52 protein-coding genes and 1 pseudogene (1 of these 53 cut by a window edge) are annotated in these 49,500 nt (G+C 70.6%); 34 read left to right on the top strand and 19 right to left on the bottom strand.

What is annotated here, in order from left to right:
• Positions 1-99: 99 nt before the first annotated feature.
• Together AB0H83_RS18435 and AB0H83_RS18430 are read right to left on the bottom strand one after the other, a co-directional pair.
• A complete protein-coding gene (locus AB0H83_RS18435; RefSeq protein WP_360094764.1) occupies positions 100-834 on the bottom strand; it encodes an SDR family oxidoreductase in 735 nt (244 codons plus the stop codon).
• A 96-nt stretch (positions 835-930) separates the two neighbouring features.
• Positions 931-1,530: a hypothetical protein gene (locus AB0H83_RS18430; RefSeq protein WP_360094761.1), complete on the bottom strand. Its 600-nt coding sequence runs from the start codon at positions 1,528-1,530 to the stop codon at positions 931-933.
• 395 nt (positions 1,531-1,925) lie between these two features.
• Between AB0H83_RS18430 and AB0H83_RS18425 the strand changes: the two genes are divergently transcribed.
• Both AB0H83_RS18425 and AB0H83_RS18420 read left to right on the top strand, forming a co-directional pair.
• Complete coding sequence (locus tag AB0H83_RS18425) at positions 1,926-2,540, top strand: TMEM175 family protein (protein WP_360094758.1); 615 nt, start codon at positions 1,926-1,928, stop codon at positions 2,538-2,540.
• A 68-nt stretch (positions 2,541-2,608) separates the two neighbouring features.
• Positions 2,609-3,082 carry a VOC family protein gene (locus AB0H83_RS18420; RefSeq protein WP_360094755.1) on the top strand — a complete coding sequence of 158 codons (474 nt, stop codon included), beginning with the start codon at positions 2,609-2,611 and terminating at the stop codon, positions 3,080-3,082.
• A 56-nt stretch (positions 3,083-3,138) separates the two neighbouring features.
• Here the strand turns inward: AB0H83_RS18420 and AB0H83_RS18415 are convergent, their stop codons facing one another.
• The 6 genes from AB0H83_RS18415 to AB0H83_RS18390 all read right to left on the bottom strand — a co-directional run bounded on the left by AB0H83_RS18415 (position 3,139) and on the right by AB0H83_RS18390 (position 6,740).
• The gene (locus AB0H83_RS18415; RefSeq protein ID WP_360094752.1) at positions 3,139-3,540 is read right to left on the bottom strand and encodes a hypothetical protein; all 402 of its coding nucleotides are present in this window, start codon (positions 3,538-3,540) and stop codon (positions 3,139-3,141) included.
• 312 nt (positions 3,541-3,852) lie between these two features.
• Positions 3,853-4,131 (bottom strand): hypothetical protein, encoded by a 279-nt coding sequence (locus tag AB0H83_RS18410; protein WP_360094749.1) that lies wholly within the window; start codon positions 4,129-4,131, stop codon positions 3,853-3,855.
• A gap of 4 nt (positions 4,132-4,135) precedes the next feature.
• Positions 4,136-4,843 (bottom strand): DUF4386 domain-containing protein, encoded by a 708-nt coding sequence (locus tag AB0H83_RS18405; RefSeq protein WP_360094746.1) that lies wholly within the window; start codon positions 4,841-4,843, stop codon positions 4,136-4,138.
• A gap of 89 nt (positions 4,844-4,932) precedes the next feature.
• Positions 4,933-5,157, bottom strand: a complete 225-nt coding sequence (locus tag AB0H83_RS18400; RefSeq protein WP_360094743.1) for a helix-turn-helix transcriptional regulator — start codon at positions 5,155-5,157, stop codon at positions 4,933-4,935.
• Positions 5,158-5,159: 2 nt separating this feature from the next.
• Positions 5,160-5,579 carry a hypothetical protein gene (locus AB0H83_RS18395; RefSeq protein WP_360094740.1) on the bottom strand — a complete coding sequence of 140 codons (420 nt, stop codon included), beginning with the start codon at positions 5,577-5,579 and terminating at the stop codon, positions 5,160-5,162.
• 135 nt (positions 5,580-5,714) lie between these two features.
• Positions 5,715-6,740, bottom strand: coding sequence for a LacI family DNA-binding transcriptional regulator (locus AB0H83_RS18390; protein ID WP_360094737.1), 1,026 nt, complete (start codon positions 6,738-6,740; stop codon positions 5,715-5,717).
• Between the two features lie 200 nt (positions 6,741-6,940).
• On the opposite strand from AB0H83_RS18390, the gene AB0H83_RS18385 reads away from it, so the two are divergent.
• The 8 genes from AB0H83_RS18385 to AB0H83_RS18350 all read left to right on the top strand — a co-directional run bounded on the left by AB0H83_RS18385 (position 6,941) and on the right by AB0H83_RS18350 (position 20,276).
• A complete protein-coding gene (locus AB0H83_RS18385; RefSeq protein WP_360094734.1) occupies positions 6,941-8,773 on the top strand; it encodes a beta-L-arabinofuranosidase domain-containing protein in 1,833 nt (610 codons plus the stop codon).
• Positions 8,774-8,802: 29 nt separating this feature from the next.
• Positions 8,803-12,108: a discoidin domain-containing protein gene (locus AB0H83_RS18380; RefSeq protein ID WP_360094731.1), complete on the top strand. Its 3,306-nt coding sequence runs from the start codon at positions 8,803-8,805 to the stop codon at positions 12,106-12,108.
• Positions 12,109-12,138: 30 nt separating this feature from the next.
• Positions 12,139-13,143 (top strand): LacI family DNA-binding transcriptional regulator, encoded by a 1,005-nt coding sequence (locus AB0H83_RS18375; protein ID WP_360094728.1) that lies wholly within the window; start codon positions 12,139-12,141, stop codon positions 13,141-13,143.
• Between the two features lie 34 nt (positions 13,144-13,177).
• A complete protein-coding gene (locus AB0H83_RS18370; RefSeq protein ID WP_360094725.1) occupies positions 13,178-14,455 on the top strand; it encodes a sugar ABC transporter substrate-binding protein in 1,278 nt (425 codons plus the stop codon).
• Between the two features lie 50 nt (positions 14,456-14,505).
• On the top strand, positions 14,506-15,423 hold the full coding sequence (locus AB0H83_RS18365) for a sugar ABC transporter permease (protein WP_360094722.1): 918 nt from the start codon (positions 14,506-14,508) through the stop codon (positions 15,421-15,423).
• A 13-nt stretch (positions 15,424-15,436) separates the two neighbouring features.
• Entirely contained in the window at positions 15,437-16,219 is a 783-nt protein-coding gene (locus tag AB0H83_RS18360) for a carbohydrate ABC transporter permease (RefSeq protein ID WP_360094718.1), read from the top strand.
• A gap of 73 nt (positions 16,220-16,292) precedes the next feature.
• A complete protein-coding gene (locus tag AB0H83_RS18355) occupies positions 16,293-18,770 on the top strand; it encodes a beta-L-arabinofuranosidase domain-containing protein (protein ID WP_360094714.1) in 2,478 nt (825 codons plus the stop codon).
• 27 nt (positions 18,771-18,797) lie between these two features.
• A complete protein-coding gene (locus tag AB0H83_RS18350) occupies positions 18,798-20,276 on the top strand; it encodes a family 43 glycosylhydrolase (protein WP_360094711.1) in 1,479 nt (492 codons plus the stop codon).
• Positions 20,277-20,457: 181 nt separating this feature from the next.
• Here the strand turns inward: AB0H83_RS18350 and AB0H83_RS18345 are convergent, their stop codons facing one another.
• Both AB0H83_RS18345 and AB0H83_RS18340 read right to left on the bottom strand, forming a co-directional pair.
• Positions 20,458-21,885, bottom strand: a complete 1,428-nt coding sequence (locus AB0H83_RS18345; RefSeq protein ID WP_360094708.1) for an aminotransferase class V-fold PLP-dependent enzyme — start codon at positions 21,883-21,885, stop codon at positions 20,458-20,460.
• The gene (locus AB0H83_RS18340) at positions 21,878-22,549 is read right to left on the bottom strand and encodes an XRE family transcriptional regulator (RefSeq protein WP_360094705.1); all 672 of its coding nucleotides are present in this window, start codon (positions 22,547-22,549) and stop codon (positions 21,878-21,880) included. Before AB0H83_RS18340 ends, AB0H83_RS18345 begins: the two co-directional genes overlap by 8 nt.
• A 109-nt stretch (positions 22,550-22,658) precedes the next feature.
• On the opposite strand from AB0H83_RS18340, the gene AB0H83_RS18335 reads away from it, so the two are divergent.
• From AB0H83_RS18335 to AB0H83_RS18280, 12 genes are all read left to right on the top strand, one after another.
• Entirely contained in the window at positions 22,659-23,198 is a 540-nt protein-coding gene (locus AB0H83_RS18335) for a SigE family RNA polymerase sigma factor (protein WP_360094702.1), read from the top strand.
• Positions 23,195-24,007 carry a hypothetical protein gene (locus tag AB0H83_RS18330; RefSeq protein ID WP_360094699.1) on the top strand — a complete coding sequence of 271 codons (813 nt, stop codon included), beginning with the start codon at positions 23,195-23,197 and terminating at the stop codon, positions 24,005-24,007. The genes AB0H83_RS18335 and AB0H83_RS18330 overlap by 4 nt, the downstream gene beginning before the upstream one ends.
• 72 nt (positions 24,008-24,079) lie before the next feature.
• Positions 24,080-24,298: a hypothetical protein gene (locus tag AB0H83_RS18325; RefSeq protein WP_360094696.1), complete on the top strand. Its 219-nt coding sequence runs from the start codon at positions 24,080-24,082 to the stop codon at positions 24,296-24,298.
• Positions 24,299-24,802: 504 nt separating this feature from the next.
• Positions 24,803-25,237 carry a hypothetical protein gene (locus tag AB0H83_RS18320; protein ID WP_360094693.1) on the top strand — a complete coding sequence of 145 codons (435 nt, stop codon included), beginning with the start codon at positions 24,803-24,805 and terminating at the stop codon, positions 25,235-25,237.
• Positions 25,234-25,539 carry an SH3-like domain-containing protein gene (locus AB0H83_RS18315; RefSeq protein ID WP_360094690.1) on the top strand — a complete coding sequence of 102 codons (306 nt, stop codon included), beginning with the start codon at positions 25,234-25,236 and terminating at the stop codon, positions 25,537-25,539. Before AB0H83_RS18320 ends, AB0H83_RS18315 begins: the two co-directional genes overlap by 4 nt.
• Positions 25,536-26,219, top strand: a complete 684-nt coding sequence (gene scnC, locus AB0H83_RS18310; protein ID WP_360094687.1) for a thiocyanate hydrolase subunit gamma — start codon at positions 25,536-25,538, stop codon at positions 26,217-26,219. Before AB0H83_RS18315 ends, scnC begins: the two co-directional genes overlap by 4 nt.
• Positions 26,216-26,551, top strand: coding sequence for a hypothetical protein (locus AB0H83_RS18305; protein ID WP_360094684.1), 336 nt, complete (start codon positions 26,216-26,218; stop codon positions 26,549-26,551). The genes scnC and AB0H83_RS18305 overlap by 4 nt, the downstream gene beginning before the upstream one ends.
• Before the next feature lie 201 nt (positions 26,552-26,752).
• Positions 26,753-28,597 (top strand): APC family permease, encoded by a 1,845-nt coding sequence (locus tag AB0H83_RS18300; protein ID WP_360094681.1) that lies wholly within the window; start codon positions 26,753-26,755, stop codon positions 28,595-28,597.
• Between the two features lie 244 nt (positions 28,598-28,841).
• The gene (locus AB0H83_RS18295; protein WP_360094678.1) at positions 28,842-28,973 is read left to right on the top strand and encodes a hypothetical protein; all 132 of its coding nucleotides are present in this window, start codon (positions 28,842-28,844) and stop codon (positions 28,971-28,973) included.
• Positions 28,974-28,977: 4 nt separating this feature from the next.
• On the top strand, positions 28,978-29,697 hold the full coding sequence (locus AB0H83_RS18290; protein WP_360094675.1) for a YoaK family protein: 720 nt from the start codon (positions 28,978-28,980) through the stop codon (positions 29,695-29,697).
• 195 nt (positions 29,698-29,892) lie between these two features.
• Positions 29,893-30,114, top strand: a complete 222-nt coding sequence (locus AB0H83_RS18285) for a CbtB-domain containing protein (protein WP_327004534.1) — start codon at positions 29,893-29,895, stop codon at positions 30,112-30,114.
• A 12-nt stretch (positions 30,115-30,126) separates the two neighbouring features.
• Positions 30,127-30,924, top strand: a complete 798-nt coding sequence (locus tag AB0H83_RS18280) for a CbtA family protein (RefSeq protein ID WP_360094671.1) — start codon at positions 30,127-30,129, stop codon at positions 30,922-30,924.
• A gap of 50 nt (positions 30,925-30,974) precedes the next feature.
• Here the strand turns inward: AB0H83_RS18280 and AB0H83_RS18275 are convergent, their stop codons facing one another.
• Positions 30,975-31,394: an MFS transporter gene (locus AB0H83_RS18275; protein ID WP_360094776.1), complete on the bottom strand. Its 420-nt coding sequence runs from the start codon at positions 31,392-31,394 to the stop codon at positions 30,975-30,977.
• Positions 31,395-31,871: 477 nt separating this feature from the next.
• On the opposite strand from AB0H83_RS18275, the gene AB0H83_RS18270 reads away from it, so the two are divergent.
• The 8 genes and pseudogenes from AB0H83_RS18270 (at position 31,872) to yut (ending at position 38,334) form a co-directional block, all read left to right on the top strand.
• The gene (locus AB0H83_RS18270; protein ID WP_360094668.1) at positions 31,872-32,174 is read left to right on the top strand and encodes an urease subunit gamma; all 303 of its coding nucleotides are present in this window, start codon (positions 31,872-31,874) and stop codon (positions 32,172-32,174) included.
• Between the two features lie 25 nt (positions 32,175-32,199).
• A pseudogene (locus AB0H83_RS18265) lies at positions 32,200-32,538 on the top strand (urease subunit beta); the annotation flags it as partial.
• Between the two features lie 137 nt (positions 32,539-32,675).
• On the top strand, positions 32,676-34,394 hold the full coding sequence (locus AB0H83_RS18260) for an urease subunit alpha (protein ID WP_360094665.1): 1,719 nt from the start codon (positions 32,676-32,678) through the stop codon (positions 34,392-34,394).
• A 78-nt stretch (positions 34,395-34,472) separates the two neighbouring features.
• Positions 34,473-35,018 carry an urease accessory protein UreE gene (gene ureE, locus AB0H83_RS18255; protein WP_360094662.1) on the top strand — a complete coding sequence of 182 codons (546 nt, stop codon included), beginning with the start codon at positions 34,473-34,475 and terminating at the stop codon, positions 35,016-35,018.
• On the top strand, positions 35,015-35,722 hold the full coding sequence (locus AB0H83_RS18250; RefSeq protein WP_360094659.1) for an urease accessory protein UreF: 708 nt from the start codon (positions 35,015-35,017) through the stop codon (positions 35,720-35,722). Before ureE ends, AB0H83_RS18250 begins: the two co-directional genes overlap by 4 nt.
• A 16-nt stretch (positions 35,723-35,738) precedes the next feature.
• Complete coding sequence (gene ureG / locus AB0H83_RS18245; protein WP_360094656.1) at positions 35,739-36,368, top strand: urease accessory protein UreG; 630 nt, start codon at positions 35,739-35,741, stop codon at positions 36,366-36,368.
• A complete protein-coding gene (locus tag AB0H83_RS18240; RefSeq protein ID WP_360094653.1) occupies positions 36,365-37,279 on the top strand; it encodes an urease accessory protein UreD in 915 nt (304 codons plus the stop codon). The genes ureG and AB0H83_RS18240 overlap by 4 nt, the downstream gene beginning before the upstream one ends.
• 5 nt (positions 37,280-37,284) lie before the next feature.
• On the top strand, positions 37,285-38,334 hold the full coding sequence (gene yut, locus AB0H83_RS18235; RefSeq protein ID WP_360094650.1) for an urea transporter: 1,050 nt from the start codon (positions 37,285-37,287) through the stop codon (positions 38,332-38,334).
• 55 nt (positions 38,335-38,389) lie between these two features.
• On the opposite strand, the gene AB0H83_RS18230 is transcribed toward yut, so the two are convergent.
• The 4 genes from AB0H83_RS18230 to AB0H83_RS18215 form a co-directional block, all read right to left on the bottom strand.
• Positions 38,390-40,054 (bottom strand): ammonium transporter, encoded by a 1,665-nt coding sequence (locus AB0H83_RS18230; RefSeq protein ID WP_360094647.1) that lies wholly within the window; start codon positions 40,052-40,054, stop codon positions 38,390-38,392.
• A gap of 225 nt (positions 40,055-40,279) precedes the next feature.
• The gene (locus AB0H83_RS18225; protein WP_360094644.1) at positions 40,280-40,675 is read right to left on the bottom strand and encodes a CrcB family protein; all 396 of its coding nucleotides are present in this window, start codon (positions 40,673-40,675) and stop codon (positions 40,280-40,282) included.
• Positions 40,675-41,064, bottom strand: a complete 390-nt coding sequence (gene crcB / locus AB0H83_RS18220) for a fluoride efflux transporter CrcB (protein WP_360094641.1) — start codon at positions 41,062-41,064, stop codon at positions 40,675-40,677. The genes AB0H83_RS18225 and crcB overlap by 1 nt, the downstream gene beginning before the upstream one ends.
• 227 nt (positions 41,065-41,291) lie before the next feature.
• Positions 41,292-42,116 (bottom strand): Hsp20/alpha crystallin family protein, encoded by an 825-nt coding sequence (locus AB0H83_RS18215; protein ID WP_360094638.1) that lies wholly within the window; start codon positions 42,114-42,116, stop codon positions 41,292-41,294.
• Between AB0H83_RS18215 and AB0H83_RS18210 the strand changes: the two genes are divergently transcribed.
• Both AB0H83_RS18210 and AB0H83_RS18205 read left to right on the top strand, forming a co-directional pair.
• The gene (locus AB0H83_RS18210) at positions 42,117-43,499 is read left to right on the top strand and encodes a cytochrome ubiquinol oxidase subunit I (protein ID WP_360094635.1); all 1,383 of its coding nucleotides are present in this window, start codon (positions 42,117-42,119) and stop codon (positions 43,497-43,499) included.
• Entirely contained in the window at positions 43,496-44,554 is a 1,059-nt protein-coding gene (locus AB0H83_RS18205; RefSeq protein ID WP_360094632.1) for a cytochrome d ubiquinol oxidase subunit II, read from the top strand. Before AB0H83_RS18210 ends, AB0H83_RS18205 begins: the two co-directional genes overlap by 4 nt.
• 49 nt (positions 44,555-44,603) lie before the next feature.
• Here AB0H83_RS18205 and AB0H83_RS18200 read toward each other — a convergent pair whose 3' ends face one another.
• From AB0H83_RS18200 to AB0H83_RS18190, 3 genes are all read right to left on the bottom strand, one after another.
• Positions 44,604-45,302: an SDR family oxidoreductase gene (locus tag AB0H83_RS18200; RefSeq protein ID WP_360094629.1), complete on the bottom strand. Its 699-nt coding sequence runs from the start codon at positions 45,300-45,302 to the stop codon at positions 44,604-44,606.
• 92 nt (positions 45,303-45,394) lie between these two features.
• A complete protein-coding gene (locus tag AB0H83_RS18195) occupies positions 45,395-46,006 on the bottom strand; it encodes a GDSL-type esterase/lipase family protein (RefSeq protein WP_360094626.1) in 612 nt (203 codons plus the stop codon).
• 68 nt (positions 46,007-46,074) lie between these two features.
• Positions 46,075-46,890, bottom strand: coding sequence for a DUF72 domain-containing protein (locus AB0H83_RS18190; protein ID WP_360094623.1), 816 nt, complete (start codon positions 46,888-46,890; stop codon positions 46,075-46,077).
• A gap of 118 nt (positions 46,891-47,008) precedes the next feature.
• Between AB0H83_RS18190 and AB0H83_RS18185 the strand changes: the two genes are divergently transcribed.
• On the top strand, positions 47,009-47,341 hold the full coding sequence (locus AB0H83_RS18185; RefSeq protein WP_360094620.1) for a PadR family transcriptional regulator: 333 nt from the start codon (positions 47,009-47,011) through the stop codon (positions 47,339-47,341).
• Positions 47,338-49,089, top strand: coding sequence for a hypothetical protein (locus AB0H83_RS18180; protein ID WP_360094617.1), 1,752 nt, complete (start codon positions 47,338-47,340; stop codon positions 49,087-49,089). The genes AB0H83_RS18185 and AB0H83_RS18180 overlap by 4 nt, the downstream gene beginning before the upstream one ends.
• A 300-nt stretch (positions 49,090-49,389) precedes the next feature.
• Here the strand turns inward: AB0H83_RS18180 and AB0H83_RS18175 are convergent, their stop codons facing one another.
• On the bottom strand, positions 49,390-49,500 hold the 3' portion of the coding sequence (locus AB0H83_RS18175; RefSeq protein WP_360094614.1) for a LysR substrate-binding domain-containing protein. The gene runs 675 nt beyond the window's last position; 111 of the gene's 786 nt are visible here — the last part of the coding sequence; its start codon lies off the right edge, out of view — the gene reads right to left on this strand; it ends in the stop codon at positions 49,390-49,392.

Below are 49,500 nucleotides of genomic sequence, written 5' to 3'. Positions count from 1 at the left end.
CACCGCGCAACCCGGCAGCGAGAGCCACGAGAAACTGGAGCTCCTGAAAGTGATCGGCAGCCAGCACCTCAACGAGACACCGGCCGCCGATCTCGGCGACTAGCGGGTCAGCCAGTCGCGGTAGGTGGTCTCCGCGAGGACTGCGCCCTCCGGGGCGATCAGGACATCGCCGGGCACCGCGCCGAACATGCCGGCGGCCGGGTCGACGACGACCGGGCGCTTGTCGCCCTTGGCGGCCAGCGCGGCGCGGCCCCACTCGTCGAGCGTGAAGACCTCGGGGCCGGCCACGTTCCGGGTGCCCTGAAGCGGCGCGCCCACGGCGACGTCGGCCACCGCCTTCGCGACGTCGGCCGACGCCATCGGCTGCACCGGCGTGCTGGGCAGCCGCACCGTGTCGCCGTCGGTGGTCCAGGAGAGGATCGCGTCGACGAACTCGAAGAATTGGGTGGCGCGGACGATCGAGTACGGCACCGGGCCGGCCTTCAGGATCTCCTCCTGCAGCACCTTGGCGCGGTAGTAGGCGAGATCCGGCACCTGGTCGACGCCGACGATCGACAGGATCACGGCGTGGCCGACGTCCGCACGCTGCGCGGCTGTCAGCAGGTTGGCCATCGTCGTCCGGAAGAAGTCGGTCGATGCCTCGTCGAAGGTCGGCGAGTTCGTCAGATTCAGCACGACGTCGGTGCCTTTGAGCCCGGTGTCGAGGCCCTCGCCTGTGAGCAGGTCCGCCCCGTTCGACGGGGACAGCGGCACCGCCTCGTGCCCCTCCGCCTGAAGGATCTTGACAACCTGCGACCCGATGAGCCCGGTACCACCTAGCACAGCGATCTTCATGTCTCTCACACCTCTGTCTCGGTCGCGAGGCCGGGCGTTCACCCGGCTACGCCAGCTATGACCGGACAGCACCGCCAGCTGTGACTCGCGCGCATGTCATACACAGAGCGCATGCCGCTGAAGGGTGAGCAGGTCGGTCAGGCCGAAGCGCGCTCCGGCGGCGGGCAGGATCGGCTCCCAGTCCGGTTCCAGGCTCAGGTAACTCGCCGGGTCGGCGCGGAGCAGTCCGATCAGGACCTCCGCCACGATCCGGCCGCAGACCGGGCCCAGCCGGTCGCCGCCGCCGCGGTGCTCGGCCTCCTTGAGGATGTAGAACCACAGCGGGGTGCCGTGCGGCCAGGCCTGCTCCAGTTCGTCGGAGGTCAGCGGCGCCGCGCCGACGAACTGGGCGACCGCCTCGCCGCTGGGCAGCCCGGTGGTTCCGCCGCGCAGCAGGTCGCGTACGGCCAGCGAGCGGTGGGCGGCGGTGTCGACCGCGCCGGTGACCGCTCGGGCAGCCCGATGAGGCTGGCGGCGAGCCGGCCGTCGAGGCGTTTGGCCCGCCTCCTCGCGCTGGGCATCCGCCGGATCGAAGATCCACTCGTCGATCGGTGCGAGGGCGTCCTCGGTCCGGCTGGTCTCGACCTCCGTCAACTCTGCCCTGACGTTGCGCTCGAGCTTGTACAGGAAGGCGTCATCGCTGGTCGGGAAGCTCATCTTCTCCTCCATATGGTACGCGGGTGAACACCAGCCAAGACAGGGCAGCCCGGCGACCTGTGACACGCTGGGCGAGGTGTCACAGGACACGTACGGGAGATGTCGCAACCCACCGGCTGTCCGGCCTCACGGGTTGAGCGGACTCCCCCGCGCTCGGCGCCCACGTACGGGTCGGGGCTCGTGTCGACGGGTTCGGGCAGTCACGGCCCGATGTCGGTCTGGCACCGCTGCCGCACGCCTGTCACAGATTCCACGGCTACCCGGTCTTGGCCGGTGACGACACAGAACGGCAACCACGGTCCTCGGCCGGCCACCAGCTACCAGCTACCAGCAATAAGGACAGGACATGACAGCGTCGAACAAAGGGATCACCAGAAGACAAAGGCGGTAGGCCGGTGAGAACCAGTCGCCTCGAGGCGTTCAGTGATGGGGTGCTCGCCATCATCATCACGATCATGGTGCTGGAGCTGAAGGTGCCGGAGGATCACGACCTCGCCGGCCTTCTCCACACGACCGGTGTCGGGCTGCTGACCTATCTCCTCAGCTTTGTCTATGTGGGCATCTACTGGAACAACCACCATCACATGTTCCATCTGGTACGGCAGGTCAGCGGCGGGGTGCTGTGGGCGAACCTGGCGCTGCTGTTCTGCCTGTCGCTGTTCCCGTTCACGACGGCCTGGATGGACGAGTCGAGGTTCGAGCCGACCCCGGTCGTCATGTACGGCCTGAACCTCCTTGCCGCGGCCATCACATACTTCGGGCTCCAGACGGTAATCATCCGGCAGCAGGGACCGGAATCGCCGTTGCGGCAGGCCGTCGGCAGTGACCTCAAGGGCAAAATCTCCCCCGCGTTCTACCTCGCCGGGATCCTCAGCGCCCTGGCGATCGACCGGAGCGGCCGCATCGGCGTCTGGATTGCCCTCGCGTGCTTCGTCGGCACGGCAATCATGTGGATCATCCCCGACCGCCGCATCGACCGGGTGGTCCGCCAGCACGGGACCGCTGACTGAGACGAGAAATCGACCTCACCGCACGTGACCAGGACCGGCGTCTTCCAATGCCAGAATGGAGCAATCTCATGACAGAACCTGCGCCCGACTTCGCCAACCTCCCCACGCCCGCCGAGGGCATTCTGGAGACGCTGTTCATCACCGTGCGCAAGGTGGCGCGGTCCCGCGACTTCTACTCACGCATTCTGGGCGGCACCGTCGTGCTGGATGAGAACCCGTGCATCGTCAGGCTGTCCAATTCGTGGATTATCATGAACCCCGGTGGCCCGCCCACCCCCGACAAGCCAGGCATTTCAGTGGTCGATTACCAGCCTGGCGACACCACATCGACCTTCCTGAATCTGCGAGTCGCCGACATCCATGCCTCCTACGAGGAGTGGAAGGCGAAGGGCGCGGAGTTCCTGACACCGCCGATCGACCGCCAGGCTGAGATCCGCTGCTACATGCGGGACCCGGACGGATACCTCATCGAGGTCGGCCAGTCCACCGGACTGCTGCAGGGCAAGCTTGCCGCAAAGCGTCCAGAGGACCTCCCCGGCTGACTCGGCCGTGGGTGTCAGCGGCCACGGCGGCGCGGTCGGCGAGTGGAGCGGATGCTTCAGCCATGATCACGTGCGCGCACATCGGCAGGACAGCTCGCCTTGATCTCTCTGAGAGGGTCACCCTCTGTGGCGGGCACCGGCTGGACGCCACGCACCAACGGGCGGCAGATGCGGAAGCTGGGTGACGTGGAGGATGTGACCCCGAATCGACCACGTCGGCTGGTTGCAGCGACACGCTTCCGGCCGGCCTTGACGTTCTGCAGTACAGCGTCGCCGACGGGATCGTTGGACCATAACGCCTCGTGCAGGTTGGACAGCGCCATCAGGTCGGTGACGCAGCCGACGAGTGCGTCGAGGTCCGTGACTGACAACCACCAGTCGTACTGCCGCGACCCGCAGATCTCACCGAGAAGCTCCTTGACCTCGTCCAGGTGGGCGCAGTCGATCGCGCGATCCATTCCCTCGTCCCACGGTGGCCGCGCTGTCTAGATCGACAGGACGAACCCCAGCGAACGACCATCCCGACGTCTGACTCGTCGAACAGTTCAGGCGGCCCGAGGACCCACTGCCGCCGGCTGGCCAGCTGCAGAGACAAGGCTTGCATCGAGTCGGCGACCGAGGCGGACGCCGTTCCTTCAACCGCGGCAACCAGGTGGTCGATCGGGTGATCTTGCCGCATGACGGCCTCCAGTGAACCGGGCTATTGCCAGCCGGACCACGACCTCCGAACCAGCATCGGCAGAAGTGTAGAGCTCTTTCGTGCCGCATGATCAGGTGCGCGGCGTGCCGGCCAGGAGGTTGGAGACAGTCGCCTGGGCGGCTGGCGTCAACGCTGCCCGGCCGGTGGGATTGCGGGTGCTGCCCTCATCCCGGCAGACAACGATCCCGTCAGCTGTTCGCGCCCACTCGGCGGGAAAGGCCGACACGATGCCCTCTGCGATCGTCGTGACCCGTCCGGTCACTCCGATGACCCGCAACGCGTCGGCCAGCCATGCGGTGGCCTCGGCAGCCTCGGCGGTCGTGGCGCCGAGGATCGGCGGCCGCAGCAACGCTTCAGCTTGTCGCCGGCGTCGGGGTGTGGACGGTCGGCGGTGCTTCGTCCAGTGCATGCCGGCGTACGCCGCGGACGAGCAGGTAGCCGACCATCCAGAACTCGCCGACGGACGCGGGGTACGCGAGTGCCTCGGCGATGACCTGTGCGTCTGGGGCGAGGTATCTGAGGAACGCGCTGAGCACGTACCCGGCACCGCCGCCGACGAGGACCCAGCCCAGGGTGCGGGGCATCCAGCCCGATCGCAGCACGCACCAGCCCATGGGGATGAGCCACAGGCCGAAGAACAGTGCTCCCACGCCCCACAGGTTGTCGCTGACCAGGTACAGGACCTGGACGTTGGCCGCCGCGTCGCCGACCGGGTCGGCCGATATCCCGACCGCCGTGGCCAGCAGTGCCGCGCTCATGAGGCCCACGGTCGCGTTGACCAGGCCGAAGACGGCGATCCCGCTCGCCGCAGCGGTGTCTGCGGTGCGGAACAGGCGGTAGAACCAGACGGCGGCGAGGGTCTGGGTGACGACCATGCCCAGTTCCAAGGCGACGCCGGAGCGGGCGAGCGACTCGTGCGTGAGCAGGTTGGCCAGGGTCGCGTCGGGGTCGTCGGCGGCGAAGAGCTGGGGGCGGACAATGAGGAACCCGAGCACGCCGGTGATGGCGTTGCCGAGGTAGAACAGCCCGGTCATGCGGGCGGTACGGGTCAGCGCGTGCATCGTGCCTCCTTCTCGATCCGGGCGAGGCGGTGCGGGCTTGCAGGTGCGTGGATCTGGGCCGCGCGACGCGCCGTGTCACGTTGTGAGGGCTACTCGGGGGTGTCGGGGTATCCGAAGACGTCGTCGAGTGGCACCTGGAACACCCGCGCGATCTGGAAGGCCACCTCCAATGAGGGGGAGTAGCGGCCCTGTTCGATGGCGATGATGGTCTGGCGGGTCACCCCGATGCGGTCGGCCAGCTCCGCCTGGGTCATCTCCCCGTGCGCGAAGCGCAGCGCCCGGATCGAGTTGGTGACCCTGGTCGGCTTGCCCACGGCTACCAGCCCCGCCGGTACGCGACGATCTTCACGACCGCCGAGGCCAGCGCTGCCAGTACGAACGCCAGATAGAGCGCATGAGCGATCCAGAAGTGCCCGGCCTTCGCCATCGTGAGGGCCAGCGGCACGATGGCGGCGATGCTCATGACGTAGAACCCGACATGCTCACCCCGCCGGTTGATCTCCCGATCGCGCTCGTCGGTCCGGTCCGCGTCCTTGGGTGAGGCGATGGCGGTCACGATGGCCAGGACGATGCCCGCGCCGATCCCGGCGCCGATCGCCGTGAGCATCGGCCCCACGTACGCGATCGTCGCCACGTCCGTGCCGGGAACCTTGGACAGGACGGTCGCCAGGTAGGCGACCGGGATGACGACGCCGACCACGGCGGAGATCCAGGTGCGCTTCTCCTCGGAGGACATGCCCCGCTCCCATGTTAAGAAAATTTGACATGTCGAAGGTAAAGTGATCCCGACATGGTGTCAAGAATCTTTGACATGGCATCCGACGGTCGCCGTCGTGCCGGCCGCAACGGGATCGGCTACCGGGCTCGGGCGCTAACGGGTGGTGGGGGCGACGCCGGTGGACTCGCGGACGACCAGGCGGCCGGGCTGGCGGACGACGCCTGAGTGGGCCTCGCCGTCGAGGGCGGCGAACAGGTGCCGCACGGCGGTCGCGCCGAGTTGCTCCAGGTTGAGGTCCACGGTGGTCAGCGGCGGGCGGCACTCGGTGGCGAAGACCTCCCAGTTGTCGTAGCCGACCACGGCCACGTCGTCGGGGCAGGTGCGGCCCAGGTCGCGCAGGGCCTCGGTGACGCCGGAGGCGATCTGGTCGTTGCCGCAGAAGATGGCGTCGATGTCGGGGTGGGACGCGAGGAGGCGGGACGTGGCGTGCCGGCCCCAGCGCTGCGACCACTGGCCGAACAGGGGCTCGCCGACCAGTGACAGGCCCGCCGAGGACAGGCCGTCGGCGAAGGCGAGCGCGCGGTCGCGGGCGGCGCGGTAGCCGTGGTCGCCGGTGATGTGCGCGATGCGTCGCCGGCCCAGTGACACCAGGTGCTCCGCGGCGAGGTGGGCGCCGCCGGCGTCGTCGGCCACGACGGAGAGGTCGGTCGGGTCGTCGGACTCGCAGTAGGCGTACACGACCGGCACCGGGATGCTGCGGGTCAGCGACGGGCGCAGGTCGTTGGCGTCGCCGAGGATGATGAACCCGTCGACCTGGCGGGCCAGGAGCGTGCGGATGTAATGCTGGCGGCGGATCGCGTCGCCGCGGGCGTCGCACAACAGCACGCTCATCTGCTCGTTGCCGAGTGCGTTCTCCGCGCCGAGCAGCACCGGGATGGCGAAACGGGCGGCGGACAGCTCGTCGGTGAGCAGGCCGATGGTGCGGGTGTTGCCCGAGATCAGCCCGCGCGCGAGGACGTTGGGCTGGAACGACAGCTCCTCGGCGGCCTGCTGTACCCGCCGCCGGGTCGCCGGCGCCACCTCGTCGCGGGCGTTGAGCGCCTTGGAGGCGGTCGCCACCGAGACGCCGGCGAGCCGGGCGACGTCGGTGAGGGTGACCTGCGCGCGTTTCCTGCTCACGTGCAGCCTTTCCGGAGGCCGAAAACTTTTCGGCGAGCATACACATGCTTGCTTGCGTGTCACAACCGTCACACGTCGACACGCTGCCGAGATGGCGCGCATGATCTGAAGAAATCGACCGTTGACACGGCGTTCCGGTGCTGCCACCATTCCGAAAAGGTTTTCGTGACTTTCGGGCAGGGCAGGGAAGGCGGTGCCGGGTGACGTCGGACGTACGGCTGGCCAGCGGAGGGCCGGTGCTCCCGTCCCGCGGGGCGCTGCGGCCCGTCGATCCGCGACGGGTGCGCATCACCGGCGGGTTCTGGGCGCAGCGCCAGGCGGTGAACGGCACCGCGACGATCGAGCACTGCCGCACCTGGCTCGACCGCCTCGGCTGGACCGGCAACTTCGCCACGACGGGCACCGGCACGGTGCGCCGCCGCGGCCGGGAGTTCTCCGACTCCGAGGTGTACAAGCACGCCGAGGCGATGTGCTGGGAGTCCGCGCGCCCCGGCGGCACCGCCTATGACGAGCGCCTCGACGAGCTGACCGCGATGATCGCCGGCGCGCAGGCCGCCGACGGCTACCTGCACACCGCGTTCGGCCGGCCCGGCCAGCCGGCCCGCTACAGCGACTTCAACTTCGGCCACGAGCTGTACTGCGCCGGTCACCTCATCCAGGCCGGTGTCGCCGCGGTCCGCACCGGGCGCGCCGCCGGCCTGCTGCAGGTGGCCCGCGGTGCGGCCGACCACGTCTGCGACACGTTCGCCGACACCGGGCTGTGCGGCCACCCCGAGATCGAGACGGCGCTCGTGGAGCTGTTCCGGGTCACGGGGGAGCAGCGCTACCTCGACCAGGCGGCCCGCTTCGTCGAGCGGCGCGGGCACCGCAGCCTGCCCGAGCACGAGTTCGGCTGGCGGTACTTCCAGGACGCCGCGCCGGTCCGCGACGGCGAGGTGTTCGCCGGTCACGCCGTCCGCGCGCTGTACCTGGCCGCCGGCGCCGTCGACGTGGCGGTGGAGACCGGCGACGACGCACTGCTGGAGGCCGTCGCGCGGCAGTTCGACCGGACCCTGGCCCGGCGCACGTACATCACCGGCGGCATGGGCTCGCGCCACCTCGACGAGTCGTTCGGCGACGACTTCGTGCTGCCGCCGGACCGCGCCTACTCCGAGACCTGCGCCGGCGTCGCCACCGTGATGCTCGCGCACCGGCTGCTGCTGGCCACCGGCGACCTGCGCTACGGCGACATCGTCGACCGGGTCCTGCACAACGTCGTGGCCACCGCGGTCGCCGACGACGGGCAGGCCTTCTTCTACGCCAACACCCTGCACCAGCGCACCGTCACCGAGGCCGTCCCGGCGGACCGTGAGCAGCTGCGCTTCGGCGGCGGGCCGCGGGCGCCGTGGTTCGAGGTGTCCTGCTGCCTCAACAACGTGGCGAGGCTCGTCGCGTCGCTGGGCACGTACCTGGTGACCGAGGACGACGGCGGTGTGCAGCTGCACCACTATGCGCCGATGACCGTCGAGGCGGCCGGGATGCGCCTGCGCGTCGACACCGACTATCCCGACGGCGGCAGCGTCGTGGTCACCGTCGAGGAGGCGCCCGACGCCCCGCGCACCCTGACGCTGCGGGTGCCGGACTGGGCGCGGGGCGTCGAAGCCCGCCCGGAGCCGAAGGTGTACCGGCCGGGCGACCAGGTGCGCCTCGACCTGCCGGTGAAGCCGCGCTGGACGTTTCCCGACCCGCGGATCGACGCGACCCGGGGCTGCGCTGCGGTCGAGGCCGGTCCGGTCGTCATGTGCGCCGAGTCGATCGACCAGGAGGACGGCGTCACCCTCGACGACATCCAGGTCGACACGTCTGTCGCCCCCGAGGCCACCGCCGTCAAGGGGCGCCTGATCCACCCCGTCGAGCGCGACTGGCCGTACACCGGCCGCATCGACAGCCCGGAGAGCTCCAACCCGATCGTGGTCACCCTCGTGCCCTACCACCGGTGGGCGCGCCGCGGCCCGTCCGCCATGCGTATCTGGCTCCCGATCGCCACCCCGTAGAAACCCCCACCCGAAATGGAGGTGACGCGATGCCACACCCCCGCTGGAAGTTCAGGCTGGCACTCGCGTTGACGACCGTCCTGACCGGCTCCGCCGGCGCCGCGACCCTGGCCGCCCAACCGGCGTCCGCGGCACAGACCATCGGCTACCCCACGTTCGGCGGGCCCGCCATCCCCACACCCCCCGTCGCGATGAGCACCGGCAACACGATGCAGGCCATCTTCGACGCCGAAAGCGGCGGCACCGACTACTGGATGGACCGGCTGCTGGCCCGGCCCGGCAGTGACCCCGCCGGCACCTGGCTGATGACCCGCGGCCGGGGCGTGTTCATGAAGACGCATGCCCCGGCGACCCTCGGCTTCGGCGGTGACGTCGCCTACTGGGAGAGCATCAACGGCCAGGGCGCGTTCACCGTCACCGCCGGCACCGGCACCTGGACCGAGCAGGTGTCCCAGCGCTGGCAGGCGCCCAGCCACTGGAAGAGCGTGCACACCAACGGCTCGCTGCGCATCAACCAGACGAAGTTCATCACCCACAACAACGTCGCGGTCGACAACCTCGCGATCACCAACACCGGCACCGCGTCGCAGACGATCGCGCTGCGGGTCACCTCGCCCTACGCCACCTCCGGCAGTGGCAACGAGCTGACCGGGCAGGTGAACGTGAAGAACGCCCTCACCACCCTCTACCCGCGGCTGTCCGCCGACGGCTTCACCGCCACCAGCGGCGGGCTCAACCGGTCGGTGACGATCGCCGCCGGCGCCACGGTCACCACCAAGGTGCTGCTCGGCTTCGTCGCCAATGAGATCCCGGACTCGCTGACGGAGTACAACACCTACAAGGGGTACAGCGCGGCGACCGCGTTCTCCACCCACGTGCGGGAGTACAACCGCTGGTGGGCGCAGAACGTGCCGTACCTGGACGTGCCCGAGCCGGCGATCAAGAAGAACATCTACTACCGCTGGTGGCTGATGCGCTTCAACTACCTCGACGTCGACATCCCCGGCCAGGACTTCCAGTTCCCGGTGTCGGTCGAGGGCGCGCTGGGCTACAACAACGCGATCGCGCTCACCCAGCCGATGCACATCGACGACCTCAAGTACCTGCGCAACGCCGCCTACTCCTACGGCCCGTGGCTGTCGGTGGGGCAGACCTCCAAGGGCGGCCGGTTCATGGACAACCCCGGCGACCCGGAGAACTGGTCCAACAGCTACACCCAGTACATCGCCGAGGCCGCGTGGCGCAGCTACCAGATCCACGGCGGGCAGCCCGCGATCGCCGGCAACCTCGCCAAGTACGCCGAGGGCGACGTCAAGGGCCAGCTGTCCTACTACGACCACAACAACAACGGCCTCATCGAGTACGACTGGGGCGCGCTGACCGGCAACGACGCCGACGCCGTGTCGTTCCACTGGCGCTCCGGCAACCTGGACCGGGCCGAGTCGGCGTACGTGTACAGCGGCGCGCTCGCCGCGGTCCAGGCGTACACCGCGATCGGCAACACCGCGAAGGCCGCCGAGATGCAGGTGATCGCCGACCGCATCCGCAACGCCATCGTGTCGACGCTGTGGGACTCGACCAACAAGCTCATCGAGCACCGGCACGTCGCCACCAACACTCTCGTGCCGTGGAAAGAGATCAACAACTACTACCCGTACTCGGTCGGCGCGATGCCGAACACCGACGAGTACAAGCAGGCGCTGCGGCTGTTCGCCGACCCCGCCGAGTATCCGGTGTTCCCGTTCTTCACCGCCAACCAGAAGGACAAGGCGGCCGCCGCCGCGGCGGGCCAGCCCGGCAGCAACAACTTCTCCACCATCAACTCCACGGTGCAGTTCCGGCTGTACTCCTCGGTGCTGCGCAACTACCCGAACCAGTGGATGCCGGCGGAGGACTACAAGAAGCTGCTGTACTGGAACGCCTGGGCGCAGTACATCGGCGGCAACACCCAGTGGCCGGACGCCAACGAGTTCTGGGCCGACTGGAACGCCGGCACCAAGACCATCGACTACCGGTCCTGGATCCACCACAACATCCTCGGCAGCAGCAACTGGACCGTCATCGAGGACGTGATGGGGCTGCGGCCGCGCAACGACAACCAGGTCGAGCTCAGCCCGATCAACATCGGCTGGCCGAACTTCGCGGCGAACAACCTGCGCTACCGCAACGCCGACCTCAGCGTCGTGTGGGACGACCCGGCCGACGGTGTCGTCAAGTACAGCGGCATCCCGCAGGGCTACTCCATCTTCGTCAACGGCACCCGGGTCGCCACCGTCGACAAGCTGGTCCGGCTGGTCTGGAACCCGGCCACCGGCGCGGTCACCTTCCCCGCCGGCGGCGGCGCGACCGTCCAGTTCAGCGCGGCCTACGCCGGGCTGCAGGCGCCGACCCAGGTGAGCCAGGGCAGCGCCCAACTCGTCGACATGTTCAACAAGGCCGGCGTCGACCTCACCTCGACCCTGCCGAACTACGCCCAGGGCGTGGCCACCACGGCGTCCTACACCGTCAGCGGCACGGCCGGCGCGAACGCCGTCGACGGGTTCCCGATCAACGAGCCGCTGTGGGGCACCTACGGCTCGCCGAACGCGACCGACTGGCTGGAGCTCAACCTCGGGCAGGCCCGCACGGTCGACGAGGTGCGGCTGTGGTTCCGCAACGACCGGGCCACCAACCGGTACCGGCAGCCCAGCTCGTACCAGATCCAGTACTACAACGGCAGCGCCTGGGTGAACGTGGCGTCGCCGGTGAAGACGCCGGGCACGCCCCGGGCCAACTACAACGTGGTCAACTTCGCCGCGGTCAGCACCACCAGGCTGCGGGTGCAGGTCACCCACGCGTCGGGCTTCAAGACCGCCCTCACCGAGGTCAAGGTCTACAACCGCGGCGGCACGGTGCCCCCGCCGACCGGCGGCAACCTGGCGCTGAGCGCGACCCCCAGCGCGTCCTACACCTCGGCGTGGGAGAGCGTCGCCGCCCTCAACGACGGCATCGACCCGCCCAGCTCCAACGACACGGTCAACCCGCGCTGGGGCACCTGGCCCAACACCGGCGAGCAGTGGGGGCTGCTGACCTGGTCGGGCGCGCAGACGCTGAACGCGGCCGACGTGTACTTCTTCGACGACAACGGCGGCGTGCGGCTGCCCGCCTCGTGGAAGTTGCAGTACTGGAACGGCACCGCCTACGTGGACGTCGCCGGCGCGTCGGGCTACCCGCTCGGCATCAACCAGTACAACCACGTCACGTTCACCGCGGTGAGCACGACCAGGCTGCGGGTGCTGCTGCAGAGCGGCACGGCATCGGTCGGCCTCCTCGAAGTCAAAGCGTTCGGCCCGTAGGAGATGCACACCGCTCGAAGGCCCCCGGCGATGCGGGACGTCGCCCACCTCGCCGGGGTGTCCCACCAGACCGTGTCCCGGGTGGTCAACGACCACCCGAGCGTCCGGTCCGAGACCCGGGCCCGGGTCCTGGCGGCGATGCGCGCGCTGGACTACCAGCCGAACGTCGCGGCCAGGACCCTCGCCACCAACCGGTCGCAGACCATCGGCCTGGTCACCTTCGACACCACGCTGTTCGGGCCGTCGTTCATGGTCCACGCCATCGAACGCGCGGCCCGGGAAGCGGGCTACTTCGTCAGCATCGCCAGCGCCAGGGAGCTCAACGTGCCGTCGGTCCACGACGCGATCCGCCGGTTGCGGGAACAGGCGGTCGAGGGCATCATCACCCTCGCCCCGGTCGCCGCGGCCTGGACGGCGCTGGGCCGCTCACTGCTGGACGTGCCGGCGCACGTGCCGATCGTCGGCATGGGCATCGACGCGCACGCCATGCCCGAGGTGCCGATGGTCGCCGTGGACAACGCCGCCGGCGCCGGGCTCGCCACCCGGCACCTGATCGCCCTGGGGCACCGCACCGTGCACCACGTGGCGGGCCCACCCGAATGGCCGGAGGCGCGCGAGCGGATGGAGGGCTGGCAGTGCGCGCTGAGCGACGCCGGCCTGCCGGTGCCGCAGGCGCTGCCCGGCGACTGGAGCGCGCGGTCCGGCTACGCGGCCGGCCGCGCGCTCGCCGCGGACCCGGCGGTCACCGCCGTGTTCTGCGGCAACGACCAGATGGCGATCGGCGTGCTGCGCGCCATGCACGAGGCCGGGCGGGCCGTGCCCGGGGCGGTCAGCGTCGTCGGGTTCGACGACCTGCCGGAGGCACCGTACCTGCAGCCTCCGCTGACGACCGTCCGGCAGGACTTCGCCGAGCTCGGCCGGCGCAGCATGCACCTGCTCGTCACCCAGATCGCGGCGGGCGTGCGGCAGACCGGGCAGCACCGGTCCGCCCCCGACCTCGTCGTGCGTGAAAGCACCTCCGCTCTTGCTTCTTGATAACGCTCACAAACAATGTGTCAGGAGGAAGACCTTGAACCGTGTACTGCGCGGCACCGTCGCCGCCACCCTGCTACTGGCTGGGGCCTTGAGCACGGCCGCCTGTGGCGGGGACGACGAGGCAGCCACCCCGGAGGCCGCTGACAGCGGCGCCACCCTGACCCTGTGGACCCGCGCCGCCACCGAGTCGGTGTCCAAGGCCTACGCGGCCGCCTACAACGCCACGCACAAGAACCAGGTCCAGGTCACCGCGTACCCGAACGAGGAGTACCCGGCGAAGCTCGCCTCCGCGGCCGGCGCCAAGGCCCTGCCGGACCTGTTCGCCTCCGACGTGGTGTTCGCGCCGCAGTACGCCTCGCAGGGGCTGTGGCTGGACATCACCGACAAGTTCAACGCCCTGCCGGTCAAGGACGAGGTCGCCCCGGCGCACGTGCGCAACGGCACCTGGAACAAGAAGAACTACGCGGTCCCGCACACCATCGACATGTCGGTGATGCTGTACAACAAGGACCTGTTCACCAAGGCCGGCCTCGACCCGGAGAAACCGCCGACGTCCCTGACGGAGTTCGCCGCCGCGGCCCGCGCCGTGGACAAGCTCGGCGGCGACATCAACGGCACCTACTTCGGCGGCAACTGCGGCGGCTGCAACGTGTTCACCCTGTGGCCGTCGGTGTGGGCCGCCGGTGGCGACGTGATGAACGCCGAGGGCACCGCCAGCACCATCGACTCCAAGGAGATGGCCGAGGTCTTCGCCCTCTACCGCAAGCTGTACGAGGAGGGCGTCGCCGCACCCGCGTCCAAGGACGAGGCCGGCCCGACCTGGCTCGGCGCCCTGCAGAGCGGCAAGATCGGCATCGCGCCGGCGCCGTCGGCGTGGCTCGGCATCATCGAGGAGAAGGCCGCGTTCAAGGTCGGCATCGCCCCGATCAGCGGCATCAACGGGGGCGAGTCGACGTTCGTGGGCGGCGACTCGATCGGCATCGGCGCCACCAGCAAGCACGCCGCGCAGGCCTGGGACTTCCTGGCCTGGACCCTCGGCGACGAGGCCCAGGTCGAGGTCGTCGCGAAGGGCAAGGGCGTGCCGACCCGCACCGACCTCGCGTCGAACAAGTACTCCTCCGCCGACCCGCGCATCGTCACCATCAACAACCTGATGGGCAAGGGCCGCACCCCGTACGCGAAGAACTTCAACGCCACCTACAACGACCCCCAGAGCCCCTGGAACACCGCGTTCCGCGGCGCGCTGTTCGGCGACGCGCAGAAGTCCCTCGGCGACGGCGCCTCGGCGCTCACCGCCTCCCTGAAGAAGTAGTCGCCGGGCCCGCCCTCCACCGCGGGGGCGGGCCCCCGTCCCGGAGAACGATGATGACGTTGCTGGCGCCAGCGCGACCGACGGTCCTGCCGTCGGCGCCGCCGCGAAGGAAACGCAACAAGCAGTGGATCGGCGCCCTGTACGCCGCGCCGACCGCGTTCGTGGTGGGCATGTTCTTCGTCGTGCCGCTCGCGCTGGTCGTCTGGATGTCGCTGCACCACTGGCCGCTGCTCGGCGCGCCGACGCTCAACGTCCCGGACAACTACGCCGGGCTCGGCGACGACGAGCTGCTGCGCACCGCCGTGTGGTTCACCCTCAAGTACACGGTGGTCGTCACCGTCCTGCTGTTCGCGCTGTCGTTCGGGCTGGCGCTCATGGTGCAGCACCGCGGGCGCGGCGTCGGGCTGCTGCGCACCGCGTTCTTCCTGCCCGCCGCCGTCGGCTTCGCCAGCGCGTCGCTGCTGTTCCTCGGCCTGCTCAGCGACGAGATCGGCCCGGTCAACGACCTGCTGGCCGGGGACGGCTACCTGTCGCTGACCAGCGGCAGCCCCAACACCGCGCTCGGCTCCGCGGTCGTGCTCGTGCTGTGGCGCTTCGCCGGGTTCAACATGCTCATCCTGCTCACCGGGCTGCAGGCGATCCCGCTCGACGTGTACGAGGCCGCCCGGCTGGACGGCGCGACCCGCTGGCAGATCTTCCGCCGCATCACCGTGCCGCTCATGCGGCCCACCATCGCGCTCGTGCTCACCCTCATGATCACCGGCTCGCTGCTCGCCTTCGACCAGTTCTGGATCCTCACCCGCGGCGGCCCCGACAACAGCACCACCTCGCTGGTCATGGTGATCTACCGGGAGGCGTTCATCGAGCTCGACCTCGGCTCCGCCGCCGCGATCTCCGTGGTCCTGCTCGGGGTGCTCATCGTGTTCAACGCCATCCAGCTCGGCGTGCTGCGCCGGCGATCGCAGTAGGGGAGCCGTACCGATGACGCGCAAGATCAGCGCCGCCGCGCTCGCCATCCTGTTCCTGTTCCCGCTGCTGTGGAGCGCCTGGGCGTCGGTGCGCACCCCGACCGGCTTCGGGGTGGAGAACTACCGCCGCCTGTTCACCTCCGACAACGGCATCCGGGCCGAGCACGTCATCAACAGCCTCACCGTGTGCGCGCTCACCGTCGGCGGCACGCTGCTGGTGGCGACGCTGGGCGGCTATGCCTTCGGCCGCTTCCAGTTCCCCGGCAAGAACGTCCTGTTCCTGCTCACCCTCGCCATCCTGATGGTGCCCTACGCGACCATCCTCATCGCCCTGTACGTGCTGCTGGAGTGGATCGGGCTGCAGGACTCGCTGCTCGGGCTCAGCATGGTGCTCATCATGTTCCAGCTGCCGTTCTCCATCTTCATGATGCGCAACGCGTTCGAGGCGATCCCGAAGGAGCTGGAGGAGTCCGCGCTCATCGACGGCTGCACCAGCTTCGGCGCGCTCACCCGCATCATGCTGCACGCGGTGCGGCCCGGACTGATCACCGTCGGGCTGTTCGCCTTCCTGACCTCGTGGAGCGAGTTCTTCGCCCCGCTCATCCTGCTCAACTCCACCGGCAAGTTCACCGTCATGCTCGCCGTGGTCAACATGCGCACCGCCTCGTTCGGCGCGATCGACTACGCCGCCCTCGAGGCCGGGGTGACGTTCATGGCGGTGCCCTGCCTGCTGCTCTTCCTGGTGCTGCAGCGCAGCTACGTCCGGGGCTTCATGTCGGGCGCGCTGCGCGGCTGACCCGCTCACTGCAACACGGCGGACCGTCCACCTCGGACGGCCCGCGGACACCCCATACCCTCGGGAGGGACCCATGTCCTCACCACCGGTGACCCGCCGCAGCGTGCTGCGGACCACCGCCGCGGTCGGCGCCGCCACCGCCGCCGCCCCGCTCCTCACCCCCGGCTCGGCCGCCGGGGCCGCCGCGGCCGCAGCACTGGCCAGGCCAGACACCGGCGTCTCCGCCTACGCGTTCCCGCTCACCGCCGTGCAGCTGCTCAGCAGCCCGTTCAGCGCCGCCGCCGGCCGCATCCACGCCTACCTGCTGTTCCTGGACAACGACCGGCTGCTGCACACCTTCCGGCTCAACGTCGGGCTGTCCTCCACCGCCACCCCGTGCGGCGGGTGGGAGTCACCGACCACCGAGCTGCGCGGGCACTCCACCGGCCACATCCTGTCCGCGCTCGCCCAGGCGTACGCCAGCACCGGCAACACCGCCTTCAAGACCAAGGGCGACCAGCTCGTCACCGTCCTCGCCCAGTGCCAGGCCCGGGCCGGCACCGCCGGCTACAACACCGGCTACCTCAGCGCCTTCCCGGAAAGTTTCATCGACCGGGTCGAGGCCCGGCAGGCCGTCTGGGCGCCGTACTACACGCTGCACAAGCTCATGGCCGGGCTGCTCGACATGCACCTGCTCGCCGGCAACGCCCAGGCGCTCACCGTGCTCACCGGCATGGCCGCCTGGGTCAAGTTCCGCAACGACCGGCTCACGCTGACCCAGCGGCAGAACATGCTCGACACCGAGTTCGGCGGCATGAACGAGGTCCTCACCAACCTTTACCAGCTCACCGGCACCGCCGCGCACCTCGCCGCCGCGCAGCAGTTCGACCACGCCGAGATCTTCGACCCGCTCGCGGCGGGCACCGACAACCTGAACAACTACCACGCCAACACCCAGATCCCGAAGGTCATCGGCGCCATCCGCGAGTACCACGCGACCGGCACCACCCGGTACCGCGACATCGCCGTCAACTTCTGGGACATCGTGACCCGGCGGCACACGTACGCGATCGGCGGCAACTCCAACGGCGAATACTTCAAGGCACCCGACCGCATCGCCAGCGAACTGTCCGACACGACCGCCGAGTGCTGCAACACGCACAACATGCTGAAGCTGACCCGGCAGCTGTTCTTCACCGACCCGACCCGCGTCGACTACCTCGACTACTACGAGAAGGCGCTCTACAACCACATCCTGGCCTCCCAGGACCCGAACTCGGCGCACGGCTTCCAGTGCTACTACGTGCCGCTGCGCGCCGGCGGCATCAAGACCTACAGCAACGACTACAACAGCTTCGTCTGCTGCCACGGCACCGGCATGGAGAGCAGCACCAAGTTCGGCGACAGCATCTACTTCCATGACGGCGCGAGCACTCTGTACGTGAACCTGTTCATCCCGTCGGTGCTGACCTGGTCCGCGCGCGGGGTCACGGTCCGGCAGGAGACCGGCTTCCCGGAGGCCGCAGCCACGAAGCTCACCGTCACCGGCGCCGGCACGTTCACCATGAAGGTGCGCATCCCGTCGTGGGCCACCGGCGCCACGGTCCGGGTCAACGGCACGGCCCTGGCCGGCCCGGCGCCCGGCACGTTCGCCACCATCGCCCGCACCTGGGCGTCCGGGGACGTCGTCGACGTGACCCTGCCGATGGCGCTGACCCGCGAGGCGGCCAACGACAACAGCAGCGTCCAGGCGGTGAAGGTCGGCCCGATCGTCCTCGGCGGCCTCTTCGGCACCAGCAACCTCAGCGCGCTGCCGGTGCTCAACCCGGCGTCGCTGACCGCGACGGCGACCCCGTTGCAGTACACCGCGGGCGGCGTCACCCTCCAGCCCTTCTACAAGATCCACGGCCAGCGGTACAGCGTCTACTGGTCGGTCACCACAACCCCGCCGCTGCCGCTGTTCGTCGCGCATTACCAGTTCGACGGCAACGGCGCCGACGCCACCGGCAACGGCCGCACCGCCGTGGTCGTCAACGGCAGCTACGTCACGGGCCGCACCGGCAGCGCCGTCAACCTCAACGGCAGCAACGGGTACGTGGCGCTGCCGGCCGGCATCCTGGCCGGCGCGACGAACTTCTCGGTGGCCCTGTGGGTGCGCGTCGACGCGCTCGCCAACTGGGCCCGCGTCTTCGACTTCGGCAGCGGCACCGGCGTCAACATGTTCCTCACCGCCCGCTCCGGCTCCGGCACCGCCCGCTTCGCGATCACCGCCACCGGCGCCGGCGGCGAACAGCGCATCGACGCCCCCGCCGCCCTGCCCGCCGGGGCGTGGACGCACGTCGCGGTCACCCGCAACGGCAACCTCGGCGTGCTGTACGTCAACGGCGCCGAGGTCGCCCGCAACACCGCGCTCACACTCAGCCCGGCGAACCTCGGATCCACCACGCAGAACTGGGTCGGGCGGTCCCAGTACGCCGACCCGTACCTCGACGGGGCCGTGGACAGCCTGCGTGTCTACAGCCGGGCCCTGACCGCCGCCGAGGTCGCCGACCTCGCCTCCAGCGGCACCTGAACCCCTTTTCCGGAAAGGAGGACTCTCATGCGTCGTCCCGTAGTGCTCGCCCTGTTGGTCGCGGCCGGGGTGCCGATCCTCGCCCAACCGGCCTCGGCCGCGCCCGTCACGTTCACCAGCACGGTCGTGAGCCAGTCCACCGGCCAGTGCGCCAACGTCCCCAACGGCGCGCCGACCAACGTCCTGCAGCTCGTCCTGGCCGGCTGCAGCGGCGCGACCAGCCAGAGCTTCACGTTCGTCCCGGTGGCGAACACGACCGGCACCTACACCGTCAACACGCTCACCTCGGGCTCCTGCGTCGACGTGACCGGCCGGTCCACCGCCGACAACGCGGCGATCATCCAGTACACCTGCAACGGCCAGACCAACCAGCAGTTCCGGCTGCAGGCGGTCACCGTCTCCGGCGCCACGAACACGTTCAACCTCGTCGGCGTCCAGTCGGGCAAGTGCGTCGCCCCGGCCTCCGCCGGCCTGGTGCAGCTGACCTGCTCGTCGGCGGCCACGCAGGTGTGGCGGCTGCCGTCGTACAACGGCGGCACCAGCACGACGCGGACCTTCGCCAACCCGCTCGACCCGCAGGGCCCCGACCCGTGGCTCACCTACTACGACGGCTACTACTACCTGGCGTCCACCACCTGGAACCGCACCATCACGATGCGCAAGAGCCGCACCCTCGGCGGCCTGGCGACGTCACCGGAGACGGTCATCTTCAACCTGACCCGCCCCAACGGCGCCGGCACCATGTGGGCGCCGGAGTTCCACCTGCTCAACGGCCCCAACGGACAGCGCTGGTACTTCTACTACACGGCGGGCGCCGAGCCGTTCAACCTCGGCACGCAACGCATCCACGTGCTGGAGAGCGCCGGGCTCGACCCGATGGGCCCCTACTCGTTCAAGGCCGACCTGCTCGACCCGACCCAGGACAACACGTGGGAGCTCGACCCGGGCATCCTGCAGCTCAACGGCCAGCTGTACCTGCTCGGCACGTTCTACAACGGCTCCCAGCCGATGTTCATCCGCCCGCTGAGCAACCCGTGGACCGCCAGCGGCACCCGCCGCATCCTGTCCACCCCCACCTACAGCTGGGAGACGGTCGGCGGCGCCGTCAACGAGGGCGCCGAGGTCCTGCAGCGCAACGGCAAGACCTTCATCATCTACTCCGCCAGCCACTGCTCCACCCCCGACTACAAGCTGGGCATGCTCACCTACAACGGCGGCGACCCCCTCAACTCCTCGTCGTGGGTGAAGTCGCCGAACCCGGTCTTCCAGCGCTCCAACGCCAACTCGGTGTACGCCCCGGGCCACAACGGCTTCTTCAAGTCCCCCGACGGCACCGAGGACTGGATCGTGTACCACGCCAACAGCTCCGCCAGCGGCGGCTGCGACATGAACCGCAGCACCCGCGCCCAGAAGTTCACCTGGAACGCCGACGGCACCCCCAACTTCGGCGTCCCCGTCGCACTCGGCACCCAGCTCGCGGTGCCGTCCGGTGAGCCCGCGCCGTAGGCGCGCCGGGCGGTCGTGGTCCTTCCCCGTCACCCGCCGGTGGCGGGGGAGGATCCGGCGGGTTCACCTGCCCAGATTTCCAGCGGTTCCCTGGAGGTCACGGCGCAGCTCCGGTCGAGCCGGCGGGCATGATCGAAGCGGCACACCACCGCGCCGAGGTCGACGATCAGCCAGTGGGCTTTCACGGCGGTGCCGGCGCCGTCCCGACGGTCGCCGCGGCCCGGATCTCGTCGAGCAGCAGCGCGAGGTCGTCGTCGGTGGTCGCCGGGTTCAGCAGGCAGGCGCGGAGGGCCTCCGCTCCGGCCAGTCGCGTGCCCGTCAGGAAGGCGCGCCCCCGGTGCTGGACGGCCACCGGGATCCGGCGGTTGAGCTCATCCAGCCCGTCCTCCCGGTCGACCGGGTGATACCGGAAGGCGACGATCGAGGCACCGACCGGGGCCAGCAGCTCGAAGTCCGGAGCCTCGATGATCATCGCGGCCAGCCTGCGGGCCCGCTGAACGGTCGTGTCGACCAGCCGGATGATGCCGTCCCGGCCGAGGTGCGACATGGTGGCCCAGACCCGCAGAGCCCGGAACGGGCGGGTCTGCTCCGGGCCGTACTCGGAGAACCACCCGAGCCCGCCTTCCCGCTCGTCCCGCAGATAGGCGGGCACCAGGCTGAACGTGGCACGGGTCAGCGCCGGGTCACGCCAGAGCACACACCCGCTGTCGACCGGTACGCCGAGCCACTTGTGCGGATCCAGCGCCAGCGAGTCGGCCCGCGCCATGCCCGCGTAGCCGGCCGCGGCACCGCGGGCGAGCACGCCGAGCGCACCGTATGCGCCGTCGACGTGGAACCACATCCCGTGCTCGGCGGCGACGTCCGCGATCTCGTCCAGCGGGTCCAGCGCACCGGTGTTGACGGTGCCGGCGGTCGCCGCGACACAGAACGGCAGCAGCCCCGCCCGTGTGTCACGGTCCACCAGGTCCCGCAGCGCGTCGACGTCCATGCGGAACCGGTCGTCCACCGGCACCACCCGCACCCGCCGGTGGCCCAGGCCCAGCAGCTCGGCCGCCTTGCGCAGGCAGCTGTGCCCCTCCGCGGACATGTACATGACCATCGGGGGGAGGCCGTAGAGCCCGTCCGCGCGGATGTCGACGCCCTGCCGGTCCGCGGCACGCTGCCGGGCGGCGGCCAGCGCGATCACGGTCGCCATGGAGGCGCCACTGGTCAGCAGCCCGCCGCCGGGACGGTGCGGGTAGCCGACCAGCTCGGCAAGCCATCGCAGCACGGTGTGTTCCAGCAGGACGCCGGCGTGGTCGCCGCCTGCGCAGCTCGGATTCAGGGCGGCGGCGAGCGGTGCGACAAGGACGCCGGCCGGCGACGGCGCGGAGTTCACCCAGCCGAAGAACCGGGGATGACCGTTGCCCATCGGGTACGGCAACATCCGGGTGCGGATGTCGTCGACCAGGTCGGACAGCGACCTACCCGCCGCCGGCAGGTCCTGGCCGCTCAGCCAGCCGTGGTCGGGCTCCGGCACCGGCTGCCACACCGGCCGGTCGCCGACGCCCGCCAGATAGTCCGCCGTCACGTCGGCCGCGATGCGGCCCACCTGCCTCAGCTCATCCATCGCCGCCGCCCCCGCGAATTCCGTCGCCGCCGCCCCCGCGAGTTCCGTGGCCGCCGCCCCCGCGAGTTCCGTGCGGCCCGGCGGTCCCGAGCGCCATCACCAGGTAGTAGACACATTCCACGCCCCCGCCGTTGGCGAACGCGTGCCGGCAGTCGCCGGGGAAGTAGGCGGAGTCGCCGGCCTGCAGCGTGGAGCCCTGACCGTCGATGGTGAGCGTGAGCCGGCCCGACTCGACCGCCACGTACTCCCGCGAGCCCGGCTGATGCGGCGAGAACTCGCCGGCGTCGACGCCGGGTCTCAGCACGGTGCGCATGAACTCGAACTCGACGCCGGGCAGCACCGGGGACAGGATGCGCCGCTCCCACCCGGCCGGATCGCGCACCACCCGCTGTCGTTCGTTGCGCAGCACCACCAGCGTGTCGCCGACGGGCTCGTCCAGCAACCGGGCGATCGAGGTGCCCAGGGCGGTCGCCAGCCGGTCCAGCACCAGCACGGTCGGCGTCTTCATGCCCCGCTCCACGTCCGACACCATGCTGCGGCTCACCCCGCTCAGCTCGCCCAGCTGCTCCAGCGCGAGCCCCTGCGCCCGCCGCCGGGCCCGGATCCGTGCACCCAGCTCAGCCATCGACAGGCCGCTGGAGAGCAGCCCCAGGTTCTCCGACACTTCTCCACGATAGCAGAATTCAATCCGCTATGAAGGAACTGTGCTGGTGTCCCGCAACCGGGCAACCGGGCCGGCGGTGCGGTACGTGTCTTACTCGATGATGATGAAAATGCTCCGGCGACGGGACCGGCGGGCACACGACGAAGAGTTCGTCGCGTACTACGCGGCCCGCGCCGGCCACCTGAGAAACACCGCGTATCTGCTCTGCGGGGACTGGCACCTCGCCGAGGACCTGACGCAGACGGCGTTCACGAAGCTGTACCGGGCGTGGGCGCGCATCGACCGGCACGACGTGCTCGACCAGTACGCGCGGCGGGTCCTGCTGCGCACGTTCCTCGACGAGCACCGGCGGCCGTGGCGGCGGGAACGCGCCGTGCTGCCCGGCGACGAGACCCTCGACGCGGTGGTGCCCGAGCACCGCGGCGTGGAGGACCGGCAGGTGCTCAAGACGGCGCTGCTGCGCATCCCGAAGGGACGGCGGGCGGTGCTGGTCCTGCGGTTCTGGGCGGACCTGTCGGTCGAGCAGGTCGCCGAGGTCCTCGGCTGCTCCACCGGCACCGTCAAGAGCCAGACCGCCCGAGGCCTCGACAACCTGCGTGAGGTGCTCGGCGACACCTTCGAACCCACCAGCCTGAAAGGACAATCATGACCATCACCGATGTCAGGCACCTGTGCGAGCTCGCCCTGGACGTGGAGGCACCGCCGCTGCGCGGCGCCGACCAGACCCTCGCGATCGCCGCGCGGGCCGCGGCCCGCCGGGACCGGATCGTGGCCACGAGCGTCGGCCTGGCCGGCGTGACCGCCGTCGCGGCGCTGGTGACCCCCGCGCTGCTGCCCGCCTCGGTGCCGGCGCCGCCCGTCGTGGCCGCACCGGCGGCGCCCGCGTCCACGGCCGTGGCATCCGCGGCGCCGGTACCGTCGGCGACCGCCGCCGCGACCCACGACCGCCGCATGTACGACGTGCTGGTCGCGGCCCTACCGGCGGGCTATCAGGGCAGCAGCCGGTACCCGTTCGCGGGCCCGTCCCAGCAGCCGGTCCGCCTCGACTCGCCGCCGCCGGCGACCCCGGTGTACGTCCACGCGTACGTCGAGGTCACGGTCTCCGACGGGCGCGGCGAAGGTCAGCTGCTGGCCGCGATCGCCGCCGACGGCACGCCGCTGCCGACCGGCGGCGACCTGTGCGCCCTGCCGGAGCCCGGCCGCGACTGCCGCGTGATCGACGTCGCCGGTGTGCCGGTCCGCGTCGGCATCGAGGACGACGAGCAGGGCGGCGACGTGCTGGTCGCCCGCCGGTACCTCAACGGCGGCTTCCTGATGATCACCGCCCAGCGCAGCGTGCCCGAGATCGGCCTCGGCACGCCGCAGCGCCGGCCGAGCCTCAAGCCCGCCCTCGGTGCGGCGTTCCTCACCCCGGAGCAGCTCGCCGCCGTCGCCGCCGACCCGGCGATGCTGCCCTGAGCCCCCGCGCGGTGGAGGCGGCCCTGGCCTCCACCGCGGCCGGAGGTGTACCGGGAGACCAACGACTGCGCCGTGAAGTGGTGCGCGGCCGGGACGCCCCGCATGGCCGGCCGGGGGATCACGTTGCGGCACTGGCTGGCGCTGGCCAACTTCCTGGCCGATCGCGACCCGGCCGGCACGAAGGTGCTGCTCCGCGGGATCGGGCCGTACCTGGGCAGCACCCCGGCGTACGGCTACTTCTGGATGCGGCAGAGCGAAGGATTCCAGGCCGTCCGGCGATGGGTGGGGTGAACTCTGCACGGTTGCGGGAGCGGCCGGTGGAGCCGTGACGGACCTCGTGCGCCACGATCGCGGTCAGGAAGCGTTGTCCTCGCCGTCGTCCCTGCGGGGCTGATGCCGTGCGGCGTGCCATGGCGTAGCCAGTCACCAGCCATCGGACGGACGGTGACCGTCCATGGCACCTTCCGCTGATCACCTTGTGGCCACCTGCCGTTCGCGACCACGCATGGTCCGGCCTGCCCGCCGCGGGTGGTGGCGGGGGGGATACACCGAACAGATGCGCCGTTCGGCGGTGTCCTCGTGGCTGCCTGGGTAGCGTGGGCCTGGGGGATGTGACGGTCGCGCGCAGGGGTCGTCGAGAAGCACGCAGAAATCGTGCACTGCAATCATGTGCACGTCGTTATGGCCGCAGATCTGGGCGGCCAGCGGCACTCTTCGGTGCAGTCGACCGGCCCGTGCGTGATCGTCACCGCCTCGGGAATGCAGTCCGCTTGCAACCAAGCGACGGAGGCAACAATGAGCACGACAAGCCTGAATGCCCGCTTCGAGGAGATCACGCGGGGGATCGCCGGCATCCTGCCCGTCGAGCGGACCCCGCTGGACTCACCCTACGAGATCTCGAACGAGACGTACGCGGCGCTCCGCACCGTCCTGCACGACGTGGGTGGACAACCCGCGCTGCCGGAGCCGTACAAGGAGAAGGGCGAAGAAGCCTGGGAGATGAACACCTACGTCACCTGCGAGTGCCTGGCGTGGGGTGGCGCGTGGAACGCGGAGATCAGGCGCAGGGCGGAGAACGACCTCGGAGCAACGCTCTACTACGGTCTGCCGTACTACGCGCGGTGGATCACCGTCGCCGCCAAGACGCTCATCGACAAAGGGCTGATCACGCCCGACGAACTGTCCTCGAAGATCGACGAGGTACGGGCGCGCATGAAGGAGCAGTCATGACACAGCGACGGTTCTCGGTCGGGGATCGGGTGACGGTGCGGGACGCCACCAGCCTGTTCCACACCAGGACGCAGCGGTACGCCAGAGGGCGGACCGGTGTCGTCACCGAATACCGGCCCGAGTGGGTCATCCCGGAGGATGAGGCCTGGGGCCGTGACGAGGACGGCCGCCACGAGCCCTTCTACGTCGTGCGCTTCCGGCAGACCGACCTCTGGCCCGACTACACCGGCTTCGACGTCGACACGTTGGAGACCGAGTGCTCCGAACGCTGGCTCGAACCCGAAATGGTGGGCACGAAATGACTTATACCGAGCACGAGCACATCGAGGGACCCACCGAGGTCAGTGAGTTCGAGGTGCTGGAGCGCGCGGTGCGTGAGCTTGCCATCGAACACGGCCTGTTCTCCGCCGAGGACCACCGGCGTTTCACCGAATGGGCCGAGGCGCGCACGCCGGCCAAGGGCTCCCAGCTCGTGGCCAAGGCGTGGCTCGATCCCGCCTTCAAGCAGCAGCTGCTCAGCAATGGCACCGAAGCGAGCAAGGCGGTGGGCGTCGACTGGCTCGACCCGACCGGGAAGGGCACGCCCAGCGACTACACGTACTTCTATGTCCTGGAGAACACGCCGAAGGTTCACAACGTGATTGTCTGCACGCTGTGTTCCTGCTACCCGCGGCCCGTCCTCGGGATGTCACCGGACTGGTACCGGACGCCAAACTATCGGCGGCGGCTGGTGCGCCGGCCGCGTGAGGTGCTGGCCGAGTTCGGTCTCCACCTGCCGTCGGACGTCGAGGTGCGGGTGCACGACTCGAACCAGAAGTCCCGGTTCATGGTGATGCCCATGCGCCCGGAGGGCACCGAGGGGTGGTCCGAGGAGCAGCTCGCGTCGATCGTGACAAGGGACACGATGATCGGTGTCGCCCTGCCGAACCCTGAGTGGACGGCCACGAACCCCCCGAACGCGAAGACAGGTGCACGTCGATGACCGACACGTCGACGGATCACCTCCTGACCGGCATCTTGAGTCCTCAGACCCGGCGCCAGGATCGCAGCCTGCCCGACCTGGACCGCACACCGGACCCGTGGGAGTCGAGCATGCAGGCGACCTGCGAATGCCTGTCGTGGCGCGGCGCTCTCGACAACCTCGAACGCCGGCATGCCGAGGACCGGCTGGGCGAGACCGTGTACGTCGACTATCCCGTGCAGGCCCGATCCGCGCTTGTGGTCACCCATCTGCTGATGGAGCAGGGCATCCTGGACGAGCAAGAGCTGCGATCGAAGATGGCGCAGGTCCGCGCCAGGCTTGAGGATGTCTGACCTCGCGGGTCGGCCCGCCGGATGGACCGCCTGAGCTGCCGGCCGTGCCCTGCGCGCGGGCCGGCAGCTCTCCACGTTTCAGGCTGGCACTGGATGCCGGCTCGTTGGGCAGGCGATTGCTGGTAGCGGGTGGTGTTGGAGGTCGCTGCGCGGGTATCGGCGCGGAGGCCACTGGCGACGGGCGAGGCAGGCGGTCAGGCAGTGGGCGCAGTGGCGGCCGTATGGCGGTTCCTCGTCGGACCCCCTTTGCGGGTGCGGCAGCTGGCCAAGCAGCAGATTACGCCGATCGAAGGGCTCCCCGCCCTCTCACTCGACGCGCTGACGTCGGTGGCGTACGGGCCGGAGGCGATCATCGCCGTGCTCGCGGCGGCCGGGCTGGCCGCGCTGCACCTCGTGCTGCCGGTCTCGATCGCGATCGTCGTGCTGCTGGCGGTCCTGGTGTTCTCGTACCGCCAGGTCATCGAGGCATATCCGGGCGGCGGCGGCACCTACGCGGTGTGCCGGGCGAACTTCCCGCCGCAGGTCGGCGTGCTGGCCGCCGCGGCGCTCGTCGTGGACTACACGTTGACGGTCGCGGTCTCGATCGCCGCCGGGGTGGGGTCGCTGACCTCGGCCTTCCCCGGCCTGACCCCGGCCACGGTCCCGATCTGCCTGGGCATCCTCGCGCTGGTCACCGGGCTCAACCTGCGCGGCCTGGGCGACACGGCCCGGGCGTTCCTGCTGCCCACCATGGCATTCATCGTCGGGTTGCTGATCGTGATCGCAATCGGCCTGATCCACCCGCTGGCGCTGCACACGCCGCGCCAGGGCCAGCCGCTGACGTCCACCGAGGGACTGGAGGCCGTCGGCCTACTGCTGGTGCTGAAGGCGTTCTCGGCGGGGTGCAGCGCGCTGACCGGGGTGGAGGCCATCGCCAACGGCGTGCCGCTGTTCAAGGAGCCGAGGGTGGCCCGGGCCAAGCGGACCGAGACACTGCTCGGCGTCATCCTCGGCGTGATGCTGCTGGGCCTGGCCGTGCTGGCGAACCGCTGGCACATCGGGCCCCGGTCCGGTGAGACGGTCCTGAGCCAGGTCATCGCCATCTCGGTCGGCAGGAACTGGGCGTACTACGTGATGGCCGTGACCATCACGGTGGTGCTCATGCTGGCCGCCAACACGTCGTTCGGTGGGCTGCCGGTGCTGACCAGCCGGCTGGCCGGCGACAACTACCTGCCGCACCTGTTCGCACTGCGCGACGAGCGGCAGGTGTTCGCCGTCGGCATCTGGACGCTGGCCGGTCTGGCCGGGGTTCTGCTCGTCGCGGTGCGCGGGCAGACTCTCAGGCTGATCCCGCTGTACGCCATCGGGGTGTTCACCGCCTTCACGCTGGCCCAGTCCGGGCTGGTCAAACACTGGTGGAAGACCCGGCCGGCGGGCTGGCGGCACCGGGCGGTCATCAACGGTGTCGGCGCGGTCACGACCGGGGTGGCCACCGTGGTATTCCTCGTCACCAAGTTCACCGTCGGCGCGTGGGTGGTCGTGCTGGCCGTGCCGGCCATCATCACGCTGTTCGCGCGGACCCATGCGTACTACGCGCGCTGCGGGCAGGCGCTCGGCCTGGACGCGATCCCGGCCAGGCCGCACGCCGGATCCACGATGGTGGTGGTGCCCGTGACCGGCGTGAGCCGGCTGACCCGGCACGCGGTCGAGGATGCCCTCTCGATCAGCCCGCGGGTGGTGGCGGTCCATGTCGTGCTCGAGGACACCAGCGGGGACACCGGCCGCGACCGTGAGCTGGACCGGCAATGGGCCGAATGGAACCCCGGGGTGCCGCTCAAGATCCTGCACACCGAGTATGCCTCGGTGGCCCGGCCCATCGTGGCATTCATCGACGAGCTCCATGAGCAGCACGACGAGCGGATCATCGTGCTGATCCCGGTGGCGCTGCCGCACCGGCTGCGGTACCGCTTCCTGCACAACCATCTCGAGATCGCCCTCACTGCCGCGTTGCAGACCCGCCCGGACGTCATCGTCGCCAGGGTGCCCATGCCGCTGCGCATCCCGTGATTTCACCCCGGTGTCGACGGCGCCGTAGCGGCGTTCGCCCGACGCACAAAATGATCATGGATAGCCTGGAAGTGCACCCTGCCAGGCCCGTCGTCCGCTTCAGAGATGTCGGTCGGCATCGGGAGAAACTGGACGCATGCCGGGTGTCTGGCCCCGCCACACGGACGCGGCCGGATCGGAACGGGGTGTCATGCAACGCAATCCCAGAGAAGTCAATCGATTCGGACCCGGCCGCGGACCGGCGGTGGATCTCGTCCCGTTCGGCGGGACGGTCACCACCGCGCTGGCGCCGCTGGGCATCCCGACGCTGACGGCGCCGTTCGTCGTGCGGGTCGGGGACGCAGCAGCGGTCACCATCGCCGGGCCGAGGCGCTGAGTCGGTGAGTGCAGCGGGCGGAGCGTCCGCCGAGGACTCCCGCGCGGAGTTCAGGTTGCCGTTGCTGGCATTGGCGGTCGCCACGGGTGTCGCGGGTCTCATGGACGCGTTGGCCGTGACCCGGTACGGCGTCTTCGTAGCCAACCAGTCCGGCAATCTCGTCCATGTGGGCATGGGCCTGGCCGGCCGCGACCCGTTGTGGCTAGCTTCGGCGTGTTCGATCGGCGCGTTCGGACTCGGCGCGGGGGTCGCCTTCGGGGTGCGCCGCATCTGCGATCCCGGTCACCGGCCGGATCCTGCCGTTGCTGGGTTCTGCCTGGCGCTCGTCGCCCTGCTGCTGTGGGCGGTCGTGGATGCCGCGTTCGACCGGGGAGCGCCGGGCCTGGACCGGCGGGCCGTGCTCGCCGCCACCGGGGCATTCTTCATGGGCTGCCTGGGAGGGCTGTTCGCCCGGACCGCGGGGATCGCCACCACGATCACGTACCAGTCCGGAACCGTCATGAAGACCGGAACCCGCGTCGTCGCCTGGATCGCCGGCAGCGGCGAGGCTCGCCGGAAGGCGTCGCAGGGCGTGCTGCTGGGGCTGCTCGGCATCGGCGGCTACGTCAGCGGAAGTTTCGTCGGCGCGCTGGCCGGAGGCCGTCCGATGCTGACCTTCGCCCTCGCCGCGGCGGTGCTCGTCGCACTCATGCTGACGCTGCGGTCGCTGCGTCGCCGGCGATGAGGCGTGGCCGGCGTGCCGCCGGTGTCCGGACTGCCTGGCCGGCCGCATCGAGGATCGCTCTGCGGCAACGGGTGTGCCGGTCGAAGTGCCGAGAGACCCCGTGCGGCGTTTGCGACCTGGATCGCGGGGGAGAGAGCGACTCGAAACCGCGGGCCAGCAGATGGCCGACCGCCTTCAAATCTCAGGAGCTTCAAATTGTCTCAAACCGCAGCCCTGCCGACACCCGTCCACCCGTCGCTGCCGGCGGCGATCCCACTGCGCCAGCTACTGCCCTGGGCGGTCTTCGGCCTGCTCTTGGCCGTCCTGGCGGTCTACTTCGTCGGTGCCGAACAGGGCGCCACTTCGATCTTCTCCGGCACGTTCGTGCACGAGTTCACGCACGACGGCAGGCACCTGCTGTCCTTCCCCTGCCACTGATCGGCCGAAGACATGACCGCAGGTAAACTGCTGATCCGTGGCATGCTCGTGGGGGTGGTGGCCGCCGCACTGGCTTTCGCCTTCGCGAGCATGTTCGGGGAAGCCCAGATCGACGGTGCGATCGCGTATGAGAACGCCCACGCAACCGCACACGTCCACACCGACACGACGGAGCCGGGTCACGCCGACGCGGCGGAGGCAGAGCCGGTCAGCCGCACCGTGCAATCCACCGTCGGCCTGGGTGTCGCCCTGCTCCTCTACGGCACCGCCCTGGGCGGCATCTTCGCCGTGGCGTTCGCCTTCTGCCACGGACGCGTCGGTGCGCTGCAGTCGCGTGCCACGGCGCTGCTGGTCGGCGGTGTCGGGTTCATCGCGATGTTCCTGGTGCCGTTCATGAAGTATCCGGGCAACCCGCCCGCGGTCGGCGATCCGGACACCATCGGACGGCGTACCGCCCTGTATTTCACCATGATGGCCGTGAGCCTGCTGGCCGCGGCCGGCTCGGTGCTGGTCGCGCGCAGTCTCGCTGCCCGGCTCGGCAACTGGAACGCAGTGCTGGTCGCCGCGGGCGGGTATGTCGCCGTCGCGGCGCTCGCGGGACTGCTGATGCCGGCCGTCAACGAGACCCCGGCCGACTTTCCGGCCACCCTGCTGTGGCGCTTCCGGCTCGCCTCGGCCGGCGTTCAGCTCGTGTTGTGGAGCACCCTCGGCCTGCTGTTCGGTGCACTGACCAGCCGCACCGAACAAGCGCTCACGGCCCGCCAGGCGACGCCCGACAGGCTCGCCCGGCCGGAGCGAGCGGCAACGTAGCGCTCGCTGCACTTCCACGGCCGGATCCCATGTGGACCGGCCGTGGAGGTTCAGGGCTCGGCTCCGACCCGTGGGGCGGCCCGATCGACCCACATCTGCTGGATCTCGCCAAGTGTCTTGCCCTTGGTCTCCGGCAGGAGTTTCCACACGAACACGAAGGACACCGCGCACATGGCGGCGAACACACCGAAGGTGCCGGACTCGCCGATCCAGCCGGTGAGGCTGAGGAAGAACTGTGTCACCAGCCACGCCGCTGCCCAGTTGGCCGCAGTCGCCGCCGAGACTCCGAGGCCGCGGATCGTGCTCGGATAGATCTCGTTGATCACGGTCCACACCACGGGGCCGAGCGAGAACGCGTAGCTGGCAATGAAGACGATCATCGCGACCAGCATGATGACGCCCGCGTCGCTGGGCGTGTTGCCCGATGCGCTGCCGTGGACCGTGATGCGGCCCAGGCGAAGAAAGCACAGACTGAGCCTTACCGGAACCTGACACCTCGGTCAGACCGCGGGTCTGCCGGCGATTGCGGGACCGGCCTACCCGGCGTGATGGGAGCCGGACGGATCGGCTGTGGTGACAATGCAGGGTGACCGGCACATCCCGGTGGACGCGCGTCGATCACAACACGAATCTCGACCGGTTCAATACGCAGGATGCCGTTACCCGCGAATTCACCCCGGACTGCGGTGGAGTCACTCATTCTTTCCGTTCAACGGTCACCGTGCTCCGGTTAGGCTGAACCGCATCTGGCCCGGTTTGTCGCCGGCTTCGACATTGCGCGAGCAGATCCTGGTCGCGCCGCGCTGACCTGCCGCACCCGATCGACGGTCACCTGGAAAACGGCCCGTTGGAATCTCGCGGCCGCTGCTTTCACGCGATGGCGTGAACACCTGCGACACATGGCGGGCAATAAATACCTGCGCGGACAGATGGGAACGACACGTGCCATGAAACTCACGCCCAGGGAATTGGACAAGCTGACGGTGCTCACGCTGGCCCAGATCGCTCAGGCCCGCCGGGCCAAGGGTCTGAAGCTCAACCACCCCGAAGCCGTGGCGGTGATCTGCGCGGCGGCGCTGGAGGGCGCCCGGGAGGGCAAGACGGTCGAGGACGTGCTGACCGACGCGCGGTCGGTGCTGAGCAAGGCCGACGTGATGGAAGGCGTCGCCGACCTGGTCCCGTTCATCCAGATCGAGGCGGTCTTCCCCGACGGAAGCCGGTTGGTCACGGTGCACACCCCGATCCAGTAGCGGACAGCAGGACAGGAGGGCCAGGATGCCGAATCCCAGTCACAAAGACAGCAGTCACAAGTCGATCCGGCCGATCGGCGGCTACGTGCTCGCGGACGACCCGGTGGAGCTCAACGCCGGCCGGCCGACCTCGACGCTCGAGGTGGTCAACACGGGGGACCGGCCCGTCCAGGTCGGTTCGCACTACCACTTCTACGAGGTGAATCGCTGCCTCGAGTTCGACCGTGACGCCGCGTTCGGGCGGCGGTTGGACATTCCGGCGACCACGGCCGTGCGCTTCGAGCCCGGTGACAAGAAGACCGTCGACCTCGTGCCGTTCGGCGGCAAGCAGCGGGTGTACGGGTTCAACGGGCTGGTGGACGGCTGGGCCGGCACCGGCGATGCCGTCGGATATCAGCCCGAGCGGACGGCGGCGGCCGACCGGGCCACCATGCGCGGCTTCAAGTCCCGGCCCGCCAAGGAGCAGCAGAAGAAGGAGCCCCAGAAGAAGGAGTCCCAGAAGTGAGCCGGATATCGCGGAGCCAGTACGCCGATCTGTACGGCCCGACGCTCGGCGACAAGATCCGGCTGGGCAACACCGACCTATACATCGAGATCGAGCGGGACCTGCGGGTCCTGGGCGACGAGGCCGTCTACGGCGGCGGCAAGACCCTGCGCGACGGCATGGGCGTCGACAGCGGGCTGTCCAGCGCCGGCGGCGCACTCGATCTCGTCATCACCAACGTCACGATCGTCGACGCGGTGATGGGGGTCGTCAAGGCGGACGTCGGGATCAAGGACGGCCGCATCGTCGGCGCGGGCAAGGCGGGCAACCCCAGCACGATGGACGGGGTCACGCCGAGCCTGGCGGTGGGTCCGGGCACCGACGCCATCTCCGGCGAGCACCTCATCCTGACCGCGGCCGGCATCGACGCGCACGTGCACTACGTTTCGCCGCAGCAGGTGTACGACGCGCTCAGCAACGGCATCACCACCCTGTGGGGCGGCGGCGTCGGCCCGACGGACGGCACCAACGGCACCACGATCTCCCCCGGGGTGTGGAACCTCCACACCATGATGCGGGCCGTGGAGAGCCTGCCGATCAACTTCGGCTTCCTGGGCAAGGGAAGCTGCTCGTCGCGCGGCCCGCTCGACGAGCAGATCATCGCCGGCGCGGCCGGGCTCAAGATCCACGAGGACTGGGGCGCGACACCCGCGGTGATCCGGGCCGCGCTGCGCGCCGCGGACGACTTCGACATCCAGATCAGCCTGCACACGGACACGCTCAACGAGAGCGGCTACGTGGAGGACACCATCGCGGCGTTCGAGGGCCGCACGGTGCATACCTTCCACACCGAGGGCGCGGGCGGCGGGCACGCGCCGGACATCATCAAGGTCGCGGGTCAGCGCAACGTGCTGCCGAGCTCGACGAACCCGACGCTGCCGTACGGGGTCAACTCGCAGTCCGAGCTGTTCGACATGATCATGTTCTGCCACAACCTCAACCCGCGGATCCCCTCGGACGTCGCGTTCGCCGAGAGCCGGGTCCGGCCCGAGACGATGGCCGCCGAGAACGTCCTGCACGACCTCGGCGCCATCTCGATGATCTCCAGCGACAGCCAGGCGATGGGCCGGGTGGGTGAGAGCTTCCTGCGTGCCGTCCAGCTCGCGGACGCCATGAAGGCGGCCCGGGGCAAGCTCCCGGAGGACTCGCCGGACAACGACAACTTCCGGGTGCTGCGGTACCTCGCCAAGGTGACCATCAACCCCGCCATCACCCAGGGCGTGGCCCACGTGCTGGGCTCGATCGAGCCGGGCAAGCTGGCCGACCTCGTGCTGTGGGAGCCGGCCTTCTTCGGCGCCAAACCGAAGCTGGTCGTCAAGGCCGGCATCATCAGCTGGGCGGCCACCGGCAGCTCGGACGCGTCGCTGCCGCTGACCGAACCCGTCATGTACAAGCCGATGTTCGGGGCGTTCGGGTCCGCGCTGTCGCAGAGCTGCGTGACGTTCGTTTCGCAGGCCGGCTACGACGCTGGTATCGCCGGGAAGCTCGGCCTGCAGCGGCAGGTCCTGCCGGTGCGGGGGACGCGCTCGCTGACCAAGCGGGACATGGTGCGCAACGACCTCACCCCCCGGATCGAGGTGGACCCGGAGACCTTCGCCGTCAAGGTCGACGGCGTGCACGCCACGGTGCCGGCGGCCTCGTCGCTGTCCATGAACCAGTTGTACTTCTTCAGCTGATGCCGGCGCGAACGCTTGGTGCCGCGCGAACGCTTGGTGCCGCCGCGAACGCTGATGCTGCCGTGATGGGGAGGGAACATGCTCGTCGAAGCTGTGCTGGGCAACGCCGCCGAGCCGGACTGGCGTGACCGGCTGTCGCAGACGCACGTCGACCGGCTCGTCCTTGACCAGTGGGAGGCGCAGAAACGCCGCCTGCGCAAGCGGACCAGCGGCGGCGTCGAGGTGGCGCTGTCGCTGGCACGCGACACGCACCTGCACGACGGTGACGTCCTCGCCTGGGACGGCGCGGCGGGTACGGCCACCGTCGTGCAGCTCATGCTGGGTGAGGTGATGGCGGTCGAACTGCCGCCCGGGACGCCGATCCGCACCGCGGTCGAGCTCGGGCACGCCATCGGCAATCAGCATTGGCCGGCCGTGGTGAACGGCACGACGGTGTACGTGCCGGTGACCGTCGATCGCCGGGTCATGGACTCGGTCATGCGGACCCATGCCTTCGCCGGGATCAAGCACGAGTTCGTCGAGGGCACCGAGGTCCTCGCCTTCCTCGCGCCGCACGAGGCCCGGCGGCTGTTCGGCGGGGCCGAGGCGGCCGGCCATACGCACCTGCCCGCGGACGGCAGTTGAGGACCGCCGCACCGGTACCGCGGCTGCTGGAGCTCATGCGGCTGCTGCAGTTCACCGACTCGATGTTCCCGGTGGGGGCGTTCACGTTCTCCAACGCGCTGGAGCCGGCGGTGCAACTCGGGATCGTTCACGACCGGCGGACACTGCACGAGTTCGTGCGCACCGCGACGCACCTCGCGGCCGGCTGCGACGGCATCGGGCTGCTGGAGAGCCATCGCGGCACCCGCGCGGGCGACACCGACCGGGTCGCGCGATCCGACGAAGCGGTGTTCGTCCGCAAGCTCAACGAGGAGATGCGCTCGATGAGCACCCGGATGGGCCGGAAGCTGGCGGAGATCTCCGCGCGCGTCGTCGGAGATCCGGTGCTGGTGCGGCGGGCCGAGGACATCGTCGCCGGAGCCGTACCCGGAACGTATCCGGCCGGGCTCGGTGTCCTCGCCGCCGTTCTCGGCCTGCCCGAGGAGGCGGCCTTCGCGGCACACCAGTACGGGACGGCGGCGATGATCGTCGGTGCCGCCGTCCGGCTCATGCCGATCGACCACGTCGACGCCCAGACGGTGTTGTTCGCCGTCAACGACACCGCGCAGCGGCACTACGAACGCGTGGCTGGGGCGTCGCTCGACGACATGTCGTCGTTCGCGCCCATGACCGACGTGCTGGCCGCCGCGCACGTGCGGGCCCGGATACGGATGTTCATCAACTGACCTCACCGGAGGAAGCATGAAATCAGCCAGTCGCATCGGCGTCGGAGGACCGGTCGGCAGCGGGAAGACGGCGATCATCGAGGCGATGGTGCCGCGCCTGGTCGCCGACGGGCAGCGGGTCCTCGTCGTGACGAACGACGTGGTCACGACCGAGGACGCCGCGCACGTGCGGCGGGTGCTCACCGGTGTGCTGCAGGCCGAGCGGATCATCGGGGTGGAGACCGGCGCCTGCCCGCACACCGCGGTCCGCGAGGACCCGAGCATGAACCTCGCCGCGGTCGAGGACATGGAGTCCCGCTTCCCGGGCAGCGACGTCGTGCTGATCGAGAGCGGCGGCGACAACCTGACCCTCACGTTCAGCCCGGCCCTGGTGGACTTCTTCATCTACGTGATCGACGTGGCGGCCGGCGACAAGATCCCGCGCAAGAACGGCCCCGGCATCGCGCGCTCCGACCTGCTCGTGATCAACAAGGTGGACCTGGCCCCGTACGTCGACGCGGACCTCACCGTGATGGACCGCGACGCCGCGATGCAGCGCGACGGCAAGCCGGTCGTCTTCACCAACTGCAGGACCGGCGAAGGCGTCGACGACGTCCTGTCGATCATCCGCCGCGAGGTCCTGTTCGAACTGGCGCCCGCCGAATGAACAACCTGCACGCCGCGCCGGAACTGGCGCCGTACCACGACGAACCGGCGCAACTGCCCAGCGGCGCCCCCGGCAAGAACGGGGTGCTGCGCCTCGGATTCGAGCGCCGCGGCGACCGCACGATCCTCGCGGAGCTGTTCCGGCAGGCGCCGCTGCTGGTCCAGCGGGCGTTGTACTGGGACGAGGCCATGCCCGGCCTGGCCTGCGTCTTCATCGTCACGACGTCCGGCGGGCTGCTGCAGGGCGACCGGCATGCGCTCCGGGTGCGGCTCGGCGAGCACGCGCAGGCCCACCTGACGACGCAGTCCGCGACCAGGATCCAGCAGATGGACGCGAACTACGCGACGCAGACGCAGGACATCGTGCTGCAGGACGGGGCGTACCTGGAGTTCCTGCCGGAGCCGGTGATCCCGTACCGCCGGAGCCGGTACCTGGCCCGGACCCAGGTGTCGTTGCCGGAGAGCGCGACGGCGCTGTACGCGGAGATCATCCTGCCCGGACGGCGGTACCACAACGACGGCGAACTGTTCGGCTACGACCTCTTCTCCTCGGCGCTGCGGGTCACCCGCCCGGACGGCCGCGAACTGTTCGCGGAGAAGTTCGTCATCGAGCCGGGACGGTTCCCGGTCGACGGCTGTGCGGTGATGGGCGGATTCGACGTCGTCGCCAACGTCGTGCTGCTGACCTCGGCCGCCCGCGCCGAACGGGTGATCGACCAGATCCCGGCAACCTCGACCATGACCGGCCCGGCGGTCGCCGGCGCGAGCCGCCTGCCGAACGGCGCCGGCCTGATCTACCGGGTGCTCGGGACGGACTCGGAACCGGTCCGCGCCGTGGTCCGGGACTTCTGGTCGCTGGTGCGCCGGGAGACCGCCGGCGCCCCGCTGCCGCCCCCGTTCCGCTGGCGTTGACGAGCATGGACAGAATCAGCCAGACCTGGGCCACCGCGGCCGACGGTCATGCTCCCGTGCGGTTCGCCGACGCGTGCCTGCGCGGCGCCGGCCAGGTGATGCTGCAGAACAACCCGGTCACGGGCCTGCTCATCCTGGCCGCCATCGCCTGGGGCGCGATCCGCACCGGCACCGCGGAGGTCGCCGTCGGCGCCCTGGTGGGGCTGCTCGCCGGCACGGGCACCGCCCTGCTGCTGCGGGTCGACCTGGCATCGTGGCGGCAGGGCCTCTTCGGGTTCAGCCCGCTGCTGACCGGCGCGGCGCTGCCCACGTTCCTCGCCGCCAAGCCGCTGCTGTGGGCGTACGTGGTGCTGGGCGCGGCCGTCACCACCGTGGTCACCCTCGCGTTGAGCAACGTGCTGAACAGCTGGGCGGTGCCCGCGCTGACCTTCCCGTTCGTCCTGACGTCCTGGTTCCTGCTGATGGGCGCCTACCAGTTCATGCGGATCGGGGCCGGCGCGCTGAGCCGGCCGGCACTGCCGGCCACCACCTCACCGGAGTCGGCCCACGTGTCGCTGACCTTCGACTTCCTGGCCACGGGCACGCTGAAAGGGATCGCTCAGGTCTTCCTGCTCGACGACTGGATCAGTGGCGCCGTCATCCTCGTGGCGCTGGCGGTCAACTCCCGCGCGGTCGCGCTCGCCGCGATCCTCGGCTCGGCGGTCGGCACCGCGCTCGCGATCGGGCTGGGCGCGGAGGCCACGGCGATCGGCAAGGGGATCTGGGGCTTCAACGCGGTGCTCACCGCGATCGCCCTGGGTGCAGTGTTCTACCGCCCCATGCCGGCGGTGGCCGTCTACACGCTGCTGGGGACGATCACCGCGGTCTGGGTGCAGGCCGCCCTGACCACTGTGCTGGCGCCGTACGGCATCCCCACGCTGACCGGCCCGTTCGTGGTCGCCACCTGGCTGTTCCTCCTGCCGAAGCGGCACTTCGCCCCGATCCCGCACCACAAGCGGCACGGCGACGGCACGATGCTCACCACCACCGCTGCCGCGCCGCCGCACGGTTCGTGAGAACTGGCGAGTGGCTTGCCCGTCCACCAGCGACGGGCAAGCCACAGGGGTGGGTTCAGGCCGATGCGCCAGGTTCGCGCTGGATGCTGGTGCTGGGCTTGACGACCTGGACGAATCCCTCCGGGTGCTCGGCGGAGAACCGGTCGAAGACGTCCAGCACCGTGGCGACGCTCCGGTCCGGGACGAGGACTTCGATGCGGAGCCGGCTGACGAGCTCGAGATTGCGCCGGTACCCGCGAACGGTCTGCGCCTGCGGCTCCTCCACGGCCGCGTGGGCCTCGGTGACGACGACCGACGAGGCGCCGGCTCGCGACAGCGCCTCCTCGAGCTCGTCGGTGTGCACGCGTTCGGGGTCGAGCAGGCCGGTGACGAGGCTGACGGTGGAGCCCGGACCACCGGCGGCCGCCCTGACCGGCGCCACCCGTTCGGGCGCTGTCCCGGGGCCGCCCGCCGAGCCGGGCAGGCCCGAGACCGCGTCGAGGTGGTATGCCTCGACGGCCTGCTGCACCCGGTCGAGCCGGTCCTCGTCGGCCGGCGGGACGCGAAGGCCGATGCTCTTCTGGATCGCGATGGCGATGATCCAGGTCAGGACGAACGAGAACGCCGCCACCGCGACGACCGCGACGGCCTGCCGCCAGAGCAGGCCGACGCCGCCACCGAAGAACAGGCCGTTGGCGCTGAGGGGGTTGGCGGCCCGGTCGGCGAAGAAGCCCAGCAGCAGCGAACCGAGCACGCCTCCGATGAAGTGCACGGCGACGACGTCGAGCGCGTCGTCGAAGCGCAGATGGAACTTCATCCGCATCGCCAGCTGGCAGACGAGGCCGGCGACGACGCCGATGACGAGCGCCGACAGCGTGCTGACGTATCCCGCGCACGGGGTGATCGTCGCGAGCCCGGCGACGGCGCCCGAGACGGCGCCCAGCACGGTCGCGTGCCCGCTGGTGAACCGCTCCAGCAGCAGCCAGGCCACCAGGCCGGCCGCGGCGGCGATGTGGGTGTTGAGCAGTGCCTGGGCCGCGATCGCGTCCGCGCGGAGTCCGTCGCCGGCGTTGAAGCCGAACCAGCCGAACCACAGCACACCCGCGCCGACGATCGTCAGGGGCAGTGAGTTGGGCAGGGTGCCCGTCCTCGGCCAGTTCCTGCGGCGGCCGACCACCAGGAGGATCGCCAGCACCGCGGCGCCGGCGGAAGTGTGCACGACCATGCCGCCGGCCCAGTCCTGCGCGCCCAGCCTGGCCAGCCAGCCGCCGGGGTGCCAGAGCCAGTGCGCGATCGGCGCGTAGACGATCACCGACCAGACCGCGATGAAGACCGCCCAGCCGATGAGTTTCAGCCGTCCCGCGGTCGCTCCGGTGATGAGCGCCGGCGTGATGACGGCGAACATCATCTGGAACGCCACGAACGCCAGCGTCGGGATGGCGACCCCCGGCGCGACGACGTGGAACGCGGGCGCGGGCGCGGGCGTCGTGCCGGAATGCATCAGCGCGAACAGCTTGAGGTTGCCGACGAGGCCGGTGCCGGCGTCGTCGCCGAACGCGATGGTGTAGCCGAGCAGGATCCAGGTGATGCTGACGATGCCGAGCGGGATGAAGTTCTGTTGCAGCATGGCCAGGGTGTTGCGGCTGGACACCTGGCCGGCGTAGAAGAATGCCAGGCCGGGGACCATGAACAACACCAGCGCCGCGCAGACGAGCACCCAGGCGGTGTCTGCGCCGCTCACGACAGGTGATGTGGGCATGGAACACTTCCTTCCGAGACAGCGGGATCGGGTCGGTGGACCGGCGCCTCGGGGTCGCACGGGACCGGCGCCACGGCTGGACACCCGCGAAGTTCCCCCGGCAGGCTGGTTGCAACCTGGACCGGTGGGGGACCTCACATCGAATGCGTGGACGGGCCCGCGCCGGCGGCCGAAATCCTTGCCCGGACTCTGCAGGCCGCCGGTCCGTCAGAGCAGCGCACCCAGCCACAGGCCGAACGCCGCCAGCACGAGGCTCGCGCCCAGGCTGCCCAGCACGTTGAAGGCCTCAACTCCGGCGTTCTTCCGCAGCAGGCCCAGCGTGTGCCACTCCTCGGTCGAGAACGTCGTGTACGCGCCGAGAAAGCCAACGCCCGCGATCGTGGCGAAGTTCTGGACGGCGGCGGACGTGTCCGCGGTCGCGAATCCCGTGACGATGCCCAGCACGAACGCACCGGAGACGTTGATCAGGAAGGTGCTCGCGGGAAAGGCCTTGCTCGGCTCCGACACCCGCGCCTTCCACCACGGCATGACGACCGCGTCGACGCCGGCCCTGCTCAACGCGCCGAGTCCGCCGGCCAGGAAGACCCCGATCCCTACCCACATCAGACGGGGCTCTCCGCCGGGCGGCCCGTGCGCAACTCCACGAGACGTGCGCCGAGGGCCGCCGCGAGCACCCCGGTCACGATGCTCACCACCAGGTAGATGATGGCGAGGCCGCTGCGTCGGGCCCCGATCAACTGGTCGCTCTCGACGATGAAGTGGGACCAGGTCGTGAAACCGCCCAGGACGCCGGTGGAGAGCAAGGGCTTCGCCCAGCCGGCGTTCAACCGTCTGGCTGCGAGCAGCGTCATGACCGCGCCCAGACCGAAGGCGCCGACCATGTTGATCATGAAAGTGACCCACGGAAAGTCCGGTGGTGTCGGCGGCGCCAGGTAGAGCCCGAGCAGGTAGCGCAGCAGGGCACCGATCCCACCGCCGATGACCACCAGCACTACTGTCACGCGACAATTAGCTCACGCGACCCGGGCGCCACCATCCGGCGTCGCGCTGAACCACCCGGGACGGATGAGCGCAGCAGGGCCGGCGATCGTGGCGGCGACAGGCCCATGCCGCCTGCGCCACCGGCGACTGCCGGATCTGAACCCCACGCGTGGGTCACGCGTCTCCGGCCCGTCGCGGCCGGAGACGCGCTGTGGTGTGCGCCTGCGTCAGGAGGTGGTCAGTCCTTGCGGCGGGCGTGCTGTTCGTTGCCCTTCGTCGCCTTCGTGCCGGCCTGCCGTGGGCGCTCTTCGGCAGTGTGCACCTCGATCTTGCGTACCTCGGACTCCTCGATCTTGCCCAGGGTGATCGTCAGCACTCCGTTGACGTAGGTGGCGTCGACCTGGTCGGCGTCGACGTTGCCGGGCAGTTCCACCTGGTACTCGAACTCGCCTGCCTCGCGGAGCTGGCGACGCATGACGCCGCTGCGCGAACGCTGCTGGAACGCCCCGCTGATGCGCAGTTCCTCGCCGCGCATCTGGATGTCGACGTCTTGCGGGTTCACGTTCGGCAGGTCGATGTCGACGATGTAGGCATCGTCGGTCTCCTCGATGTCGATCGGCGCCAGCGTCGACCACAGTCCCACGCCGGGCGCGGTGGCCGGATCGCCCATGAAGGTGTTCATCAGCTGGTTGAACCGGGTCGAGATGTCATCGATCTCCCGGCGTGGGTCCCAGCGGTGCAGCGGCGCCAGCCGCCCACCGGCATAGCGCTGCCGGGAGGAGAACGGTGCGAGTGTCATGGCGGATCGGTTCCCTTCTGCAAGCCGGCACATCCCCGGCTCGATCATTTCGACGACCAGCCCGAATGATGGTGCCGGGGCGAGCGAATCCGTCTCCCCTGGCGGAGATGACCACTTCGGGACCGGTGCACGGGTGAGCGCGCCGAGCAGGTTTACGCCGCCGGAAACCGGCCAGATTCGTACCCGCGGGACCAGTTCCGGGCGCACGGCCGTGGTCGCGGACGAGGTCGGACGGCACTGCAGCCGGGCCCGCCGGGAGGACATGTGGATCAACAGCTGCTGGCCGATGCGGTGGACAACCTGTACCCGGCCCGGATGCAGATGGCGTTCTCGCTGGGCTGGCACATCATCTTCTCCTGTTTCGGGATCACGTTCCCGGCGCTGGTGCTGTTCGCCGAGTGGCGGGCGTACCGGCGCGCCGACGCCGATCTGGAGAGGCTGGCCCACACCTGGGCCAAGGCCATGGGAGTGATGTTCGCCGCCGGCGCGGTGTCGGGCACGATCCTGTCGTTCGAGATGGGCATCCTGTGGCCGGGGCTGATGGAGCGGTTCGGCGAGGTGTTCGGCTTCCCGTTCATCCTTGAAGGCTTCACGTTCTTCATCGAGGCGATCTTTCTCGGCATCTACCTGTTCAGCTGGGGTCGGCTGTCGCCGCGGGCGCACCTGCTCACCGGCCTGCCGATCATCCCTGCCGGCATCGCCGGGGCGCTCTTCGTGATCTCCGCGAACGCCTGGATGAACACCCCCGAGGGGTTCGAGATCGATGCCGGCGGCCGCGTGGTCGACGTCGACGTGATCGACGCGATGTTCAACCCGTCCACGGCCGCGCAATGGCTGCACATGATCATCGCGGCGTTCATGGTGGTCGGTTTCACCGTCGCGTCCATCTACGCGGTGGGGATGCTGCGCGGCCGGCGTACCCGCTATCACCGGCTGGGCCTGGTGATCCCGCTGACCCTCGCGGCGATCGCCACACCCGTGCAGATCGGGGTGGGCGATTACATCGCCAACGTGGTCGCCGAAACCCAGCCGGTCAAGCTCGCCGCGATGGAGGGCCTGTACCGCACCGGCACCGGCGTGCCGCTGTCGTTGGGCGGCATCTACACCGACGACGAGCTGCGGTACGCGCTGCGGATCCCGTGGGGACTGTCGCTGCTGGTGACCCATGACCCGGACGGCCAGGTGGTCGGCCTGGAAACGGTCGGCCCGCAGCTGCGACCACCGGTCAACGTCGTGCACCTGTCCTACAACGTCATGGTCGGCATCGGGTTCGCCCTGATGCTCATCACGCTGGCGATGGCCTGGACGTGGTTCCGGCACCGCCGGCTGCCCGGGTCCCGCTGGTTCCTGCGCGGCGTCGCGCTGTCGGGAGTGGCGTCGATCGTGGCGATGGAGGCCGGCTGGGTCACCACCGAGGTCGGCCGCCAGCCGTGGGTCGTCTACGAGAAACTCAAGACCGCCGACGCGGTGAGCTCGGCGCCCGGGCTCTACCTGGGTCTGTGGGCGGTCCTGGCCGTATATGCCGTGCTGACGTTCCTGACCGTCTACACGCTGCGGCGGCTCGCCCACCACCACGACGACGCCGTGGCACCGCAGGAGGTCGCCGCCGAGCCGCTGGACAGCACCGGCGAAAGGCCGGCTGGATGAACCTGCCCGACGCCGTGCTCACCGTCATGTTCCTGGCGCTGATCGCCTACGCCCTGTTCGGCGGCGCCGACTTCGGCGCCGGGATCTGGGACCTCCTCGCCGGCGGCACGGCCAAGGGCCGCCCTCAGCGCACCTTGATCGAGCACTCCATCGGACCGGTGTGGGAGGCGAACCACGTCTGGTTGATCTTTGTGCTGGTGGTGCTGTGGACCGGATTCCCACCTGCCTTCGCCGCGATCGCCTCGACCCTGTACATCCCGCTCACCCTCGCCGGGTTCGGGATGATCGTGCGCGGCGGGGCGTTCGCATTTCGCAAGACCGCTTCGACCCCGGGAATGCAGCGCTTCCTCGGCGGCTCATTCGCGCTGTCGTCGGTCGTCACACCGTTCTTCCTCGGGGCGATGGTCGGCGGCATCGCCTCCGGACGCGTGCCACCGGGCGTCGCCGCCGGCAGCGTGCTGACAAGCTGGATCAACCCCACATCGGTCCTCGGCGGAGTGCTGGCCGTCCTGTCCTGCGCCTACCTCGCCGCCGCCTTCCTGTGCGGCGACGCCCGCCGCGAGGCGCCGGACCTGGCCGAGGTGTTCCGGCGCCGAGCGCTGATCACAGCGTTCGTCACGGGCGCGGTGGCCATCGCCGGCATCTTCGTGCTGCGCGGTGACGCACCCGTCCTGTTCGACCAGCTGCTCGGCCGCGGCCTGGCGCCGATCGTGCTGTCCGCAGCCGCCGGCGCCGTCTCCATCGGGCTCCTGCTCGGCCGCCGGTACATCTGGGCGCGCGTCGCCGCCGGTGCCGCCGTCACGGCCGTGCTCTGCGGCTGGGCCGCCGGGCAGTACCCGTACGTGCTGCCGGCGCACCTCACCATCGACGACGCCGCGGCCGGCCGGGGCACCCTCACCGCGGTGCTGGTCGCCGTCGCGGTCGGATCGATCCTGCTCATCCCGGCGCTGATCCTCATGTACCGCATGTTCCAGACGGTCCCGGCAGCCACGCCACACCCGCCGGGCCTCTACGCCGATCACGACCACACCGGCCGCGGCACACCACCGACTTGATCACCGCAACGGTGACCGTCCACCGGGCGGCGAGCAATTCCGGTGCCCGTCACGGCAGTTGCGGGTACACCACCCGGACGTCGGCGGAGAGGGCGGCCTTGGCGCCCTTGGCGGCCTCGTCGACGAGGATCTCCAGGTCGCCGCGGGCGATGCCGTCGACCACGGCGGTGGCCACGAACGCTGGGTCCAGCTTCGGCACGTCCCACCGGGTCATCATGTCGGTGTCGGCGGCGCCCAGGTGCACGCCGCTGACCACGGTGCCCTGCCCGGCGAGTTCGAGCCGGACGCCGTTGGTGAGGCTCCACTGCGCCGCCTTCGCCGCGCTGTACGACGTCGCGTTGAGAAACGTGATCCATGACAGCACCGACAGCAGGTTGGCGATGGCGCCGCCGCCGTTGCCGGCGAGGACCGGGGCGAACGCGCGGGTCACCCGCAGCGTGCCGAAGAAGTGGGTGTCCATCTCGAGGCGGATGGCGTCGAGGTCGCCGTCGACGAGGTTGGAGAACGTGGCGAGGCCCGCGTTGTTCACCAGCAGCGTGACGTCACCGGCCTGCTCGGCCGCGGCGTCCACGCACGCCTGGTCGGTGACGTCGAGCCGCAGCACCACCGCGCCGGGCAGGTCCACGGACCGCGGGTCACGGGCGGTGGCGTACACCTTCGCCCCGCGGGCGAGCAGCTCACGCGCGATGTGCCGGCCGAGCCCCCGGCTGGCCCCGGTGACCAGCGCGACCGATCCCTCGATCTCCATATGGTGACCTCCTGAGCTGGTCCGGTCACCGTATGACACCACCGGCCCGTGGCGGTTCATCCATCCGGCCCTTGCGCCGCGCCGGTGCCGCGCTACCGGGCCGGGCGGGGGAGGGCCGCCGCGGCGGCCGCGTGGACGGCGGGGGACAGGGCGGTCGCGATCACCGCGTACCCGGCGCTGGAGGGGTGGAACCGGTCGGGGCTGAACAGCGCCGGCTCCGCCGCGAACGCCGCCGCGCTGCGGCCGATGTCGGCGACCCGGGCACCGGCGGCCAGCGCCGCCCGGGTCTGCGCCTGCTGCAGCGCCTGGCTACCGGCCCGCACCGCGAGGCGCAGCTGCGGCGGCACCCACGGCACCACGCTCAGGTCCGGCGCCGGCGCGACCACCACCTCCGCCCCGGCGGCGCGCAGCGCACGGACGGCGTCGCCGAGCAGGGCCGCGGCCCGGTGCGCCGGGACGAAGTGGGTCAGGTCGTTCGCGCCGACGATGATGAGCGCCACGCCGGGCGCCGCCGCGACCGCCCGGCGCACCTGCTCCGCCAGGCCCAGGCTGTCGGCCCCCGGCACCGCGAACACCCGCGCCTGCGCCGGCGTGCCGGCCGTGGTCAGCGACGCCGCCAGCCGGGCGCCGACGGTGTCGGCGGGGCTGGAGGCGCCCTGCCCGTGCGCGATGGAGTCGCCGAGCACGGCGAGCGTCAGTGTCACAGCAGAGGACAACGCCGGCGCCGCCACTGCGCTTCCTGCGTACCGGCGAGGCGCGGGCCACATCCCGGTCAGAACAGCGTGAGCGCCTCGGCCGGCTCGGGCTCGGGCAGCGGCGCCAGTTGCGGCAGGCGGGCCCGGACGTCGTCGTGGAACCGGCGGGCGAGCGCGGGCGCGTCGGCGTTGTCCGGGGTGTGCACGAACACTGTCGGGGATCGGCCCTCGCGCAGCCAGCCGGTGACGACGTCGAGCCAGCGCTGCCAGCCCTCGACGGTGCGGTCGGGGTCGTCGCGGCCGAGGTACCGCACGATCGGCCGGTCGGTCAGCGCCACGGTGCGCATCGGCATGCGCGGCTTCTTGGTCCACGCGTCGCGCTCGGCGTCGCTGGCCGGCGGGGAGGCGAAGAACGCGGTCGTGTCGAACGGCACCCACTCGGCGCCGCCGAGCGCCGCCTCCAGCTGCCGCGCCGCACCCGGGTCGGTGAAGAACTCCGGGTGGCGGACCTCGACGGCGTACCGGTGCGACGGCGGCATGCGGCGCAGGAACCTGGCGAGCACGTCGACGTCGCCGGGGCCGAACGATCCCGGCAGCTGGATCCACAGCGCGTGGGTGCGCGGCCCCAGCGGCTCGATCGCGTCGAGGAACGCGCGCACGTCGCCGCCGGCGTCAATCAGGCGCCGCTCGTGGGTGACCCGCTTCGGCAGCTTCACCACGAACCGGAACCCCGGATCGGTCTGCTGCGCCCACGACGCCACGGTGTCCCTGGTCGGTGTGGCGTAAAACGTGGTGTTGCCCTCCACGGCGTTGCACCAGCCCGCGTACGCCCGCAACCGCTCGTGCGCAGGCACCGGCTGCGGCGCGAACCGCCACGCCTTGTGTGTCCACATGGCACACCCGACATGAAGCTGCACACCGGCACGCTACCCGCGTCGGCGGGCGCTGGGCCAATGACGGGGCGGCCGACCCTATGTAGCGAAACTGCATGCACCTATGTAGACTTCCGGCATGCCACCGATCAGGATGACGACGGCGCTGGCGAGGGTCGTCGCGGCGCTGCTGCACGACCCGGCCGCGGAGCACTACGGGCTGGAGCTGATGCGGGCGACCGGCCACCCGAGCGGCACGCTCTACCCGATCCTCGTCCGACTGGAGGCCGCCGGCTGGGTCAGCACCCGCTGGGAGGAGATCGACGCCGCCGAGGCGGGCCGGCCGCCCCGGCGGTACTACCGGCTGACCGCCGAGGGTGTGGTCGCCGCCCGGCAGGCCCTCGCGGAGCTGCGGCTCCAGCTCGACCCCGGCGCCAGCACCGTCACGAAGCCTCGGGGGGCGACGGCATGACGCCGGTGCGGGGGGTCGTCGCGGCGGTCGTCGACGGGCTCGTCGCGGTCGCCGCACGCCGCTGGGGCGTGCCCGCCGGCGACGACCGGGTCCGGGAGTGGCACGGCGAGCTGTATGCCCTGCGGCACGAGCCGGGCGTGCCACCGCCGGTGCGGGCGGGCCGGCAGATCGCGTTCGCACTGAGTCTGGCGGCATCCCGGCCGGCGCACCCGCAGGGGGCCGCCGCAATGGCGCTCGACGCGACCTGGGGCCTGGTCGGCCTGCTGCGGCCGGTGCTCGTGCTGCTGGCCGTGCCGGGCATCGCGACCGCGCTCATGCAGGGCTACGCCGACGCGGTCCGCGATTCCGTGTTCACGCTGCTGCTGGTGCCGGACCGGGCCATCGGCACGGCGGGCGGCTTCCCGGGCGCCACCGTCGCGTTCTGGATCGGGCTGGTGCTGCTCACCGGGTGTCTGCTGGCCGCGGCACAGGTCTTCGGCCGGTCCTGGTCCGCGTCGGACCCCGCGCACCGTCGGCTGGTCCGGCTCACCGCCGTGCCTGTGCTGCTGGCCGCCGGCGCGCTGCTGACCCCGCAGCCGCGGGTGTCCGCCGCCGCACTGGCCGCAGCTGCGGTCGTGCTCGCCGGCGCGGGACTGTGGGCCGGCCGGGTCGGCGGCGCCCGGCGTTGGCTGGTGCTCGTCCCCGCGGGTGCCGCCGCCGCGACGGTGCTGTTCGTGGCGGGACACGGGCCCGCGACGATGGCCCGCGGCGGCGTCGGCATACCGGCCGTCACCCTTGCGGTGGCCGTGTTCGCGGTACGGTGCGCCGCCGACACCACCCGTCGCGCCCCCGCCTGGTCCGCGGCTGGCCCGGCCGCCGGGTCCGCGGTCCGCACGGCGCCCGCGCCGGCGGTTGATGGGTCGGCGGGGAGCCCGGTGGCAGCGCCGGCGGCGCGCGCGGTGACGCTGGTGACGGCGCTCGTCGCCACCGTGGCAGGCGTGGCTGTCCTGGCCATGGCCGAGGCCGGCGCCCTGCCCGTCGGAGGCCGGGACACCGGACTGTGGACCGGCTGGCTCACCGCGATCCGGCAGGCCGCCACCGTGCTGATCGTCGCCGGGCTGGCGCAGGTCGTGGCGGCGCACCCGCGGACCCGGCTGGCGGAGGACCGGCGGCGGCGCGTCAGCCTGGCCGTGGCGGTGGTCGCCGCCTGCTGCGTGCCGAGCCTGCTGCTGCACGCGCGCTGGATGTGGATCGTCGTCGAGGAGGCGCCGGCCGCGTTCGCCCCGGCGACCGCGGTGCTGTCCGGAGGGCTCGCGGCGCTGTGCCTGGCCGGCGCGGTCGGCGCTCGCCGGGCCCCGCTGCACACCGGCGCCGCCGTGGCGCTCGTGGCCGGGTTCGCGCTGCCCGTCGCGGCGGCGGCCTCGTTGAGCGCCGGGGACGGCGACGACGACCCGCTCGTGATCATCGCCAACATCGCCGGGGTCCTGCTCACCATCCCGCTGCTGCTCACGGTCCGCCGGGTCGTGCTGGGCCGCCGGCCCGGCCGGGTCCGCCGGACGCTGCTGTGGACGGCGGCCGTCGTCGCCATGCCCCTGCTCGGGGCGACGCTCCTGCTCGACGCGCTGTTCCGGTACGCCGACACCGTCCTGCAACCGGACCTGGGCCTGCACAGCGCCGAGCCGACCGCGCTGGGCACGGTGCTGGCCGCGCTGGCGCTGGCCGCGTTCCTGGGCCGCCGCCCGGCCCGTGCCGGCCAGCCGCCGCCGTGAGCCCGGGCCTGCGTCGGCGGGCCGTCGCCGGTGAGCCCGCGCCTGCGCCGACCAGCAGTTGCCGGTGAGCCCGGGCCGCGTCGGCGGGCCGTCGCTGTGAGGCCGCGCCGGTCGGCCACGCCGGTCGGCCGTTGCCGGTGAGCCGTTGCCAGTGGGCCTGCGCCGGTCGGCCGTCGCCGTGGCCGCGCCGCGAGCCGTCGCCGTGAGGCCGCGCCGGTCGGCCGTTGCCGGTTTGCCAGCGCGTGCGTCCACGTCGCCAGTCAGCGCCGTGAGCCGGGCCGGGCCTGGTGGTGGGTCCGGTCAGCGGCCGCGACGCTTGGCCGGGCCGCCGCGGGTCGAGGCGCCCCGGCCCGTGCCGGCGGCGCCGGGGCGGCCTGGCTGCCTGCCCTGCTGACCGGCGGCCGGCCTCCC

Origin of the sequence: Dactylosporangium sp. NPDC050688 (assembly GCF_040654515.1) — a bacterium.
Lineage (GTDB): Bacteria > Actinomycetota > Actinomycetes > Mycobacteriales > Micromonosporaceae > Dactylosporangium.
This window is presented reverse-complemented; position numbering and strand designations above follow the sequence as displayed.

Coding starts and splice junctions, on each gene's coding strand:
- AB0H83_RS18435 (WP_360094764.1), bottom strand. CDS start 834: ATGAAGATCGCTGTGCTAGGTGGTACCGGGCTCATCGGGTCGCAGGTT.
- AB0H83_RS18430 (WP_360094761.1), bottom strand. CDS start 1,530: ATGAGCTTCCCGACCAGCGATGACGCCTTCCTGTACAAGCTCGAGCGC.
- AB0H83_RS18420 (WP_360094755.1), top strand. CDS start 2,609: ATGACAGAACCTGCGCCCGACTTCGCCAACCTCCCCACGCCCGCCGAG.
- AB0H83_RS18415 (WP_360094752.1), bottom strand. CDS start 3,540: ATGGATCGCGCGATCGACTGCGCCCACCTGGACGAGGTCAAGGAGCTT.
- AB0H83_RS18405 (WP_360094746.1), bottom strand. CDS start 4,843: ATGCACGCGCTGACCCGTACCGCCCGCATGACCGGGCTGTTCTACCTC.
- AB0H83_RS18395 (WP_360094740.1), bottom strand. CDS start 5,579: ATGTCCTCCGAGGAGAAGCGCACCTGGATCTCCGCCGTGGTCGGCGTC.
- AB0H83_RS18380 (WP_360094731.1), top strand. CDS start 8,803: ATGCCACACCCCCGCTGGAAGTTCAGGCTGGCACTCGCGTTGACGACC.
- AB0H83_RS18375 (WP_360094728.1), top strand. CDS start 12,139: ATGCGGGACGTCGCCCACCTCGCCGGGGTGTCCCACCAGACCGTGTCC.
- AB0H83_RS18365 (WP_360094722.1), top strand. CDS start 14,506: ATGATGACGTTGCTGGCGCCAGCGCGACCGACGGTCCTGCCGTCGGCG.
- AB0H83_RS18360 (WP_360094718.1), top strand. CDS start 15,437: ATGACGCGCAAGATCAGCGCCGCCGCGCTCGCCATCCTGTTCCTGTTC.
- AB0H83_RS18355 (WP_360094714.1), top strand. CDS start 16,293: ATGTCCTCACCACCGGTGACCCGCCGCAGCGTGCTGCGGACCACCGCC.
- AB0H83_RS18350 (WP_360094711.1), top strand. CDS start 18,798: ATGCGTCGTCCCGTAGTGCTCGCCCTGTTGGTCGCGGCCGGGGTGCCG.
- AB0H83_RS18345 (WP_360094708.1), bottom strand. CDS start 21,885: ATGGATGAGCTGAGGCAGGTGGGCCGCATCGCGGCCGACGTGACGGCG.
- AB0H83_RS18335 (WP_360094702.1), top strand. CDS start 22,659: ATGCTCCGGCGACGGGACCGGCGGGCACACGACGAAGAGTTCGTCGCG.
- AB0H83_RS18330 (WP_360094699.1), top strand. CDS start 23,195: ATGACCATCACCGATGTCAGGCACCTGTGCGAGCTCGCCCTGGACGTG.
- AB0H83_RS18320 (WP_360094693.1), top strand. CDS start 24,803: ATGAGCACGACAAGCCTGAATGCCCGCTTCGAGGAGATCACGCGGGGG.
- AB0H83_RS18315 (WP_360094690.1), top strand. CDS start 25,234: ATGACACAGCGACGGTTCTCGGTCGGGGATCGGGTGACGGTGCGGGAC.
- scnC (WP_360094687.1), top strand. CDS start 25,536: ATGACTTATACCGAGCACGAGCACATCGAGGGACCCACCGAGGTCAGT.
- AB0H83_RS18305 (WP_360094684.1), top strand. CDS start 26,216: ATGACCGACACGTCGACGGATCACCTCCTGACCGGCATCTTGAGTCCT.
- AB0H83_RS18280 (WP_360094671.1), top strand. CDS start 30,127: ATGACCGCAGGTAAACTGCTGATCCGTGGCATGCTCGTGGGGGTGGTG.
- AB0H83_RS18270 (WP_360094668.1), top strand. CDS start 31,872: ATGAAACTCACGCCCAGGGAATTGGACAAGCTGACGGTGCTCACGCTG.
- ureE (WP_360094662.1), top strand. CDS start 34,473: ATGCTCGTCGAAGCTGTGCTGGGCAACGCCGCCGAGCCGGACTGGCGT.
- ureG (WP_360094656.1), top strand. CDS start 35,739: ATGAAATCAGCCAGTCGCATCGGCGTCGGAGGACCGGTCGGCAGCGGG.
- AB0H83_RS18240 (WP_360094653.1), top strand. CDS start 36,365: ATGAACAACCTGCACGCCGCGCCGGAACTGGCGCCGTACCACGACGAA.
- yut (WP_360094650.1), top strand. CDS start 37,285: ATGGACAGAATCAGCCAGACCTGGGCCACCGCGGCCGACGGTCATGCT.
- AB0H83_RS18225 (WP_360094644.1), bottom strand. CDS start 40,675: ATGTGGGTAGGGATCGGGGTCTTCCTGGCCGGCGGACTCGGCGCGTTG.
- AB0H83_RS18215 (WP_360094638.1), bottom strand. CDS start 42,116: ATGTCCTCCCGGCGGGCCCGGCTGCAGTGCCGTCCGACCTCGTCCGCG.
- AB0H83_RS18205 (WP_360094632.1), top strand. CDS start 43,496: ATGAACCTGCCCGACGCCGTGCTCACCGTCATGTTCCTGGCGCTGATC.
- AB0H83_RS18200 (WP_360094629.1), bottom strand. CDS start 45,302: ATGGAGATCGAGGGATCGGTCGCGCTGGTCACCGGGGCCAGCCGGGGG.
- AB0H83_RS18190 (WP_360094623.1), bottom strand. CDS start 46,890: ATGTGGACACACAAGGCGTGGCGGTTCGCGCCGCAGCCGGTGCCTGCG.
- AB0H83_RS18185 (WP_360094620.1), top strand. CDS start 47,009: ATGCCACCGATCAGGATGACGACGGCGCTGGCGAGGGTCGTCGCGGCG.
- AB0H83_RS18180 (WP_360094617.1), top strand. CDS start 47,338: ATGACGCCGGTGCGGGGGGTCGTCGCGGCGGTCGTCGACGGGCTCGTC.